We start from the raw sequence: 54,750 nt of genomic DNA, 5'->3' as shown, positions 1-54,750 counted from the left end.
CTGGTGCGGCACAACCCCGCCGACACCCACCACGGCGAGGTCACCTTCAGGCCCCCGGCGAGGGCCTGAAGGTGACGGTGCTGTTACCGACGCGCCCCGCCGAGGGCGGTTCCGAGGGTGACCAGGGACAGGCCCTAGATCCAGGTGAGCTTCCAGAGGCGGAAGATGCCGTTGCCGTCCGCGAGGTACTGGCCGCCGCCGACGTCCTCGCTGGTGATGACGTACTCCTTGCGCTGCCACAGCGGGATGACCGGCACGTCCTCCGCGACGGCCTCCTGGAGCTTGCGGAAGTCGTCGTCGACCCGGGCGCGTTCGGCGTACTGCTGGCTGGTCTGGATCAGCCTGTCGACCCGCTTGCTGCTGTAGCCGGTGTTCATGGTGGAGTCGGTGCCGACGAGCGGCGCGCCGAAGGTGTCCGGGTCGGGATAGTCGGGGAACCAGCCGACGGCGTACGCGTCGAGCTTGCCGGTCGCCCACCGCTTCTGGAAGTCGGTCCACTCGTAGCCCTGGACCGTCACCGTGAACAGCCCGCCGGCCTCCAGCTGCCGCTTCAGCTCCTTGGCCTCCGCCTCGGCGGCACCCCGGCCCGCGCCGTAGCCGTAGGTGAAGCGGACGGGGATGTCGACGCCGGCCTCGGTGAGCAGTTCCCGCGCCTTCTGCGGGTTCTGGTCCGGGTAGTTGTCGAAGAACGACGTGGTGTGACCGGTGATGCCGGTCGGGATCAGCGAGTACAGCGGGTCGACGGTGTTGTCGTAGACGCTGCTCGCGAGCCGCTCGCGGTCGACCAGCCAGGCCAGCGCCTGCCGGACCCGCACGTCGTGCAGCGGCGACTCGGAGCGGGTGTTGAGGTACAGGTTGCGGGTCTCGGCGCTGTCGGCCTCGGTGACCCGCTGGCTGGGGTCGCTGGTGTTGAGCGAGGCGAGCGTCTTGGGCGGCAGCTGCCGGGTGGCCACTTCCACCTCACGCTCCTGCCACGCCTTGTCCAGGTCCGCCGAGTCCTCATAGAAGCGCAGCTCGACGGAGCGGCCGGTCTGTACGGCGCCCTTGTAGCGGGAGTTCGGCTTGAGGACCGCCGACTTGCCCTTGCTGTAGCTGCTCAGCACGTACGGGCCGGTGCCGTCGACGTCGTCGCCGGCCCGCAGCTCGGTCGCCGGGTAGCGGCTGCTGTCGACGATCGCGCCGGCGCCGGTGGCCACCTTGAACGGGAAGGTGGCGTCCGCGGACGACAGCTGGAAGGTGACCTTGTCGCCCTTCGCCTCCACCGATTTCAGCGTGGAGAAGAGCGAGGCCGGACCGACCTCCGAGTCGATCTTCATGAGCCGGTCGAAGGAGTACTTCACGTCCTCCGCGGTCATCTCCCGTCCGCTCGGGAACTTCAGACCGCTGCGCAGCTCGCACTGGTACGTCGTCAGGCTGCCGCCGCTGAACGCGCACTCCTTGGCGGCGTCGGGCACGGGGGACACGCCGCCCGTGTCGTACGTCAGCAGCGACTGGAACACATTGCTGAACAACGCCCAGGAGCCGGCGTCATAGGCGCCTGCCGGATCCAGAGAGGTGATGTTGTCGGTCGTGCCGACCGTGATGGTCCTGCCGTCATCTTGCTTCTGCGGCAACAACTGCCAGCCGCCCACTCCGACGACCGCCAGGACCAGCAGCGTCACGAGTATCCGCATGCGAAACGATCGCATGGTGGTGTGCCTACCCTTCCCGGGCCCGCGATGGAGCCCGGCAACTACAAATCAGCCACTCCCCTTTAGTGGCGGGCACACCTAATCACACCTGTTTCGTGCGGCGGAAGAGGAATCGGGCGAGATGAGCAACACCGTACCGACGCACTGTTTCAGGGAGTTTCACAGGATGGCCGCAGCGGCGTCATATATCCCGACATCAGGGGACGTTCGCGATGCTCACGCCCGCGGTGACGCCAGCTGGATCACCGTGATGTCCGAGGGTGCGCCCACCCGGGTCGGCGGCCCCCACGCGCCCGCGCCACGGCTGACGTACAGCTGGGTGTCGCCGTAGCGGTCCAGGCCCGCCACGGTCGGGTTCGCGGCGGCCGCGAGAAGGTTCCCGGGCCAGAGCTGGCCGCCGTGGGTGTGGCCGGACAGCTGGAGGTCGACGCCGTGGCGCACCGCCTCGTGGACCTGGACGGGCTGGTGGGCGAGGAGCACGCACGCGCGTGCGCGGTCGCGGTCGCCGAGCGCCTTGGCGAAGTCGGGGCCCTGGCCCTCGCCCTCCCCCGCCAGGTCGTTCACTCCGGCCAGGTCGAACCAGGGCATCTCCGTACGGGCGTTCTCCAGGGGGCGCAGCCCGAGCCGCCGCACCTCCTCCACCCACTGCTCGGCACCCGAGAAGTACTCGTGGTTGCCGGTGACGAAGAAGCTGCCGTGCCGTGCCTTCAGCCGGGCGAGGGGCGCGGCCGCCGGGCCCAGGTCCTTCACGCTGCCGTCGACCAGGTCACCGACCACCGCGATGAGATCGGGCTGCGTGGCGTTGATCGTCTCCACGACCTTCTCGGCGAAGCCCCGCCCCAGCACCGGACCCAGGTGAATGTCACTGACCACCGCGATCCGGTAACCGTGCGCGGCCCGCGGCAACTTGGCCAACGGCACGGTGACGCGCTTCACCCGGGGGCCGCGCAGCACGCCGTACGTGCCGTAGCCGACGGTACCGACGGCCGCGGCGGCGGCCGTACCGGCGATGACACGGGAGACGAAGAGACGGCGGGAGGGGGCAGGGGTGGGGGTGGAGGTGGGCGCCAGGGGTGCCGCCTGCGGGGGAGCCACCCCGTCAGCCCCGGGCCGCGTGACCGACCCGCCCGCGGACACGGCGGCCTCTTGACGGATCGGCTCGGCGTCACCCAAGCCCTCGGCCCGCGCACGCCCCGCCGCCCGCTTCTCCAGCCACCGCCGCAGCAACGGTCGTACGACCTCCCCCGCCACCACCGCCAGCAGCAGGTAGACCGACAGCGCCAGCCACAGGAAGCCCGGCCAGGCGAGCGTGCGCTGAAGCCAGAACGGCGCCCCCGTCCGCTCGGCCACCAGCGCCCCGACCGCCGCCGCCCACCCGCCCGCGACGAGCACCGCCCCGCCGCGCCGCACCCAGCCCGGTCCGGCCGTCGTATCGCGGAACAGGCGGCGCCACAGGTACCAGTTGGCCGCGACGACGACGGCCACTACGACCAGGGCGATCAGCACGAGCAGGAAGGCCATCAAGTTCTCTCCCCAGGAGACGGACAGGGCGGCGTCGGTTATGACGTGCGGCGCAGCGCGCGCAGTCCGCGCAACCCGATGCCGCCGATGACCGTCCCCAATACGAAGGAGACGACGGCCAGCACCAGATGCACCCAGAAGAACGCGGTCGGCTGCCCGTCGTCGAACGCCTGTCCGCTGCTGTCCTTGATCAGGTTTTTGACGAAAGTGACCCAGATGACCCAGCTCCACACCCCGAAGGCGAGCAGGAACCAGGAGACGGGGCGGCTGAGCTTCATGCGTTCAGTATCTCCGCCGGGTGTCCGGTTCCGGGACCGGGGTGGGGAGGGCGGCGGGACTTCCCGTCGTACGGCAGGTACTTTCTCCGTCGTGCCCGCACCCATGAAGCGCTCCGGCAGGCGATCCTTGCAGGTCACCTCCGCGACCCTCGTCTCCCTCGCGTCCCTCGCTTCCCTCGCGCTGACCTCGCCCGCCGCCGTGGCCGCGCCGGGCCCGTCGACGACCCCTTCGGCCGGTCCCTCGGCGAGCCCGTCCGCGAGCCCGACGGTGACTCCCCCGGCGAAGATGTCCCTCGTCGGCGGCGCCCGCCTCGGGCAGCCCGGCACCCAGGTGGACCTCGCGAACGGCGCCCCGGTGCTGCCCAAGGACATCACCGCGCGCTCGTGGATCGTCGCGGACGCCGAGTCGGGCGAGGTGCTCGCCGCGCACAACGCGCACTGGCGGCTGCCCCCGGCGAGCACGCTGAAGATGCTGTTCGCGGACACCGTGCTGCCGCGTTTCCCGAAGACCACCCAGTACAAGGTCGAGCCGAAGGACCTGACCGGTGTCGGGTCGGGCTCCAGCCTGGTCGGCATAAAGGAGGGCGAGTCGTACAGCGTCCACGACCTGTGGCTCGGTGTCTTCCTGCGCTCCGGCAACGACGCGGTGCATGTGCTGTCGTCGATGAACGGCGGCGTCGCCAACACCGTGAAGGAGATGAACGCGCACGCCGAGGAGCTCCAGGCCCTCGACACCCACGTCGTCTCCCCCGACGGCTACGACGCCCCCGGGCAGGTCTCCTCCGCGTACGACCTGACGCTGATCGCCCGCTCAGGGCTGCAGAAGAAGGACTTCCGGGAGTACTGCTCGACGGTGCGGGCCAAGTTCCCCGGCGAGACGAAGAAGGACGAGAAGACCGGGAAGACGACCCGGGGTTCGTTCGAGATCCAGAACACCAACCGGCTGCTGTCGGGTGACTACGACATGTCCCAGTACCAGGGCATCGCGGGCATCAAGAACGGCAACACCACCAACGCGGGCGCCACCTTCACCGGCGTCGCCGAGCGCAACGGGCGCGTGCTGCTCGTCACGGTGATGAACCCGCAGAAGGAGGAGCACAACGAGGTCTACAAGGAGACCGCGGCGCTCTTCGACTGGGGCTTCCAGGCGGTGGGGAAGGTACGCCCGGTGGGTGAGCTGGTCCCGCCCAAGGGCGCCGCGCAGGCCGGCGCGCAGCCGGGCACGAACAGCACCTCCGGGGCCGATGCCGGGGCCGGTGAGGCCGGCGGCGCCGGGAACGCCTCCGGCGCGCCGATGGCCGCCGCCGCCACCGAGGACGGCTCCAGCGGCGTCGGTGTCGCCCTCGCCATCACCGGCGGTGTGCTGGTGCTGCTCGCGGGCGCCGCGTTCCTCGTCAACCGCCGCTGGCCGCTGCCGGATCTGGTACGTCGTCGGCGCTGACCTCGTCGTCCGGCTCGGGTGCGCTGCCGGTCGCCGTCCAGGCGGCACAGAACAGCACGAGTTTCGACGTGAAGTTGATCCACAGCAGCAGGGCGACGGGCACGCCGAACGCCCCGTACATGCTTTTGGTGGCCACGCCCTGCATATAGCCGCTGAGCAGCAGCTTCAGCAGTTCGAAGCCGATCGCGCCGAGCAGCGCGGCGACGATCAGGCGGCGGCGGGGCGGCTCCACGCCCGGCAGCAGGGTGAGGGCGTAGAGCAGGAGCAGGAAGTCGGCGAGGACGGCGACGGCGAACGCGGCGACGCGCAGCAGCCAGCTGCCCCAGCCGTGTTCGTCCAGGCCGAGGCCCTGCGCGACCCGGCCGACCGCCCAGGAGGCGACGGTGGACGCGGCGATCGTGAGGAGCACGGCGCCGCCCAGTCCGACCAGGACGCCCGTGTCCTTGACCTTGCGCAGGACGGGGTTCTCCTCGCTGTCCGGCAGCTCCCACACCGCGCGCAGGCACTCCCGCATCTGGCCGACCCAGTTGATGCCGGTGAACAGCAGCACGGCGCCGGCGATGAGGCCGACGGTGCCGGCGTTCTGGACCAGGGCGTCGATGTTCAGCTGGTCGGAGATGCCGGGGACCTGTTCGGCGATCTTGTCCTGGAGGTCCTGCTGCTGCTTCTTGCTGAGCGTGGCGGCGGCGACCGCGGCGGCCACGGTCAGCAGCGGGAACAGCGCGACGAAGCTGATGAACGTCATCGCGGCGGCCAGCCGGGTCCACTTCACCCGGTCCAGGCGCTCGTACGACCGCCACGCGTGCGTGGCCGTCAGCCGCGTGACGTGCGGCCCGATTCCGGGGAGCTTTTTCAGCCAGTCCATGATCCGACTCTGCCCTGCTCGCGGAACACCCATGTCCGGGTACCCCAGAACCTCAGCGCCGTGGCCAGCACCATGCCGATGCCGGCGCCGGAGACGGTGTCCGCGCGCTGGGAGGTGAGGCCGAGCCCGTAGTGGCTGACGGCGAGGCAGAGCAGTTGGACGAGGGCGCCGGCGGCGTTCACCGCGAAGAACACCGCGAACTGCCGCCAGGGGGAGGAGTGGCGGCCCCGGTAGGTGCCGAGCGCGTTTCCGGCGTACGCCACCGTGCAGCCGGCGAGGAACGACAGCGCCTTGGCGGTGAGCGGGTCGAGGGCTGCGGGGCCGCGCAGGGCGGTGAAGACGGCCAGGTCGGTGGCGTAGGCGAGGAGGCCGACGGTGGCGAAGCCGAGGGCCTCGCGGCGGCCGATCGGCGGGGTCCCGGATCGCCGGGTCACCAATTGGCCACCGCCAGGCCGTACATGGCCAGCCATGCCACGCCGATCAGGGCGAGGGCGCGGTCGCCGAGGACGACCTCCTCGGGCTCGCCCGCGGTGCCTCGGTCGGCGAAGACGGCGTAGCGCAGGACGGCCAGGATGAACGCCACCACGGACAGCTGACGCCACGGCAGCACGCTCGCGTGCGGCACGCCGCCCTCCTCCAGCGCCCACAGGCAGTAGCCGAGCACGGCGACGCCGGCCGCCAGCTGCCACACGAAGCGCAGGTAGCCGGTGGTGTACTCGGTGAGCAACGCGCGCGTGGCGCCCGCCTTCCCGGCCATCTGCACGGCCTCCGAGTACCGCTTGGCGGACACCATGAACAGCGCCCCGAAACCGGTGGTGATCAGGAACCAGCGCGACAGCGGGATACCCAGCGCAAGTCCGCCGACCATCGCCCGCATCATGAAGCCGGTGGTGACGACGACGAGGTCGATGACCAGGACGTGCTTCAGGCTGACGCAGTACGCCAGCTGCATGCCCAGGTAGGCGGTCAGCAGCGCCGCCACGGCCGGGGTGGTGAACCACACGGCGAGCGCCGGCGCCAGCACCGCGAGCACCCCGCCGACCCCGTACGCGACACCGACCGGCACCTGTCCGGCGGCCACCGGACGATGCCGCTTGCTGGGGTGCGCCCGGTCGGCCTCGGCGTCCCGGGCGTCGTTGACCAGGTAGACCGCCGCAGCACACGCCGTGAACAGCGCGAACACCAGCCCCAGTTCGGCGAGCACAGCCCACTCGAACAGCTCCCCCGCCGCCGCAGGCGCGGCCACGACCAACACGTTCTTCACCCACTGCTTGGGCCGCGCGGTACGCAGCAGCCCACCCAGGAGCACACAGGCACGCGAAAGCGCACCCTGCGCGCGCCGCTCCAGAAGTGCGCCGGCACGGGTGCCGGCGTCCGGCGGCTGTGACGTGACACCGCGAGGCGCGCCGGAGGGCACACGCGAAGGGCTCGCGACGCGGGCCGCTCCCCCGGCCTGGGCCGCACTGCCGGCGTGCGCCACTCCCCCGGCCTGCGCCGCTCCCCCAGCGCGGGCCGTGTCCGCGAGGCGCGCGGTGTCGGTGAGGCGCGTGCCATCAGTCATATGCGCTCCCTTGTGCGCTGCGCACACCCTTTGCCATCCAGCGCGCTCCTGCGCGCGCCGTGAGCGCTCCCAGTGCCGCGCCCGCCGCGACGTCCGAGGGGTAGTGCACGCCGACGACCAGGCGCGAGAGGCACATCGCGGCGGCGAGCGGCGGGGCGGCGTACGCGCCGAGCGCGCCGTAGGCGACGGCGGCGGCGGTGGCGGAGGTCGCGTGGGAGCTGGGGAAGGAGTGCCGGCCGGCGGTGCGCACCAGGGGCTCGACGTGCGCCGGGCGCGGACGACGCACCACCCTCTTCACGCCCATGCTCACGGCGTGCGCGCCCGCGGTGAGCGCGGTCGCGCGCAGCCACGCGCCGCGCCGCGCGCCGTCCACGGCGGCCGCCGCGAGCCCGGCCGCGAGCCACAGCGCCCCGTGTTCACCCGCCCAGGACAGGGCGCGCGCGGCACCCGCGACGCGCGGGTCGGCGCCGCAGGCGCGGAACGCGGAGAGAAGCCGGTGGTCGACTCCGCGCCGCGTCTCGGTCGCGCCCTTCTCGCCCATCTCGCCCATCTCAGCCATCTCGTCCATGAGGACTCACTGTTCACGCCCGGGCCACCAGAACTCCGGCAATATTGAGCGACATCCCATTAATCACCCATTTCGGGGAGCTGTTAATGTTTCACGGGCAATCGATGACATAGCGCGCGATACGGTCACCCGTATGCCTGCCGAGACCGCTTCCGTCACTGGATGGGGCCGCACCGCTCCCTCCGTAGCCCGTCTGATCCGCCCCAGGACGTACGAGGAGGCCGTGGCCGCGGTCCGGGACTGCGGGGCCCGCGGCGGCATCCCCAGAGGGCTGGGACGGTCGTACGGGGACGCGGCGCAGAACGCGGGCGGCGACGTGTTCGACATGACCGGCCTGGACCGGATCCACGCCATCGACGCCGACGACGGATCCGTGCTGTGCGGCGCCGGCGTCTCCCTGCACCGCCTGATGGAAGTGCTGCTGCCGCTCGGCTGGTTCGTCCCGGTCACCCCGGGCACCCGCTACGTCACCGTCGGCGGCGCGATCGGCGCGGACATCCACGGCAAGAACCACCACGTCTCCGGCTCCTTCGCCCGCCACGTGCGCTCCCTGGAGCTGCTCACCGCCGACGGCACCATCCGCACCGTGCGCCCCGGCAACCCCCTGTTCGACGCGACGGCGGGCGGCATGGGCCTGACCGGGGTGATCCTCACGGCCACCGTGGCGCTCCAGCCGGTCGAGACGTCCCTGATGACGGTCGACACCGAGCGCGCCGACGACCTCGACGACCTGATGGCCCGCCTGACCGCGACCGACGACCGCTACCGGTACTCGGTCGCCTGGATCGACCTCCTCGCGCGCGGGGCGGCCACGGGCCGCGCGGTACTCACGCGCGGCGACCACGCGCCCCTGGACGCCCTCCCGGAGGGCACGCGCGCGCGGCGCGACCCGCTGGCCTTCCGCCCCGCCCGGCTGCCCGCGGCCCCGGCCTTCCTGCCGGAGGGCCTGCTCACCCGCCGCACCGTGAAGCTCTTCAACGACCTCTGGTACCGCACGGCCCCCCGCGCGCGTACCGGCGAGCTGCAGCGGATCTCCGCCTTCTTCCACCCCCTCGACGGCGTCCCCCACTGGAACCGGATCTACGGCCGCGGCGGCTTCGTGCAGTACCAGTTCGTCGTCGGGTACGGCCAGGAGGAGGCCCTGCGGCGCATCGTGGGCCGGATCGCCGCCCACCGCTGCCCCTCCTTCCTCGCCGTCCTCAAGCGCTTCGGCGACGCCGACCCGGGCTGGCTGTCCTTCCCCCGCCCCGGCTGGACCCTCGCCCTGGACATCCCGGCCGGGCTGCCCGGCCTCGGCGCGTTCCTCGACGAGCTGGACGAGGAGGTCGCCACCGTCGGCGGGCGGGTCTACCTCGCGAAGGACTCCCGGCTCCGCCCGGACCTGCTCGCCGCGATGTACCCGCGCCTGGCCGACTTCCGCGCCCTGCGCGCCGAACTCGACCCGCGCGGGGTGTTCGTCTCGGACCTGGCCCGCCGCCTCGACCTGTAGGCACTCCGGGTCGCCCGGGAACCCGGGCGAGCCGGCCATCCGTTAGGAGCAGCAGTGAAGGACGCCTTCGGCCTCCCCCAGTCCCTTCTCGTCCTCGGCGGCACATCGGAGATCGCGCTGGCCACCGCCCGCCGGCTGATCGCCCGCCGCACACGCGTGGTGTGGCTCGCCGGCCGCCCCTCCCCCGCCCTGGAGGAGGCCGCCGAGGAGCTGCGCGCCCTCGGCGCCGATGTCCGTACGGTCGGCTTCGACGCGCTCGACCCGGCGGCGCACGAGACAGCCCTCGGCAAGGTCTTCGCCGAGGGCGACATCGACCTCGTCCTGCTCGCCTTCGGCGTCCTCGGCGACCAGGCGCACGACGAGCGCGAGCCGGTCGCCGCCGCGCGCGTGGCGCAGACCAACTACACGGGCGCGGTCTCGGCCGGCCTGGTGTGCGCCCGCGCGCTCCAGGCGCAGGGCCACGGCTCCCTGGTCGTGCTGTCCTCCGTCGCCGGCGAGCGGGCCCGCCGCGCGAACTTCATCTACGGCTCCAGCAAGGCCGGCCTGGACGCGTTCGCCCAGGGCCTCGGCGACGCCCTCCAGGGCACGGGCGTGCACATCATGGTCGTACGCCCCGGGTTCGTGCGGTCGAGGATGACGGCCGGTCTGCCCGAGGCCCCGCTCGCGACGACGCCCGAGGCGGTGGCCACGGCGATCGAGCTGGGCCTGCGGCGCCGCTCGGAGACGGTGTGGGTGCCCGGTGTGCTGCGCGTGGTGATGTCGGCGCTGCGGCACCTGCCACGCGGCGTGTTCCGGCGGCTGCCCCTGTAGGGCGGCGGGTCAGCGGGCCGGCAGGGTGTCCTGCTGGTCCGCCGGCGCGGACGCCTGCGGCGGTACGACGGGGCTGCCGAAGGCGTACTCGCGCAGCTTGCGCCAGACGCCGTCCGCGCCCTGCTCGTAGAGGGCGAAGCCGGTGCAGGACCAGTCGGCCTCGTAGTCGGCGAGTTCCTCGTAGGCGCGATCCATGGCGGCGTCGTCGATGCCGTGCGCCACCGTGACATGCGGGTGGTACGGGAACGGCAGCTCACGCGCCATGGGACCGGAGGCGTCCCGGACCTGCTGCTGCAGCCGGGCGCACGCCTCGCCGCCCTCGACGACCTGCACGAAGACCACCGGGGACAGCGGCCGGAAGGTTCCGGTGCCGGACAGCCTCATCGGGAAGGGCCGCCCGGCCCCGGCGACCCCGACCAGATGCGCCTCGACGGCCGGCAGGTCGGCCTCCTCGACCTCCGTCGGCGGCAGCAGGGTGACATGGGTGGGGATGCCCAGAGCCGCGGCGTCGCCGAAGCCCGCGCGCCGCTCCTGGAGCAGGCTGCCGTGAGGCTCCGGGACCGCGATCGACACGCCGATCGTTACGGTCCCCACGTCATCTCCCTGTGGTCGAGGTCTTCGTCTTCGAGGTCTTCGTATGAGAGGTCGGCTATCGACTGTACGGCCACCGCCGCCGTGTTGCGCGGCGGCGGCCGTGTGCTCTACGGCTCAGTGCTCGTCGGTGCTGCTCAGTGCTTCGCGGGCAGGAAGCCGACCTTGTCGTACGCCTGCGCCAGCGTCTCCGCGGCGACGGCGCGCGCCTTCTCCGCGCCCTTGGCGAGGATCGAGTCGAGCGTCTCGGGGTCGTCCAGGTACTGCTGGGTGCGCTCCCGGAACGGCGTCACGAAGTCGACCATGATCTCGGCGAGGTCGGTCTTGAGCGCGCCGTACAGCTTGCCCTCGTACTCCCGCTCCAGCTCGGCGATCGACTTGCCGGTGAGCGTGGAGTGGATGGTGAGGAGGTTCGACACGCCCGGCTTGTGCTCGGCGTCGTAGCGGATGACCGTGTCGGTGTCGGTGACCGCGCTCTTGACCTTCTTGGCGGTCGTCTTCGGCTCGTCGAGCAGGTTGATGAGGCCCTTCGGCGTGGACGCCGACTTGCTCATCTTGATCGTCGGGTCCTGGAGGTCGTAGATCTTCGCCGTCTCCTTGAGGATGTACGGCTTCGGGACGGTGAAGGTCTGGCCGAACCGGCCGTTGAAACGCTCGGCCAGGTCGCGGGTGAGCTCGACGTGCTGGCGCTGGTCCTCGCCGACCGGGACCTCGTGAGCCTGGTAGAGCAGGATGTCCGCGACCTGGAGGATCGGGTACGTGAACAGGCCGATGGTGGTCCGGTCGGCGCCCTGCTTGGCGGACTTGTCCTTGAACTGGGTCATCCGGGACGCCTCGCCGAAGCCGGTGAGGCAGTTCATGACCCAGGCGAGCTGGGCGTGCTCGGGCACGTGGCTCTGGACGAAGAGCGTGCAGCGCTCCGGGTCCAGGCCGGCCGCGAGCAGCTGCGCGGCGGCGAGGCGGGTGTTGGCGCGCAGCTCCTTGGGATCCTGCGGGACCGTGATCGCGTGCAGGTCGACGACCATGTAGAACGCGTCGTGGGTCTCCTGCAGCGCCACCCACTGACGGACGGCGCCGAGGTAGTTGCCGAGGTGGAACGAGCCTGCGGTGGGCTGGATTCCGGAGAGCACGCGAGGACGATCAGAGGCCATGCCCCCCATTCTCTCAGGTCGCGCGGCCCGATCCGGAACTGACCGGAAACAGGTGGGAACCGATCCGCCTCCGGCGGTGTAACAAGAGCGTGAGGACGCGGGAGGGGGGCCGCATCGTCGATGAGGCCGCGGTGATCGCCCGTGTACGCGCCGGAGAGCCGGAGGCGTACGCGGAGCTGGTGCGCGCCCATACGGGCATCGCGCTCAGGGCGGCCGCGGCGCTAGGGGCGGGTGCGGACGCGGAGGACGTGGTGCAGCAGGCGTTCGTCAAGGCGTACTGCGCACTGGGGCGGTTCCGGGAAGAGGCTGCCTTCAAGCCGTGGCTGCTGTCGATCGTCGCCAATGAGACGAGGAACACGGTGCGGACGGCGGCCCGGCAGCGCACGCTCGCCGGACGTGAGGCAGCCTTCGTGGAGGCGGAGCCGCTGATACCGGAATCGGCGGATCCGGCGGTCGCGACCCTGCAGACCGAGCGCCGCGCGGCGCTGCTGTCCGCCCTGGAGAAGTTGAGCGAGGAGCACCGCCTGGTCGTCACCTACCGCTATCTGCTGGAAATGGACGAGTCCGAGACGGCCCAGGCCCTGGGCTGGCCCCGGGGCACGGTGAAGTCCCGGCTGAACCGCGCCCTGCGCAAGCTCAGCCGCCTGCTGCCGGACTTTCAGCCTCGGGAAGGAGGTGATGAGCGTGAGTGAGCCGGACAGGCCGTTCGGCGGCGGGCCGCAGGACGAGCGGGGTTCCTGCGGCGGTGAGGGCGCCGGGTCGCGCGGGCGGGCCTCCGGGTTGCCGGAGGAGCTGCGGGCGCTGGGACGGTCGCTGGGCGGACCGGGGGACGGAGCCGAGGCGGACGGCGGCGCGGACGGGGCCGAGACCATGGTGGAGCGGGTGCTGGGTCAGATACTGGCCGAGCGGCTGCCGGTGCCGGAGCCCGAGCCCCCGGCCATCCGCGACCGGCTTCGGGCCGCCCGGCGCTGGACGCGGACGCGGTGGCGTTCGCTGACGGCGTCCCTGTGCGGTCTGCTGGCGATACTCGCGCTCACGCCTCCGGTGCGGGCCGCGGTGGTGGACTGGTTCGACTTCGCGGGCGTCGAGGTGCGGTACGACCCGTCGGCGACCCCCGACCCGGACGCCGAGGTGCCCGGCTGCGGCCGGTCGGTGTCGCTGGCCGAGGCGGCGCGGCGGGCCGGGTTCGAGCCGGTGGTGCCGGCCTCGCTGGGCACCCCGGACGCGGTGTCGGTCACGGCGGAGCCGGGGCAGCGGTTCCTGGTCAGCCTGTGCTGGCGTGAGCAGGGGCGTGTGATCCGGCTGGACGAGTATCCGGCCCGCCTGGACATCGGCTTCACCAAGGCCATGCGCGAGCAGCCGGAGTGGATACCGCTGGGCGAGGTGGACCCCGAGGGCGGGGCGGACGAGGTGGCCCTGTGGTTCGCGCGCCCGCATCTGCTCGGCTTCTGGATGATCGACGACAGCGGTGGGCGCTTCGAGCGTGAGGAGCGGACGGCCGGACCGACCCTGCTGTGGGAGCAGGGGGACGGCACCGCCTCCGTGACGCTGCGGCTGGAGGGTGTCACGTCGCGGGCGCGGGCGGTCGAGATAGCGATGTCGCTGCGCTAGCGCCTCGCACCCGGCACCCGGCAGAGGCGAGACGTTCCGAAAACTCCTCGCGGGGAGTGGGAACCCGGTCGGGTCGGGCGGTGTACCAGGAGTGACAGACGGCTCGCGGGCGAGCGGGCCGCAGGGGATCGCCGGGCTTGGGGGTTCGTATGCGTGGATGGCGTGGTCGTTTCCGTCGAGTGGCGGGCGCGGCAGGGGCGTTGGCGGCCGTGTCGGCGCTGGTGATGTGGGGCGCGGCACCCGCCTCGGCGGGCGGCCCGACGAGTGTGCTCCTGGTCGCTCCGGGCAGCTCGGAGGCAACCGGTCTGTACTACGCCGACGAGCGGTACAAGGAGCTGGAGGGCCTGATCGACTCGACCCGCTCGGGCACCGCCCGGACACCGGATGCGGCCGACCTCACCCACGCCCGCCAGATCAATGTCACGTGGATGATCCACGACATAACGCCCTACCGACTGGACCAGGTCTTCCCGGTACTCGGCGGAGAGGACGTGTGGATCCGCACCTCCGATCTGCCCGACTCGGTCAGCGGCTACTGGCATCGCGCCCCCGCTCCGACCCAACTGCGCGCGCTGCTCACGGAGTTGGGCGTGATGGGCCCGGTGTCGGACGAGGGCTCCGGTGGTGCTGGTCGCGACCTGCTGGAAGGCGACACGGCGGAGACGGGCGCCGGGAGCACGGCGGAGACGGGTGCCGGGGGGACGCCGGAGTCCGCGTCGGCGGCCGCCGCCCCCGCGCCCAGGGGCTCCGGCGCCTCGCCGGACGCGGGCACCAACTGGTGGTGGACCCTGCCCGGCGCGGCGGCCGGCGGGGCCCTGGCCCTCGCCCTGCGCCCGCCGATCGCCCGGCGGTGGGCGGACCGGGCGCAGGCGGAGCCGGGACCGAGGCAGGAACTGCTGGACGTGTGAGGGCCGACGAAGGCGGCCGTGACTGGGAGGGGAGCGGATGTGAGGGGGACCGGATGGACACACATGGGGGCGAGACCGGCGCACTGGAGAAGGGGCGGGCACCCGTGAGGGGGAAACGGCGGGCGTCGATGCCGCCGTGGGCGGTCCTGGCCACGGTGCTGGCGATCGGCTCGGCTCTGTTCGGACTGCCGGTGAGCCAGGCGGCGGCCGCACAGGTGAGTGATGAGCAGGAGCTGGGCATCCCCGACGTGGCGATCGTGACCAGGAGCGACACCGGCCGGACCACGGCCCTGCGATCGGGCAACTCGCTGTTCGCCCTGGTCTGGCAGCTGTTACAGCCGACGTACAGGGGAACCACGCGAGTGTCGCAGGCGTGGGACGAGGGCAGCTATCCGGCGGTGCGGGCCACCGTGGTGTGGGCGCTGACCGGTGTGGGGGGCGGGCCGGGGACCGGGGGGCCTCCGGGTGGGCAGGCAGTCCTGGAGCAGCATGACCAGCTGTTCCTGGCCGACGACGGCACACCTTGGGTGCGCTCGGATGCCGCGCCGGATGTCGAGGACGGCGACATCCGCTGGCACCGGACATCGCGGGCGACGTTCGACCAGTTGGAGCGGTTGGGGCTGGTGGGTGCCCCGCCGCAGCGGCACCCCACCCCGAAGCCCGCCCCGGACCGGGCCGACGCCCTCCGCTGGGCCATACCCGGCCTGGCGCTGGGCACGGTCCTCGGGGCCGCCGGCACCGCCCTGATACGCCGTGCGGCGATCCTGCAGGACGCGGGACCGCCGCGCAGCGAACCACGGCAGGAGCTGATCGACCTCTGAGCGAACCGCGGAGGTTCGCCCAGGTCGGGGCTCGGACTATGTCGGGGCTCAGCCCAGGTCGATCTCCGGATACAGCGGGAAACCGGCGACGAGGTCGGTGGCCCGGTGGGAGATCTCGTCGGCGACCTTCGCGTCGAGGACGTGGGCGGCCTTGGAGGGGGTGCCCTTGGCGGTGGTGCCGGGCTCGGTGGTGGTGAGGACGCGGTCGATCAGACCGGCCACCTCGTCCATCTCGGCGGTCCCCAGGCCGCGCGTCGTCAGCGCGGGCGTGCCGATGCGGATGCCGGAGGTGTACCAGGCTCCGTTGGGGTCGGCGGGGATGGAGTTGCGGTTGGTGACGATGCCGGACTCGAGGAGGGCGGCCTCGGCCTGGCGGCCGGTGAGGCCGTAGGAGGTGGCCACGTCGATCAGGTTGAGGTGGTTGTCCGTGCCGCCGGTCACCAGGGTGGCGCCGCGGCGCATGAGGCCCTCGGCGAGGGCGCGGGAGTTGTCGACGATGCGCTGGGCGTAGTCGCGGAAGGACTCCTGCCGCGCCTCCGCGAGGGCGACCGCCTTGGCGGCCATGACGTGCGGCAGCGGGCCGCCGAGGACCATCGGGCAACCGCGGTCGACCTGGTCCTTGAGGGAGTCGTCGCACAGGACCATGCCGCCGCGCGGGCCGCGCAGCGACTTGTGGGTGGTGGTGGTGATGATCTGCGCGTGCGGCACGGGGTCGAAGTCACCGGTGAGCACCTTGCCCGCCACCAGGCCGGCGAAGTGCGCCATGTCGACCATCAGCGTGGCGCCGACCTCGTCGGCGATCTCCCGCATGATGCGGAAGTTCACCAGGCGGGGGTAGGCGGAGTAGCCGGCGACGATGATCAGCGGCTTGAACTCGCGGGCCGAGGCGCGCAGCGCGTCGTAGTCGAGGAGTCCGGTCGCCGGGTCGGTGCCGTAGGAGCGCTGGTCGAACATCTTGCCGGAGATGTTCGGGCGGAAGCCATGGGTGAGGTGGCCGCCGGCGTCCAGGGACATGCCGAGCATGCGCTGGTTGCCGAAGGCGCGGCGCAGTTCGGCCCAGTCGGCCTCGGAGAGGTCGTTGACCTGGCGGACGCCCGCCTTCTCCAGTGCGGGGGCCTCGACGCGGGCGGCGAGGACGGCCCAGAAGGCGACGAGGTTGGCGTCGATGCCGGAGTGCGGCTGGACGTAGGCGTGGCGGGCGCCGAAGAGCTCGCGGGCGTGTTCGGCGGCGAGGGACTCGACGGTGTCGACGTTGCGGCAGCCGGCGTAGAAGCGGCGGCCGACGGTGCCCTCGGCGTACTTGTCGCTGAACCAGTTGCCCATGGCCAGGAGGGTGGCCGGGGAGGCGTAGTTCTCGGAGGCGATCAGCTTGAGCATCTCGCGCTGGTCGGTGACCTCCTGGCCGATGGCGTCGGCCACGCGCGGCTCGACGGCGCGGATCACGTCGAGGGCGGCACGGAAGGCGGTGGACTCGTTGGAGAGGGGTTGGTCGGACATGTCGTCGGCCTCCGGGTGGCGTAACAGGTGTCGGTCACGATGCACGGCTGGCCCAGGCGCACGGCACTTGTTCACTCATGGGCCGCTCCCCGATGGTCCGTCCCATCCCAGCGCGCCAGTCACGACCCGCCGCCAGCCTACCGGGGACCCAGGCCGCCCAGGGCTCCACGTCCACCATGCGAGCGACGCGCCGACCCTAGAGGATCACATGCGGAAGGAAGCGGGCGTACTCGTCGGTGACCAGTCCGGACGACTCCCGGATGCCGAGGCCGGCCGACTCGTTCTCGACGACCCAGGCGCCGAGGACGACGTGGTTGGCGTCGAAGGCGGGCAGGGGTGCCAGTTGCTGGTAGCAGCAGGGTTCGTCGCGGATGACGGGGTCGGCGCCGGGGTGGTGCACGGTCACGCCGGCGCCCTCGCGGCCCAGCAGCGGCTTGGCGACGTAGCCGCCGGTGGTGGCGAGGTCGCGGGGGCCGTCGAGGTGGGCGGGCAGGAGGTTCGGGTGGCCGGGGTACAGCTCCCAGAGGATCGCCAGCAGGGCCTTGTTGCTCAGCAGCATCTTCCAGGCGGGCTCGATCCACAGGGTGCTGCCGGTGCCGCCGCCGTTGTCGAGGGTGTCGAGGACGTGGCCGGCGAAGCGGTCCTCGGTCATCCACTCCCAGGGATAGAGCTTGAAGCAGCTGCGGATGAACCGGAGGTTGTTGTCGACGAAGCGGTCGGAGAGCGGGTCCCAGCCGATCTCCTCCATGGAGATCCAGTCGGTGTCGAGGCCGGCCTGTTCGGCGGTCTCCTTGAGGTAGGCGACTGTCATCAGGTCCTCGCCGAGTTCGTCGGCGGAGGAGTGCGCGAAGTGCAGCGGGCTGCCCGGCGGGAGCAGCGGTGCCTGTCGCTTCCAGGCGGCGACGAGGCGTTCGTGGAGGGAGTTCCACTGGTCGGCGCCAGGGAAGCGTTCCTCCATCCAGAACCACTGGGCGCTCGCCGCCTCGACCAGGGAGGTGGGCGTGTCGGCGTTGTACTCCAGCAGCTTGGCCGGGCCGGTGCCGTCGTAGCGCAGGTCGAAGCGGCCGTAGAGGGACGGGAGTTCGGCACGCCGGTGCCATGCCTCGGCGACCGCCGACGCGACGCGCGGGTCGGTGATGCCGAGGTCGGCGAAGCGGTCGGCGGTGACGACGTGGTCGGCGGCGGCGAGGCACATGCGGTGCAGTTCCTCGACGGTCTCCTCCAGCGCCTCGACCTCGTCGAGGGAGAAGACGTAGTACGCGCTCTCGTCCCAGTAGGGGCGCAGCTCGCCGTCCGGGTAGCGGGTGAGCGGGTAGATGACGCCCTGCTCCTCGACGGTCTGCTGCCAGCCGGGGCGCGGTGCGATGGTGCGGCGTTCCATGGGTGTGCCTCCGGCTCAGCCGCCGGAGCTGCCGGAGCCGCCGAAGCCGTCGCGGTCGATACCGCTGCCGCCGCTCGACGAGCCGCCGGAGCCCTTGCTGGGCTTGGTGAAGGAGCCGCCGTTGACCCAGCCGCTCTTCTTCTTACCGCCGTAGTACCAACTGGCGTTGGAGGTGGAGGACTTGCAGTTCTTGTCGGAGACGACCTTGTAGCCGCGCCCCAGTTGGTAGCTGTCGCGGTCGACGCAGCGCTTGTCCGCGTCGGACGAGCATGCCGTGAGGGCGGTCGCCAGCAGCCCCATCCCGCCGAGCACGACCGTGCCGGACCGCAACCGCCTGCGTGTCTGTTCCGCCATGTCCCCGTCTCCCCGTTGTCCCCGTTGGCTGTGCATATGTTTCTGATGGTTCTTGTGGTGCCCGTGGTTCCCGTGCGTTGTCCGGCGGACAGCCTAGAGATCGGCCGGAAACAGTCCACAGGCACCCCCGTCCCCGCCAGGATCGGTCACGGCAGGACGCGGCACAACGCTTCCAGCGCCCCGGGCCATCCCCGGTCCGACGGCACCCCGTACCCCACCACCAGGGCGTCCACCGGCTCGGTCGTGGCGGCCGCGTGGCGGAAACGGGAGAGGCCCATCAGGGCCAGCCCCTGCCAGGCGGCCGCGCGGACCACCGACTCCTCGGTGCCGGGCGGGAGTCGGAGCACGGCGTGCAGCCCCGCCGCGATACCGGTGACCCGGACGTCGGGTGCCTGGGCGGCGACGGCCTCGACGAGGGCGTCACGGCGACGCCGGTACCGCAGCCGGGAGGCGCGCACATGACGGTCGTAGGCGCCGGAGGTGAGGAACTCGGCGAGGGTGAGCTGGTCGAGGACCCCGGTGGACATGCCGCCGCCGAGCCGGGTGACCGCGGGCGTGAGGGAGGGCGGCAGCACCAGCCAGCCCAGCCGGAGACCGGGGGCGAGGGACTTGCTGGCGGTGCCGAGGTGGACGACGTGGTCGGGGTCGAGGTCCTGGAGCGCGCCGACGGGCTGACGGTCGTAGCGGAACTCCCCGTCGTAGTCGTCCTCCAGGACCAGCCCGCCGGTGCGGCGCGCCCAGTCGACGACGGCCGACCGCCGCTCGGGGAGCAGCGCGTCCCCCATCGGGAACTGGTGGGCGGGGGTGAGCAGCACCGCCCCGCCGTCGCTCAACTCCCCGACGACCGTGCCGTGTCGGTCCTGGGGCAGCGGTACGGTGCGCAGTCCGGCGCGTTCCAGGATGCTCCAGTGCGGTTCGATGCCGTACGACTCCACGGCGAGGCGGCGCACTCCGCGCGCGTGCAGTGCCTCGCCGAGCAGCCGGATGCCGTGCGCGAAGCCGGAGCAGACGACGATGTGGTCGGGGTCGGCGCGTACGCCCCGGGCCCGGGAGAGGTAGCCGGCGAGGGCGGTGCGCAGTTCGACGCGGCCACGCGGGTCGCCGTAGCCGAGGGCGTCGTTCGGGGCGGCGGTCAGGGCGCGGCGGGCGGCCTTGAGCCATTCGGCGCGCGGGAAGGCGGCGAGGTCGGGGGTGCCGGGCTTCAGGTTGTGCGCGGGGCGGCCGGGCTCCCGGCGGTGCGCCGCCCGCTGCTCGGAAGGCCGGGGCGCGACTCCTCGTTCGGCGACCCGGGTGCCCGAGCCCTGCCGGGCGGTGAGCCAGCCCTCGGCGACGAGGTCGGCGTACGCGTCGGCGACCGTGTTGCGGGCGATGCCCAGGTCGGCGGCGAGGGAGCGGGAGGACGGCAAGCGGGTGCCGGGGGCGAGCCGGCCGCTGCGGACGGCCTCGCGCAGGGCGTCGGTCATCCCTCGCCGCACCCGGGGGCCGGTGGGCTCCAGATGCAGGTCCACGCCCAGAGTGGCCCAGGAATCACGCATGGAAATGGACCATACTCCTGGGCTGCTTCGCTCCTAGGGTCGAGGCATGACCACCTCCGAGATCACCGAGACCCCGCACACCGCCGAAACCCGGTACGCCGCCGAAACCGTGTACGCCGCCGAAGAGCCCGCCCGTCTGAACTGGTCGCAGTACGCCCCCGAGGTCTACAAGGCGATGGTCCGGCTGGACGCGGCCGCCCGGCAGGGCCTCGACCCGGTGCTGTACGAGCTGGTGAAGATCCGTGCCTCGCAGATCAACCACTGCGCGTTCTGCGTCGACATGCACTCCAAGGACGCGCTCGCGGCGGGCGAGAGCGTGGAGCGGATCGTGCAGCTGAGCGCCTGGCAGGAGTCGCGGCACTTCTACACCGAGAAGGAGCTCGCGGCGATCGAGCTGACGGAGGCGGTGACGGTCCTCACCGACGGTTTCGTGCCGGACGCGGTGTACGAGCGGGCCGCCCGGCACTTCGAGGAGGCCGAGCTGGCGCAGCTGATCGCCGCGATCGCCACGATCAACGCGTGGAACCGTTTCGGGGTGACCACCCGTATGGTGCCGGGCCACTACCACCCGGGGCGGCACAAGTGACCACCCGTACCCGTCTCCTCGACCGCGAGGTCGCCCGTGCGATGTCCGCGGTCAGCGCCGCCGCGAAGCGGGGCCTGGGCGACCCCGCGCTCGCCGAACTGGTCGTCATCCGCGCCTCGCAGCTCAACCACTGCGCGTTCTGCCTCGACATGCACCTCACGATCGCCCGCGAGCACGGCGTGAGCGAGCGGCAACTCGACCTGCTGGCCGCCTGGGAGGAGGCCGGGGACGTCTACGACGCACGTGAGCGGGCCGCGCTGGCGCTGACGGAGGCGATCACGGTCCTGACGGACGGCTTCGTGCCGGACGCGGTGTACGAGCGGGCCGCCCGCCACTTCGACGACGAGCGGCTCGCCCATCTCGTCGGACTGGTCGTCGCCATCAACAGCTGGAACCGGGTGATGGTCGCCCGCCGGATCCCGCCCGGGGGATACACGCCATGAGCAGGGGCACCATGAACAAGGCCGACACGAGGAATGCCGACACAAGGAAGGTCGACACGTTCCGCGCGCTGCACCGCCGTCCGCCCGGCGATCCGCTGGTGCTGCCCGGTCCCTGGGACGCGGCCGCGGCGCGCGCGTTCGTCGACGCGGGTTTCCCCGCGCTGGCGGTCCCCAGCGCGGGGGTGGCCGCCTCGCTCGGATACGCGGACGGCGAGACTCCGGCCGGGGAGATGTTCGCGGCCATCGCCCGTATCGCGCGGGCGGTCGACGTGCCGGTGTCGGCGGATGTCGAGGACGGGTACGGGCTGTCGGCGAAGGAGCTGGTGGAGCGGCTGCTGGAGGCGGGGGCGGTCGGCTGCAACCTGGAGGACTCCGCGCACGGCGTCCTCCAGGACCCGAGGGCCCACGCCGACTGGCTGGCGGAGGTGCGGGCGGCAGCCGGGGACCGGCTGTTCGTCAACGCGCGCGTCGACACGTTCCTGCGCGGGGTCACCGACCCGGACCGGGCCATCGAGCGGGCCGCGTTGTACGTGGCGGCCGGCGCCGACTGCGTGTATCCGATCGCGGCGCCGCCCACCGTGCTGCCGCTGCTGCGCTCCGGCGTCCAGGGGCCGGTCAACGCCCTCTGCAACCCGACTGACGGTCCGTCACCGTCCGAGCTCGCCGAACTCGGCGCCACCCGGGTCACCTTCGGCCCGTGGCTGCAGCGGCTGGCGACGACGGCGCTGCGGGAGATCGCGGCGGACCTGAGGATCACGTAGGGCGGTCAACGCGAAGAGTCCCACCCCGCCTTGCGGGATGGGACTCTTCCGGACTCTTTCGTGGAGCGCTGGGCAGGTCTTGCACCTGCATTTCCCCGCAGGAAGCGGGGCGTCTTGCTTTGGACCACCAACGCACAGTCGGCTTCCGGGAGTTCCGGCGGCCGGTGTGTGATCAACTATAGCCCACACCGGCCACCGGAGTCACATCACGCCAGCTCAGATGAGGCCGAGACCGCGAACCGCGTCGCGCTCCTCCGACAGCTCCTGGACGGAGGCGTCGATGCGGGCGCGGGAGAACTCGTTGATGTCCAGGCCCTGGACGATCTCGTACTTGCCGTCCTTGCAGGTGACCGGGAAGGAGGAGATCAGGCCCTCCGGGACGCCGTAGGAGCCGTCCGACGGGATGCCCATGGAGGTCCAGTCGCCCTCGGCGGTGCCGTTGACCCAGGTGTGGACGTGGTCGATGGCGGCGTTGGCGGCGGAGGCGGCCGAGGACGCGCCACGGGCCTCGATGATCGCCGCGCCGCGCTTGGCGACGGTCGGAATGAAGTCGTCCGCGAGCCACTTCTCGTCGTTCACGACCTCGGCGGCGTTCTTGCCGGCGACCGTGGCGTGGAAGATGTCCGGGTACTGCGTCGCGGAGTGGTTGCCCCAGATGGTGAGACGCTTGATCTCGGAGACGGCGACGCCGGTCTTCTTCGCGAGCTGGGTCAGCGCGCGGTTGTGGTCCAGGCGGGTCATCGCGGTGAAGCGCTCGGCCGGTACGTCCGGGGCGGCGGCCTGGGCGATCAGGGCGTTGGTGTTGGCCGGGTTGCCGACGACGAGGACCTTGATGTCGTCCGCGGCGTGGTCGTTGATGGCCTTGCCCTGCGGCTTGAAGATGCCGCCGTTGGCCTCCAGGAGGTCGCCGCGCTCCATGCCCTTGGTGCGGGGGCGGGCGCCGACGAGGAGGGCGACGTTGGCGCCGTCGAAGGCGACGTTCGGGTCGTCGGTGATGTCGATGCCCTGCAGGAGCGGGAACGCGCAGTCGTCCAGCTCCATCGCGGTGCCCTCGGCGGCGCCGAGCGCCGGGGTGATCTCCAGGAGGCGCAGCTTGACCGGCACGTCCGCGCCGAGCAGCTGGCCGGAGGCGATGCGGAAGAGCAGGGCGTAACCGATCTGGCCGGCCGCGCCGGTGACGGTGACGTTCACGGGAGTGCGGGTCATGGCGTTCTCCGTATGACAGCTGGCGGTGGGGCTGATGATCGATCTCTCGGCGTCAAGAGATCTCGCGGTCAGGCTACAGGGTGGCCTTTCGCCGTGTGCGAGTGCGGGCCGTCTGTGGCCTGTCGCACCCACGCGGCGGTGCCGCATATCGGACACGGGTCCCGCGCCCCTGGATTCACCCACCCTCTGTTGACGAGGTACACCCCTCCTGCCCCGACGCCAGCCTCACGCAGGCCCTCGCCTCCGCAGGGCTGCGTACGGCGATCATCGGGGTGTACGCGATGGTGTCGCCGACCGTCGTGATCGCGTCCCTCTGCCTGACCGTACCCACGATCACCTGCACCGCGTCCCCCGGTGCCGCCTGTGTGATCCTCGCCCACGCGGCGCCGCAGGTCCTGCTGTAGCGGACCTCCACGAGAGTGGTGCGTACGGTGACGCTCCTGGCCGTGGTCACCCGGTCGCCGCTGCAGCCCATCGCCTCGGCGTCCTTGCCGTTGCAGCCGGCATCGCGGCACTGGACGCCGGGCGGGAGGGACGCGCTCGGGCTCGCCAGGGGGGAGGGGGAGCGTGTCGTACCGGCGGCCGCCGGGCTGCCGCTCGGGCCGCTGTCGGTCAGGAGGAACGCGCCCGCGGCGACGACCACGACGCCCACCAGGGCCGCCAGGAACGTCCATACCCGGTGACCGTGCGCCCGGCCGCCGCTCTCCCTCGGCATGGACGGCGACACGCCCGTACGGCCCGCGATCCCGGGCCTTACGGGCGCCTCCGCGCGGAGTGTCCTCGGCTTGAGCGCGTCGGCCTCGGGCGGTGGCCCGAACTCCCCCAGGGCTGCCCGTGCCCGCGCGATCCGCGGGGACTCGACCGCGCCGTCCTGTCGTGGCTCCGCCCGGCTCCAGGCCCGCTCGGCCAGCTCCCACATGGCCGTCAGGTGGAAGGGATCGGTGCCGGTGGCCTCCGCGAGGGCGATGATCGCCCCCTTGGGCGCCAGCAGCCGACCGTTGAGATAGCGCTCCCAGGACGTCTTGCTGTACCCCGTGCGGTCGGCCACCGCCGAGAGGCTCAGCCCGCTACGGTCCACGATCCTGCGCAGCTGTCCGGTGAACTCCCGCAACTGCGGATCGAGCTCCTGCGGCAAGGCCCTCCACCGAGGCATCGAACCCCCCTCTCCCCGGATGGGACACGTTAGCCCCGATGTGCCGTCAATTCGCTCCACATCCGCGAATTGTCGACGCATCGACACAAACGGTCACAGACGCCCGGTCACCCGAGCATCCGGTCACCCGAGCACCAGCGCGCCCACCACCGCCGTGCCGAGCAGTACCAGGAGCAGCAGGACCGCGGTGAGCAGCAGCCGCCCCGCTCCGGTACGGCCGGTCGGGGGCGGCGGCTCCTCCGGCCGCTCCCACCAGGGCACGGTCGGATCGTCCTCGTAGCCCTGCTCGGGCGCGTCCGTCTGCCCCCGCGCCGGACGCGGCCACGCCTCCACCGCCAACTCCCAGCGCACCACCTGCCGTTCCGCGTCCGCGCCGGTCAGTCCCGCGACCCGGCACAGCGCGGCCACCGCCTGCCGGGGCGGTGGCTGTACGGCGTTGAGATAGCGCTGCCAGGAGGACTTGCTGTAGGCGGTGCGGGCGCCGAGGGAGGCCAGGCTCAGGCCCGTCCGGTCCTTCAGTTCCCGCAGGTGCTCCACGAAGTGCCGTACCTCCGGCGGCAGCTCGTCCGGCAGTGGCTGCCAGGAGCCCATCGCGCACCCACCTCCACGGCGTCCCTCACGTCACCCGGTCCGATGCGGGGGACGAGCGCCGGCGGCCGTTCGGTTCCGTAGCGGAACGGTCACCTCCGTGCCACAGCGGGCTGACAGCCGTTGAACAGCGACTTCGCCGTGGGGAAGCGTGGAACGCGTCGGCGGCCCGCCCTCGCTCGGGGGAGGGGACGGGCCGCCGCGCAGGTCGGTTCAGCCACCGCGTCGGTTCAGCTGCTGACCGTGAAGTGCAGGGTGTCCTTCAGGAAGGGGATCTTCAGCCACGGGTCGGGCTGGGCCATCATCGCCAGCAGGACGATCACGGTTCCCAGGACGCCGTACGTCACGATGTCGGTGAAGCGCGAACGCACCGCGAGCATGCCGACGCTCGGCAGCAGCCAGCGCAGCACCGCGCCGCCGAGCAGGGCGGCACCGACCAGGATGGTGCCGATGCGGAAGACGTCGAGCGCGGTGAGCAGCAGCCCGAGCCCGACCGTGGCGAGCACGGCCAGCATCGGCCACTGCCGGGCGGGCGCCGGCGCGTCCCGCGGCGCCGCCCGGCCGCCGCCCTCGGGGCGCGCGGTGTCCCGGGTGAACCGCGGAAACCGCCGCGTACCGCGCCGCCGCGCCGCACCCGCACCGTTCCGTGAGGCGTCCGACTCCTCGACCCACCACGCGTCCCGCCGCGCTCCGCGCCGACGCGTGACCCCGTCACCGTCCCGCTCGGCGCGCCATACGCTCCGTCGCCGAGCGGACTCCGTGCCGCCCTGCGCGGCGTCCCGCTCCTCGCCTCGCCCGGCGATCCGCCGCCGAACCGAGTCCGTGCCGCCCCGCGCGACGTCCCGCTCCTCGCCGCGCCCGGCGATCCGCCGCCGGACCGACCCCTTGCCGCCCCGGGCGGTTTCCCGCTCCTCGGCCCACCACGCGTCGCGCCGCCGCGCGGATCCTCCGGTGCCGCCCCGCCGCGACGACGGCTCCCCGTCGCCCCGCGCCTCAGCCGACACTGCGCTCCGCCGCCTCGACCACGTTGACGAGCAGCTGGGCGCGGGTCATCGGGCCGACGCCGCCGGGGTTCGGGGAGATCCAGCCGGCGACCTCACGGACGTCCGGGTGGACATCGCCCACGATCTTGCCCTCGGCGCTGCGGGAGACACCGACGTCGAGGACGGCGGCCCCCGCCTTGACGTCCTCCGCGCGGACCAGGTGGGCCGAGCCGGCCGCCGCGACGATGATGTCGGCCCGCTTCAGGTGCGCCGACAGGTCCCGGGTGCCGGTGTGGCACTGCGTCACCGTGGCGTTCTCGCTGCGCCGGGTCAGCAGCAGCGGCATCGGCCGCCCGATGGTCACGCCACGGCCGACGACCACGACCTCGGCGCCCTTGGTCTCGACACCGTACCGGCGCAAAAGGGTCAGAACGCCATTGGGTGTGCAGGGCAGCGGCGCGGGCTCGTTGAGCACCAGGCGGCCCAGGTTCGTGGGGTGGAGCCCGTCCGCGTCCTTGGCCGGGTCCATCAGTTCGAGGATGCGGTTCTCGTCGATGCCCTTGGGCAGCGGGAGCTGGACGATGTACCCGGTGCACGCCGGGTCCTCGTTCAGCTCGCGGACGACCGCCTCGATCTCCTCCTGGGTGGCCGTGGCGGGCAGTTCGCGCTGGATGGATGCGATGCCGACCTCGGCGCAGTCACGGTGCTTGCCGGCGACGTACTTCTGGCTGCCGGGGTCGTCCCCGACGAGGATCGTGCCGAGACCGGGCGTCACGCCCTTCTCCTTCAGAGCCGCCACGCGGGCGGTCAGATCGGACTTGATCTCGGCTGCGGTGGCCTTGCCATCGAGAATCTGGGCGGTCATGCCCCCCATCCTCCCGGATGACCGGCCCCGGGTTCCAATCCGGTTCCCCTCCCACGTCGCCACGCATTGCACTTGCACAACATCCGGCGACTGCCGCTGGACACATTCGTCCCCTTGCAGAACGATTGACGTGGTCGACGCACCGTTGATCGACGCACCGTTGATCAACGCATCGACACGCAGTGCCGCGGGCAGTACGGGGGGACGGGACCGCACAGTCGACATTCCTCCGCGCCTGTGCCTAGCGTCCCCCACAGGCAGACGGAGGAAGGACCGCCATGAGCTTCGGCGACCCGAACAACCCCTATGGACCGCCGCCCCAGAACCCGCAGCAGCCGGGACAGCCCCAGCAGCCCGGTTACGGCTACCCGCAGCAGAACCAGCAGCCGCCCGGCTACGGCATCCCCGCGGCACCGCCGATCTCCCAGCCGTACCCCGGCGGCCCCGGCGGTCTCCCGCCCATGACGTCGATGCCCGGCACGGTGTCCGCGGCCCGGATCATGCTCTGGGTGATCGTCGGCCTGAACGTGATCGGCGCGTGTCTCTTCCTGCTCGCCGGCATCGCGGGCTCCAACGCGGACAACGTCGACGACTCGGAACTGCGCGACATCCTCGGGGACATCCCCTCCGGGCAGATGTACTTCTACAGCGTCCTCGCGGTGGCCTGGTTGATCTGGGCGGCCGTTCTCGCCGTGAAGTTCAAGACCGGTGGCAACAGCCTGCGCATCACCACGCTGGTCTTCGGCGTCCTGACCGCGATCCTCGGCGTCTTCCCGTTCTTCGGCATCGGCATCGTCCACCTGGTCCTCGGCATCCTGATCGCCGTCTTCGCCGGCAACTCCAACGGGCAGGCGTGGTTCAACCGGCCGCGCTACTGACGCGGCACTGAACATTGCGCAAATTCTCAGTGGCTCCTCGGTGAACGCCCCCTCCCCCTGGTCCGACGCGCCGCGCAAAGGCGTGAGTGTCGCTTGAGCAAGCCCTTACCCTGTCCGTTCGGACCAGGGGGGAGGCCGATGTCGATGACCATGTCGACGACACACAGCATCATCGTCGTACCACCGAGCTGCGAGGGCCCCGTCGGGCAGTTGAGGATCGGTCCGGGCGAGCGTCTCGCCTTCGGCCGGGCCGTCGCCGGCAACGATCTGGTGATCTCGCACGACGGGGTGTCCCGTACGGCCGGGGAGATCACCGCGGACCGCGCGTTCTGGACCCTGAGCAACCACAGCGCGGAGCAGACCTATGTGGTGGAGAACCCGGAAGGGGCGGGCGAGCACATCAAGGTGGCGCCCGGCCGCCAGGAAGCACCGATCCCGTTCGAGTTCTCCCGGGTGGTGCTGCCCGCCGCGGGCGACCTGCTGAGCTTCGACGTCTGGGCGCCGCGCCACAGTTACCGGTCCCCCGCCACCCACCCGTCGGGCGGCTTCGGCGGTGTCACGGCCCCGGCGTTCGCCCTCGACCGCACCAAGCGCTACTTCGCCGTCCTCGCCGCCCTGTGCGAGCCCCGCCTGCGCGGCGCCCCGCACGCCCCGCTGCCCACGGTCGACGAGGTCGTCGAACGGCTCCGCCCCACCTGGCCGGCGGCCGCCCGCTCCTCCGTGTACTGGAACATCGACTACCTCGCCGTCAAACTCCGGCTGCGCCCCGACCCGGACAGCGCCCCGCCCGGACAGCGCCTCAACGGCAAGAAGGAGACCTTGGTCTCGCTCGCCCTGCGCTTCGACCTCGTCCGCGAGGACGACCTGATCATGCTCGCCGGTGTCGCGCCGAGCGGGCTGGCGTCATGACCGGGGACGCCCACGAGGAGTCGTACGCCGTCCCCGTGCCCAGGGGCTACCGGGTCGGCCGCTGGGAGGTCCGCGAGCCGATCGCGTCCGGCGCCTTCGCGACCGTGTACCTCGCCCGGAACACTCTGCTGGGCACGGAGTTCCCGGAGTACGCCGCCCTGAAGTTCCTGCCGACCGGCACCCGCACCCCGCGCCAGCTGCACCACCTGCGGGAACTCGCCGAGCGCGAAGTGGACCTGCTGAAGCGGCTGCGCACGCCCCGCCTCATCCGCATGTTCGAGACCCTCACGGTCGAGGACCCCGACCTTCCCGACCTCGACGGCGCCACCGTCCTCGTCCTGGAACGCGCCGAGGGCTCCCTGGACACCGTCCTCGACCACGCCCCGGTCCCCTCCTCCGGCCCCGCCCTCCTCGCCCAGATCTGCGAGGGCCTGCACCAGCTGCACCACGCCCGCTGGGTCCACGGCGACCTCAAACCGGGCAACGTCCTGCTGATGAAGGACGGCTCGGTCCGCCTGGCCGACTTCAACGTGGCCGCCCGCCTTGAGGGCACCCACGCCTACTCCGCCTCCTTCGCCACCCCCGACTACACCCCACCCGAACTCCTCTGGCCCGAGGTCAGCGCCCGCGGCACGCTCACCCGCCCCAGCGCCGACATCTGGGCCTACGGCGTCCTCGCCCACGTCGTCCTCACCGGCACCTACCCCCTCCCGGGCGCCACCCCCCAGGCCCGCACCGACGCCGCCCTCCGCTACGCCCGCGGCACGGAGGAACTCCGCCTCTCCCCCGAACTCCCCGACGCATGGCGCCACATCATCGCGGACTGCCTCGGCCGCACCCACGAGCAACGCACCGACTCCGCCGCCCTGCTGCGCCGCGTTCAGGAGGCCGCCGGCACCACCCGTACCGCCCCGCTCCCCCGCCTGCGCCCCCGCCGACGCCGCCGCGCCGCTCTCCTCACCACCATCACCGCCGCCCTGCTCGCGGCCGTGGGGACGACGACGTACGTCCTCCTGCGCGACGACGGCCCCGCCTACGGCTACCACCGCTGCCCCTTCGGCTCCGTCTGCTTCTTCAGCGAGCCGAACGGCACGGGCGAGATGTGTGCCTGGGAGAAGGACGACCCCGACTGGCTGGCGGGGCCGGACGTGTGCGCCTGGACCGCGGACCGCCCGGTCAGGTCGATCTTCTACAACGGCGACGAGTCAACGGGCCTGGGCGGCGTCGCGTACTACCGCGGCCGCGACTTCACACCGGTCGGCCTCGACATCACCCGTCCCAACTCCCGGATGCGCACCGGCTGCACGGGACAACACGCACAGGGCAACCTGGCGGGCACGTACGCACCGCTGTCGCACCGGTTCATCGAGCACTGCTGAGAATCAGGGCGACGTGAACCTGGAAAGTTCCAGGTTCCTCACGCTCCCGCCCCGAGTGAGGATGTCTCCCGCACCGCCAAGTCACCAGCAGTGAAGAGGTAGGAGCATGTTCCACATCACGCGCCGCGTGACCGTCGGCCTCCTGGCAGCCTGCGCAGCCCTCGGCGTCGCGGTGGCCCCGGCGTCAGCGGCGGACTACCCGACGGACCATTTCGTCGTCGCCAAGACGAACTCGACCACCTGGGGCGACATCACCTGGTACAACCGCACCGCCAACATCAAGGGGACGGTCTCGGACCACACGACCGGCTACAGCACGGCGATCTTCGAAGCCTTCGCGGGGTCGACGAAGATCGACTCCGAGACGCGGTCCGCCAATGACACGAGCAGCCTCGGCGAGTGGCGCGACTTCAACTTCACGATCGGCGACCCGGACCTCGTCGGAGGCATCGACCGGATCAAGATCACCCTCTGCACGTACTACAGCTCGGGAAGGGTCTGCTCGGACCCCGAGAACTACTCCCGGGGCTGACTTCCGCGCCTAGAGGGAGTCGATGAAGAGGGCCCAGGCCCCGTCCCCGAAGAGGAGGGCGGGGCCTTCGGGGTTCTTGGAGTCGCGGACGGGGGTGATGCCGGGGAGGTTGTCGGCTACTTCGACGCAGTCGCCGCCCTCCTTGTTGCTGTAGCTGCTCCTGCGCCAAGCGCCGAGGTTGAGGTCAATCCCCCTGCTGGACTTCATGTCTGTAGGTCCTCGCTACTTCTTCGACCAAGGCCAGGGACTCCGCGGGCGGCAATGCGACGGCCCTGAGCAAATCGTACCGGTGACGGTACTCCCTGACACGGGAGGGGAAGTCGATGAGCTTCCCGTCAAAGTCGCCTTCGGTGTACACGACCGGAGGGGCATCGGGGAAGGTCATCACCTTGACCAAGGCGTACATGAGAGGGCACCAGACTGTCGTTTCCGGCACGATCTGCAGAACGCCCGAGTTGGAGCCGATCACGTCGATGACGTGCTCCAACTGCTCGGCCATCACCGCCGGTGGAAGCGGCGTTCTGCGAATGACCGACTCTCGCATGATCACCCAGTAGTCGGGAGGGTCGGCACGTTCCCACACCTTCTTACGTGCCATCCGCGCACGGACGAGTTCCTCGATCTTCTCCGCAGACGGGCCCGTCTCCCCGTACTGGATCAGCCCCCGCATGTACGACGCGGTTTGCAGCAAGCCGGGAATGACGATGGGCGCCCACTCCTCAATCGACGCCGCCTGCTTCTCCATGTCCGGGACGTCCGCGTAGTACCAGGGATGCCCCGCCCGCCTCGCCTTGGCTGCGTCTTCACACCGGCGTTTGAAGAACCCGTCGGTCTTCAACCGATCATCAACATGGATGGCCAGATCCAGCGGCATGCCCCGCTCCCCCCGCTCGATCTGGCTGAGCAGCGAGATCCCCCGGAAGCTGCCATCGGCCAACTGCTCCAGCGTCAGCCCCGCCAGCTCCCGTCGGTAGCGCAACTCTGCGCCGTAGAAGCAGGGAACGCTGACCGACGCGTCGGGATCCTTCTTAGCGGGCACGCCTAACCACCGCCATTTCCAAGTTGCCCTTGCACACCCGAAAGCCCTTCAACGGTACGCATATTGGCGACAGGCTGTGAGCCATTCGTCACATTCAGCAGACCGGAAAGGCACCCCACCTTGCTCCCCCACCGCCAGGAAACCGACCTCTGCATCGAGGAACTCCGCGCAGCCCTCGCCGCGCACGGCATCACGCTCCCCTCACTCACCGTCGACCTGCCGACGTTCGCGAGCAGGTACACCCACCCGCCCCTCGTAGAGCTGGGCCGCTGCCCGGTGGAGATCGCCCGCGCCCTGACCGCAGTACTGCGCAAGGCGGCCGAGGGGTGACTCCGCTCGTGCTCGATCTGCTCGCGCTCCCGAAGGCGGTCCCCGAGGTCCGCCGGGCGGTGCGCGAACACCTGGGCACGCCCTGCCCGGAGGCCCAGCTCTGCGTCAGCGAACTACTCGCGAACGTGATCGACCACGTCGGCGAGGGCACCCCGGTCACCGTGCGCGTCTTCCGCGCGTCTGACGGCCGTACCCGCCTGGAAGTCACCGACCCCGACGTACGCGCATGGCCGGCCGTGCGACGCCCAGCCGCGGACGACGAGTCGGGGCGCGGGCTGATGCTGCTGGACGCGGTCACACGTCGCTGGGGCGTGTGGCTGACACCGGCCGGCAAGACGGTCTGGTGCGAATTGTCCACCTGATGCGCTTCACTGGCCTCGGCCGCAGTGTCCGACGGTACGTCAGCGGCGGCAACCAGAAAGGTCGGCCCGAACACGTTCGGCTACGCCGCCAACGGCCGCTACAGCTTCTACATGGACGGTGCCTGGCGCCTCGCGAGCTACAACTCCCGTTCCTGCAGCTGACCGCGGGCGGCCGACGCGGGACTGCGCTCCTGATACCTGAAACGTCATAGGTACCCACACTTCGTCACCCTCGCCAACATGGCCATGACGAAACAGCACGCTGAACCAGCAGTCCCAACAGGGAAAGGACACATCCCATGACTCTTCGTACCGCACGCACCCGCCTGGGCGCCGCAGTCGTCGCCGCACTCGCCGCCGGCGCCCTGGCCGTGAGCACCTCACCGGCCTCGGCCTCGGCCTCGGCCGGCTACATCAACGGGGGTGGCGACTACACGAACGACTTCGGTGACGAGGGGCTGCTGTCCACCACTTCGTCCTACCGGAACTCGACCGCCACGTGTCTGTGGCAGCAGATCCTGTGGGCGGAGGGCGCCAACGAGTCGAACGGTACGGACTTCGACTTCTCGGACATCGACGGCATGTTCGGGCCGAACACAGAGCACGCCACCAAGAGGCTTCAGGTGACCTGGGGCCTGGCCGACTCGTTCAACGACGCCGACGGCAAGGTCGGCAGCAACACGTTCGGCTACGCCGACAGCAAGCTGCGGTACGTCTCGGGAAGCACGGCTTCGGGCGAGTACCTCCGGGTCAGGTACGACGGCGCGCTGCACGACCTCGACTTCCTCCGTGCCACCAACGGCCGCTACATCATCTACACCGCGAACGGCACATCGTCCGGCGGCGGCCCGGTCTACGCCTCGTACACCGCCAACTACTGCGACTGACCGCCACAGGGGGGACACATGCAGCTCAGCAGACGTGCCGCCGGGCTCCTCGCCGGAGCCGGCCTGGTCGCCGGTGCCGTACTCGGTTCGGCCGCGCCCGCGCAGGCGTACTCGCCGAACCCGCGTACAACGAGGCCGGGCGCAAGGTCCAGGTCGGCGGGGTGAAGTCGGCCGGGACCAGCAGCGCCACCGTGGACTACAACACCTACGACATGGACCTCGCGGAAGGCACGAAGCTCGTCATCGAGCTCTTCGACGACTCGGGGCTCACGGACAAGTTCGCCACGGTCAATTCCGCGGTGGCCTGAGCCGTCACAACACAGGTACCACCACACGAGGAAGTTCAGCCCGTGCATCCCGTAGCCCGCGTCTTGCAGATCCTTTTCCTGCTCGGCGGGCTCGGGATGTTCGCCTACCACTACCCCCCGGCTCCGGGACACGCCCCCGCCCCGGGGCGATAGCCTCACCCCCAACTGGTGTGACATCAGTGAACGTTGAGTAAGCAAGAAACAGTCGGGGGACTCATGACAGACCAGGCCGCCCTGCGCAGCGCGGGTGCGCTGCCCCTGGAGGTGGGGGATCCGGGGGCCATCGGGGCGTATGTTCCGCTCGGCCGGCTCGGGAGCGGCGGTATGGGCCGGGTGTATCTCGCCCGGCCCGCCGACGACCGGCCCGGCCTCGCCGCCGTGAAGGTGATCCGGCCCGAGTACGCCGACGACCCCGAGTTCCGGCGCCGGTTCGAGCGGGAGGCCGCCGTGCACGGGCGGGTCGACACCCCGCACGCGCCCGCCCTGCTCGGTACCGGGTTCGACGACTCGCTGCTGTGGATGGCGACCGAGTACGTGCCCGGCCTCAACCTCGCCGACGCGGTCCGCGACTGCGGCCGGCTCGCGGCGCCGGGGCTGTGGCGGCTGGTCGCCGAACTGGGGCAGGCGCTCGCCGCGCTGGCCGGCGCCGGTGTCGTACACCGGGATCTGAAGCCGTCCAACGTGCTCCTCTCCTCCCAGGGCGCCCACGTCATCGACTTCGGCATCTCGCAGGCCGCCGACGCGAGCGCCATCACCACGACCGGCTCCCGCGTCGGCACGCCCGCCTTCATGTCGCCGGAGTACCTGCGGGAGGGACGCTGCGACACCGCCTCCGATGTGTTCTCCCTCGCCGGCACGCTCATCTACGCCGCCACCGGCAGCGCGCCCTTCGGCGCCGGCACCGGCGTCGATGTGATGCACCGGGTCGCCTTCGAGGAGCCCAAGGCCGATGTCATGGCCCAACTGGCCTCCGTCGACCCCGCGTTGTCGTCCCTCCTCGCCGCCTGCCTCGCCAAGGACCCCGCCCACCGGCCCACCCCGCCGCAGCTGATCGGCTCCGCCCACGCGGCCGGACACGGTGGTACGACACCCTGGCAGGAGCCGCTCGGCACCCGCCTCCTCGAACGCCGGCGGGGCTACGACGCCCTGGCCCACGCCCCGGCCCACCAGACCGCCCACTTCCGCGCCCCGACCCAGCGCGTCACCACGCCCCACACCCCGGCCTCCTTCGGCCCGGCGACACCGCCGGGGGCGTACGGGACCCCCTACGGGGCGTACGCGTCGACTCCGCCCGGGCAGTACGGCGGCCACCCGTCGACCCCGCCCGGGTCCTACGGTCCGCCCGCTCCGGCCGTCACCATCGGCTCCGACCTGAACCGCGGCGCCCGACGGCGGCGGGCGACCTACCTCTCCCTGGTCACGGGGCTCGCCGTGGCCGCCGTAGCAGTCGGGGCCTTCCTCATGCTGCGCTCGTCACCCGGCGACGACACCGGCGACGACACCGCCGCCGGCGCCTACCCGACCGCTTCCGGCGACGCCACCGCGGACGACGCCCTGACCTCTCCCCTGCCCAGCATTTCGGCCTCCCCGTCCGCCTCCGCCTCGCCCTCCGACGAGGCGAAGAGCTCCGAGAGCCCGAAAAGCGAAGGGGAGAAGACGGAGAAGGAAGAGGAGAAGCGGCAGGACGCGGGCACCGGTGGCGCCGAGCCCACCGTCACGGTCACCGCCGCCGCCCCCGCCCCCGCCCCCGCCCCCGCCAAGACCAGCGCCGCCCCGTCCGAACCCGACTGGCTCACCCACTGCACGCACTACTCGGGCAGCGAACTCACCCGCTACGGCGACAAGAACGTCCGCGTCACCCAGGTCCAGTGCATGCTGACCAAGCGCGGCTACAGCGTCGGCAACGCGGGGGTGGACGGCCAGTTCGGCCAGGACACGCTGACCGCGGTGAAGAGGTTCCAGGCCGTCAAGGGCCTGGAGACGGACGGCGAGGTGGGCCCCCTGACCTGGGCGGCGCTGCGCGAGTCGACCTGACCCGCGCAGCCGGCCCGTGGGTGCGGCTCAGTGGAAGAAGTGCCGCGTCCCCGTGAAGTACATCGTGACGCCGGCCTTCTGCGCGGCCTCGACGACCTGTTCGTCGCGGACCGAGCCACCGGGCTGGACCACGGCCTTCACGCCGGCCTCGGTCAGGATCTCCAGGCCGTCGGGGAAGGGGAAGAAGGCGTCGGACGCGGCGTACGCCCCCTGGGCACGCTCGGCGCCGGCGCGCTCCACCGCCAGCTTGGCGGAGTCGACGCGGTTGACCTGGCCCATGCCCACGCCGACCGAGGCGCCGTCCTTGGCGAGCAGGATGGCGTTGGACTTGACGGCGCGGCACGCCTTCCAGGCGAAGGCCAGCTCGGCCAGTTCGTCGGCGGTCAGGGCCTCGCCGGTCGCGAGGGTCCAGTTGGCCGGGTCGTCGCCGTCGGCCTGGAGGCGGTCGGTGACCTGGAGCAGGACGCCGCCGTCGATCGGCTTGACCTCGACGGGGTTGGCCGGGCCCTCGGGGCAGCGCAGGACGCGGATGTTCTTCTTCTTGGTGAGGGCTTCGAGCGCGCCGTCCTCGTAGTCGGGCGCGACGATGACCTCGGTGAAGATCTCGGCGACCTGCTCGGCCATCTCCTTGGACACCGGGCGGTTCACGGCGATCACGCCGCCGAACGCGGACAGCGGGTCGCAGGCGTGCGCCTTGCGGTGGGCCTCGGCGACGTCCGCGCCGATCGCGATGCCGCACGGGTTGGCGTGCTTGATGATCGCGACGCAGGGCTCGGCGTGGTCGTACGCGGCACGGCGGGCGGCGTCCGTGTCCGTGTAGTTGTTGTACGACATCTCCTTGCCGTGCAGCTGCTCGGCCCTGGCCAGGCCGGTGGCGCCGGCGTCGACGTAGAGGGCGGCGGGCTGGTGCGGGTTCTCGCCGTAGCGCAGGGTGTTCTCGCGGTCCCAGGTGGCGCCGAGGAAGTCGGGGAACTGCGAGTCGTCCACCGGGGCGTACGACGAGGCGAACCAGGAGGCCACCGCCACGTCGTACGCCGCCGTGTGCTGGAACGCCTCGGCCGCGAGCCGCTTGCGGGCGGGCAGGTCGAAGCCGCCGTCGCGCACGGCCTCCAGGACGTCCGTGTAGCGGGCGGGGCTGGTGACCACGGCCACGGACGGGTGGTTCTTGGCCGCCGCGCGGACCATCGACGGGCCGCCGATGTCGATCTGCTCCACGCACTCGTCGGGCGAGGCACCCGAGGCGACGGTCTCGCGGAAGGGGTAGAGGTTGACGACGACGAGGTCGAACGGCTCCACGCCGAGCTCCGCCAGCTGCCGCTGGTGGTCCTCCAGGCGCAGGTCGGCGAGGATGCCCGCGTGGACCCGGGGGTGCAGGGTCTTCACCCGGCCGTCGAGGCACTCGGGGAAGCCGGTGAGCTCCTCGACCTTGGTGACGGGGACGCCCGCGGCGGCGATACGGCCGGCCGTGGAGCCGGTCGACACCAGCTCGACGCCGGCCTCGTGCAGCCCGCGCGCGAGGTCCTCCAGCCCGGTCTTGTCGTAGACGCTGACCAGTGCGCGACGGATCGGCCGCTTGTTGCTCTCGGCGGTCACTGGATAACTACCTTTCGTCCCTCAATGCGATGGCCGTGGCGGGCGAGCCGCCCCACGACCTCGACGAGCAGCCTTCGCTCGACTTCCTTGATGCGCTCGTGCAGCGCGCTCTCGTCGTCCTCGTCCCGGACCTCCACCACGCCCTGGGCGATGATCGGCCCGGTGTCGACGCCGTCGTCGACGAAGTGGACGGTGCAGCCGGTGACCTTGGCGCCGTACGCGAGGGCGTCGCGCACGCCGTGGGCCCCGGGGAAACTGGGGAGGAGGGCCGGGTGGGTGTTCACGAACCGGCCGCCGAAGCGGGCCAGGAACTCCTTGCCGACGATCTTCATGAACCCGGCGGAGACGACGAGGTCGGGCGCGTACCCGGCGACCGCCTCGGCGAGGGCGGAGTCCCATTCCTCCCGCGTGCCGTAGTCCTTGACCTTCCGCACGAAGGTGGGGATCCCGGCGCGCTCGGCGCGGGCGAGTCCCTCGATGCCGTCCCGGTCGGCCCCGACGGCGACGATCCGCGCTCCGTAGGACTCGGCTCCGACGCGCTCGATCTCGTCGAGCAGGGCCTGCAGATTCGTACCGGATCCGGAGACCAGCACGACGAGGCGCTTGGCCACGGTGAGCCCTTTCTCGGGTGAACGTCTTTGTATGGTCGTACGAATGCTTCACGCCCCCGGATACGGGGAAGTCTACGAACCGGCCGACCGTCAGCAACGATACCGGCACACCGGAAGGCCCCCTCGGGACGGGGGCGTGGCCGGAAGGTAGCGTCTGGGACGAGCCGGTCCGGGAACGCGGTGGTCGTGCCGTGCGTTTCCCGGATGGACGCTCGTGGAATTTCCTCGTGGAATTTCACGGACGCCCACGGAAGCTCACCACAGCTCACGGAAGCTCACGCCGAAGTCACCTAGGGGAAGACGCTCTCTTGATGCCGGACCGCAGCCTGCGACTCCTCACGTTCCCGCCGCTCCCCGCCCAGGCCGGGGACCGTGGCGCCGTGCTGCTGCGGGAGCGGCCCGGCTCCCCGCCCGAGACGGGCGAGGCGGGCGACGGCCGGCGCGACGGCGACCAGCAGGACGACAACCCCTTCGCGCCGCCGCCGGAGGGCGCCCCCGACCGGCCCTGGCAGCCCCGCCATCCCTCGCCGGGCGGCGACCAGGGGCAGCAGGGCGACGGCTCGCCCTGGGGCAGCCAGTGGAGCGACCGCCAGCCCGGCCGGTCCCCCGGCGGCTTCGGCCAGCGTCCCGGCGACGGTCCGAGCGGTTCGAGTGGGTCCGGTGGGTCCGGCGGGTCCGGTGGCACGCGCTGGGACCCCACCGACCCCGCCCAGCGCCGGGCTCGGTATGCGCTGCTCGGCGGCATGTGGGCGTTCTTCTTCGCCCTCTTCAGCTGGACGTACCTGGCGCTGCTGCTGGGCGCGCTCGCCTTGTACTGGGGCATCAGCGCCCTGCGCGCCAAGCCCCGCACACCCGACCCCGACGCGCCGGCCGCGCCCGGCAAGGGCCGCCCGCAGACCACCGCCGCGATCAGCGGCCTGGTCACGGCGTCCCTGGCGCTGACCGTGGTCGCGGCGGGCTTCACGGCCCAGCTGGTCTACCGGGACTACTACACCTGCAAGCAGGACGCCCTCACGAACGAGGCGCGGCAGCAGTGCAGCGACCACCTGCCCGAGCAGCTGCGGGGCATTCTGGACGACGAGGGCTGAGGTCCCGTCTCAGTCGCTCCCGGGTTCGGCGGAAGGCGGCCGGCGCTCGGTGGGTTCGGTCGGCTCGGTGGCTTCGGTGGCTTCGGTGGGTGACTCTGCCGCGTCCTTGAGGGCCGCCCAGCGGGCCCGGCGGGCGGCCTCGTCGTCGTGCCAGGGCTGCTGCTCGTAGGGGGTGAGGGGCAGGAAGTCGTACGGCTCGAAGGTGGGGTCGGTGTCGGGGGCGAAGTCCAGGTCGAGGTCCGGTTCCGGATTCGGCTCGGGCGTGCGCGGGGCGCCGATCGTCGCCGTGTCAGGGGTCGGGGTCGCTACGGCCGTCTCGGCACCGTCCGCGTTCTCGGCGCCGTCCGCGCCCTTGGCTCCGCGTCGCCGGCCCCGCCAGATCCGTACGCCGTCCGTGCCCTTGCCTCGGCGTCCCCTGGCCCGCCAGGCCCGTACGACGAGCGCCGTCGGGACCGCCGTCACCGTGAGCCAGGCCAGCGCCGCCGCGCCGACCTGCCACCACACCGGGCCGAAGCGGGCGAGCGCGCCGACCCCGAGCGGCCCGCCGGCCAGCGCGCCCAGCCCGCTCATCGCGGCCGCGCAGAGGGCGGCGGCGAGGAGGACGGTGAGGGTGGTACGGCCGGCCGACCAGACAGTACGGCCGGACGACTCGGCCGGACGACCGCGGAGCCACGGGGACTCGGCGGCGGATCCGCGGAGCTCCGCGGCACGGCTCGGCAGGTCGGCGGCACGGCCGGCCGGCCCAGCGATGCCGCCGGTCGACCATGCGCGGCGAACCCCTGAATCCTCCACCGAACGTCCCGCGCTTCCTCCTCCCGGTGTCCCCTCCTCCCCTCGGGTCGCCGCCCGCGCCACGAACCACCCCACGATCACCCCGGCCACCACCGGCACCGCCCCCGCCGCCCAGTTCCACGGCGTGCCGGGGCCCGCGTCGGGCACGGCGGCCAGCAGCGGGAACGGGGGCAGCAAGGGCGCCGGGTCGGAGTAGAGCGGGGTGACCGGGTGCCCGGTGCCGAGGGTGAAGCCGGGGCCGAGGGCATAGGCGGCGCCCCACAGCGCCGCGTTGGGTACGAGCGCCACGCACAGCAGCAGCACCGCGAACCGCCCGGACCACCCCTCCGTCAGCCGGAGGAAGGTCACGCACGCCGCCCCGCCGTGCCACACCGACGACGCCGCCACCAGCCCGGCCCCGCCCCCGACGAGCAGCGCGACCCCGGCCCCCGCCGCCCGCGCCGCCGTCCCCAGACCCGAGCGGCCGGCCGACCCGAGCAGCAGCCGCCGTACCCCACCGGGCAGCAGGAGCAGCGCGCTGTCCACGGGGTCGCGGGGACGGCCGTACGCGGTCCATACTCCCACCCCGGCGGCCAGGACCACGACCGACGGCAGCGCGGCCGCCGTCCAGGGCCACGAGGGGCGCAGGTCGCCGCTTGCCGCGTACAGGGCGGCGCCCGCGCCGACGGTGAGATAGCCGAGGACGACGCCCGTCCACGCCGTACGGGCGCTCGCCGCGGCCCCGTCCTCGTCGGCGAGCGCGGCGTCCCGTGCCGCCCGGTGCACCAGCCAGACCGGCAACAGGAACAGCAGCAGCGGGGTGACACCGACCGGGGCGGGGACGCCGGAGAGCGTGTCGGCGCGGACGAGTTCGGCGCCATGGGCGAGCAGCCACAGCGCGGCGGCGATGTGCAGCGCGCCGCCCGGCCCGCTGTCGGGGTAGGGCGAGCTGATCCACAGCACCATCACGAGCACGGCGAACGAGCCGAGCCCCAGGCCGGCCGCGAGCACACCCCCCAGGATGCCCGCGACCAGTCCGGGTGATCGGTCGCGCGGCCGGGTGAGCAGGGGCGGCGGGGACGAGCGGCGAGCGGTCATCGGGAGCACGCCCGTCATGCTCCCAACGACACACGCCTTCCCGTCGTAACAGGCGAAGCCCCGTTGTGTCGCTCAATATGTGTTTATGTGCTTTTTCCTACGGAAGGGGGCCCGGTGACACAGAGTCCCGCCACCCCGCTCCCCTCTCCCAAGGAGCGCCGACGCCTACGCGAGGCAGGCTCGCTGACGCAGGCTCAGGTGGCCACGCGGCTCGGTGTCAGCCGGAAGACGGTACGCGCCTGGGAGACCGGCCGGACGACCCCGCACGGCCGCAGGCGGGAGGAGTACGCGGCACTGCTGGCGTCGCTGAGGGGGCCGACGGAAAGTCAGCCCTCGGCAAGCGTCAGCCTGCTGAAACCGGAGGAGCCCGCCGAGGAGAGGCACGCGGCCACGCCGGAACCCTCCCCCCTGACGGCTCCTCCCTTGACCCCCGCTCAAGCCTTCGACGCGCTGTACGCCTTCTGCGCCCCCGCCCTGGTACGGCAGGCATACCTCCTCACCGGCCGCCGCGAACTCGCCCGCGAATCCGTCGAACGGGCCTTCCAGCACGCCTGGGACCACTGGCCCGAGGTGGCCCGCGACCCCGACCCGGCGGGCTGGGTGCGGGCGGCGGCGTACGAGTACGCCCTCTCCCCCTGGCACCGGCTGCGCCCCCGCTACCGCCACCCCGAGCCCCCGCCGGCCGACGCCGCCGACCGCGCGCTCCTCGACGCGCTGCTGAGGCTTCCGCCGTCGTACCGCCGTACCCTCGTCCTCTACGACGGGGTCGGCCTCGACCTGCCGGAGACCGCGGCGGAGACGGAGGCGAGCACACCGGCGGCCGCCAACCGCCTGCTCCACGCCCGCGAGGAGATCACCGCCCGCCTCCCCGACCTCGCCGACCCGGCCCTGCTGCACCGCCGCCTCGCCGAACTCGCCTCCTCGGAGCGCCTGCGCGCCGCCAGACCCCCGACGGTCCGGTTCACCAGCGAACGCCGGGCCCGCTTCTGGACCCGCGCGGCCATCGCCTTCACCATCACGATCATCGGTGCCACGGCCCTCACCGTCCGCACGGCCCCCACGGCCTACGAACCCCCTGTCCCACCCGGCGAAACGGTCCAGGGCGTCCCCAGGAAGGCCGCCCCCGGCACCCTCTCCGACGCGGAAATCTCCCTACGCGCCAAGCTCAGGTCACATACCGCCCACGGCCCCCAACGCCTCGCACCGGAGCCCCGATAGCCGCATGGCTGCGGGCGGTGGGCGCAGCGGGACCCCGCCGGCGCGGGCGAGCGAAAAGGCCGGCGGGCCCGCCCCCCGCAGGGAACGGGCCCACCAAGGCTCAGCCGAGGCTCTGCCAGGAAGCTCAGGCGCTGAGAATCTCCCGCGCCAGCTTCGCCGTCTCGGTAGGCGTCTTGCCCACCTTGACGCCCGCGGCCTCAAGGGCCTCCTTCTTCGCCTGCGCGGTACCGGAGGACCCGGAGACGATGGCACCGGCGTGGCCCATCGTCTTGCCCTCGGGCGCCGTGAAGCCCGCGACGTAACCGACGACCGGCTTGGTCACGTTCTCCTTGATGAACGCCGCGGCACGCTCCTCCGCGTCACCACCGATCTCACCGATCATCACGATCAGCTCGGTCTCGGGGTCGTCCTGGAAGGCGGCCAGCGCGTCGATGTGCGTGGTGCCGATGATCGGGTCACCACCGATACCGACGGCCGTCGAGAAGCCGATGTCCCGCAGCTCGTACATCATCTGGTACGTCAGCGTCCCGGACTTCGAGACCAGACCGATACGGCCCGGCTTGGTGATGTCACCGGGGATGATGCCGACGTTCGAGCCGCCCGGCGTGATGATGCCGGGGCAGTTCGGGCCGATGATGCGGGTCTTGTTGCCCTTCTTGCCGGCGTACGCCCAGAAGGCGGCCGTGTCGTGCACGGCGATGCCCTCGGTGATCACGACGGCCAGCGGGATCTCCGCGTCGATGGCCTCGACGACCGCGTCCTTGGTGAACTTCTCCGGCACGAAGATGACGGAGACGTTGGCGCCGGTCTTCTCGATGGCCTCCTTGACGGTCCCGAAGACGGGTACCTCGGTGCCGTCGAAGTCCACGGTCTGACCCGCCTTGCGCGGGTTCACGCCGCCCACGACGTTCGTGCCGTCCCCGAGCATGAGCTTGGTGTGCTTCATGCCGGTGGCGCCGGTCATGCCCTGGACGATGACCTTGCTGTCCTTGTTGAGCCAGATAGCCATGGTGTTTGGTGTCCTCGTCCTGAGTGCTTACTTGGCGGCGGCGGCCAGCTCGGCGGCCTTGTCGGCCGCGCCGTCCATGGTGTCGACGCGCTGGACCAGCGGGTGGTTGGCGTCGGTGAGGATCTTCCGGCCCAGCTCGGCGTTGTTGCCGTCGAGGCGGACGACGAGCGGCTTGGTGACCTCCTCGCCGCGGTCCTCCAGGAGCTTCAGCGCCTGGACGATGCCGTTGGCGACCTCGTCGCAGGCGGTGATGCCACCGAAGACGTTGACGAACACGGAGCGGACGTCCGGGTCGCCGAGGATGATCTCCAGGCCGTTCGCCATCACCTGGGCGGAGGCGCCACCGCCGATGTCCAGGAAGTTGGCGGGCTTCACGCCACCGTGGTTCTCACCGGCGTACGCGACGACGTCGAGAGTCGACATGACCAGACCCGCGCCGTTGCCGATGATGCCGACCTCGCCGTCGAGCTTGACGTAGTTGAGGCCCTTCTCCTTGGCGGCGGCCTCCAGCGGGTTGGCCGCGGCCTTGTCGTGGAGCTCCTCGAAGTCGGGGTGACGGAACTCGGCGTTGTCGTCCAGCGACACCTTGCCGTCGAGGGCGATGACCTCACCGGAGGCGACCTTGGCCAGCGGGTTCACCTCGACGAGGAGGGCGTCCTCCTTGATGAAGGTGTCCCACAGCCGGACGAGGACGTTCACGACCTTGTCCGCGACCTCGGCCGGGAACTTCGCGGCCTCGACGATCTCGCGGGCCTTGGCCTCGTCCACACCGTCGATCGGGTCGATCGCGATCTTGGCGACGGCCTCCGGACGGGTGGCCGCCACCTCCTCGATCTCCACGCCGCCCTCGACGGAGGCGATGGAGAGGAAGGTGCGGTTCGCACGGTCGAGGAGGAAGGAGACGTAGTACTCCTCGACGATCTCCGGAGCGGTCTCGGCGATCATCACCTTGTGGACCGTGTGGCCCTTGATGTCCATGCCGAGGATGTCCGTCGCGCGGGCGACGGCCTCGTCCGGGGTGGCGGCGAGCTTGACGCCGCCGGCCTTGCCACGACCACCGACCTTCACCTGCGCCTTGACGACGGACTTGCCGCCCAGACGCTCGGTGATCTCGCGCGCCGCCTCAGGCGTGTCGATGACTTCACCGGCCAGCACCGGTACATCGTGCTTGGCGAAGAGGTCCCTCGCCTGGTACTCGAACAGGTCCACGCGCTTCCGTCCCTATCAGTGATCTCGCGGTTCGTTGGATGCGTGGGCGTGCCGCGAGGGCAACGTGACGACCGCATGTGTCACAAGGGAAGCGCACACGGTGTCCGAGCGCGCGGCATGTCCGTCTCGCAGGTTATCGCTGCTTACGGGAGCCCTCTAAATCGCGAGTCACACCTGAGCGGTGATACCTGTCACATGATGCCGCCCTCACTGACACAGCGTGCCGCCCGTGAGGTTCCCGGCGAGGTCCCACCGGGTTGGGGTCGACCCGGTGAGACCCCCGTGCCCAGCCCGTAGGGGCTGTCGCGGGCCGGCCGTCCCCACCCCGACGAGGACGACCCACCCCATCCGCGGCACACCACCCGGACGGATCCGACGGCTTTCGGCCGTCCGGGTCGGCGACTCCGCGGAGCCTGTCCGGCCAGCGGGTCGACGCCCGAGCGGACCGTTCCGGTCAGACCCTGGACGAACGGCGCGACCCGACCGGTGACCCCATACCCGAAGGCGTCGCCCTGCCCGGCCACCCCTCCGCCACAGCAGCACGGCGTCCGCGGTGTCCTGGGCGACCTGACCGGCCGGCCCGGCGGCACACGACGGCGCGTCGGCGACGACCTGACCGGCGGCCCACTGAACACCGGCGACGGCGTGCCCGGCCGGCCCTTGGGCCTCCGGGACCGCACCCACGGCGACTCCCTGAATCGGGGACCGCACCCTCAGTGGCACCGTGAACCCCGGGGACCACATCCCCGGCGACTCCCGAAACCCCGAGGGCCACACCCCGGCGACTCCCGGGACCCCGGCGACGATCCCGCCCGCGGCCGGCTGCACCCCGGAGGCGGCACCTGCGGCGACCCCCTGAGCGTTTTCCCGCACCGTCTTGTCGGCATACACAGGTCAACAAGTGGTCAGCCGACGGCGGCCGTGGACCGGCCCCGCCCCGCCCGGGACAGCGGCTCATCCTCACCCTCCGTCCGGTATCGGCAGCGGCCGCTTCTCCACCGCCGCCGCCATCACCTCCGGGAAGAGGTCCGGCGTGCAGGCGAACGCCGGTGCCCCGAGCGCCGCCAGCGCGGCCGCGTGCTCCCGGTCGTAGGCCGGTGCCCCCTCGTCCGACAGTGCGAGCAGCGCCACGAACTGCACGCCCGACGCCTTCATCGCCGCGACCCGCCGCAGCATCTCCTCCCGTATGCCTCCCTCGTAGAGATCGCTGATCAGCACGACGACCGTGTCCGCGGGCCGGGTGATCTGCGCCTGGCAGTGGGCGAGCGCCCGGTTGATGTCCGTACCGCCCCCGAGTTGCGTGCCGAACAGGACGTCCACGGGGTCGTCGAGCCGGTCGGTGAGGTCGACGACGGCGGTGTCGAAGACGACGAGCCGGGTGCTGATCGACCGCATGGAGGCGAGCACCGCCCCGAACACCGACGCGTACACCACCGAAGCCGCCATGGACCCCGACTGGTCGATGCAGAGGATCACCTCCTTCTTCACGGCCTGCGACGCCCGCCCGTACCCGACGAGCCGCTCCGGCACGACCGTCCCGTACTCCGGCAGGTAGTGCTTGAGGTTGGCGGCGATCGTGCGGTTCCAGTCGATGTCGTGGTGGCGCGGCCGGCTGACCCGGGCACTGCGGTCGAGGGCGCCGGTGAGGGTGGCCCGGGTACGGCCGGCGAGCCGCTTCTCCAGGTCCTCGACCACCTTGCGGACGACAGCCCGTGCCGTCTCCTTCGTCGCCTCCGGCATCGCCTTGTTGAGCGAGAGCAGCGTGCCGACGAGGTGCACATCGGCCTCCACCGCTTCCAGCATCTCCGGCTCCAGCAGCAGCGTGGACAACCCGAGCCGCTCGATGGCGTCGCGCTGCATGACCTGGACGACGGAGGAGGGGAAGTACGTCCGGATGTCCCCGAGCCAGCGCGCCACCGACGGCGCCGACGCCCCGAGCCCCGCCGTACGCTCCCGCCCCGACGGTGCCCCCTTGTCGCCCCGGCCGTAGAGCACGGCCAGCGTCCCGTCCATCGCCGCGTCCCGCCCGGACAGCGCGCGCCCGGTACCGTCCGCCGCGTCGCCCCCGAGCACAAGCCGCCACCGCCGCAGCCGCTCCTCAGCGACGAGGTCGATCTGCCTCTCCGTCATGCCCCCACCCGCGCTTCCGTCTCTTCCTCCGGTATCCCGAGTTGTCCGCCCGGAGCCCCGGCCCTTTCCTCCCACGCCCCGAACCGCCCCTCCGGAGCCCCGGCCCCTTCCCCTCGCGCTCCTAGCAGCAACCGCACCACCGGCAGCACGGCTTCGGCGCGCGTGAGGTCGAGGTCGGGTGCGAAGCCGGGGGTTGCGGCCCCGGTGCCCGCAGCGCCGCCCCGCTGCCCCGGCCCGCGCCGCAGCAGCTCGCCCAGTGTCCTGCGCACCCCCGTCTCGTACGCGGAGAACGTCCGCCGCAGCAGCGGCAGCACGTCCGTGAACGCCTCCGCCGACACCCCGGTCAGCCACTCGTCGACCAGCGTGAGCAGCCGCTCGTCGTGCAGAAGCAGCATCCCGCCCCCGGAGCCGCCCCCGACGAACCCCTCGACCCACGCGGCCGCGTCCCCCGTCGGCGTCCCCACCGACAGCGCGAGCCCCATGAACCGCGCCGCCTCGTCCCGCCCCAGCTCCCCGCAGTCCAGCAGCAGCCGCACGGCCCGCCCGCGGACGACCCCGGGGACGCTCTCCCGCACCGCGAGCATTCGCAGCACGGCCCGCCAACGGCCCCGTATCGCGGGCGCGTCAGAGCCGCCGCCGTCTGCGCCCACGTCCCCCAGCAGCCCCACCGCCCCGTGCACCGCCTCCACATGGCGGCGCATCTCCTCCGCCGCGTCGGCGTCGAGACCGGCGCAGGCCGGGGGCAGCCCGACGAAGATCCGCTCCGCCAGGCCCGCCGCGACCTCGGCCAGCGCACCGGTGTCCGTGCCCCGGACATCGCCGTAGCGCAGGGAGCGGACCAGGGCGGGCAGCGCCTGGGCGAGATGCCCGACGTCGGTGTCGAGTGCCGCCCGGTCGGCGAGGACCCGCATCACGGCGGGCAGCGCCCGCGGCAGTTCGGCCAGCAGACAGCGCTCGGCGAGGGCGGTGACCTCGGCCAGGTCCGGCGCGCCGACGGCGTCCGCCTCGGCCTTGGCGGTGGCCGCCGCGAGCACCGTCGTCCCCCACACCCCGGCCTCCGCGACCCGCACCGACAGCTCCGGCTCCCAGCGCAGCCGCCAGGTCTCCCGGAACGTGCCCGTACTGCCCCGCGAGGCGGCGGGCTCCCCCCACGACACGCCGAGCAGCCGCAGCCGGTGCAGCAGGCGGCTGCGCTCGGCGTCGGTCTCCTTGCGCAGGTCCAGCTCCACCTCCCGCTCCCGGGCCTCCGGCTTGAACCGCAGCCGCCGCTGCAGCCGGTCGAGATCACGCTGCAACGGCACGGCGGGCGCCGTCGCGGGGACCTCGCCCAGCACGTCCCCCACCTCCAGCCGGTCCCGCACCAGCGCCAGCGGCACGTCCGAGCCGTCGCACATCACCGCCCGCACGGCGTCGGTGGTCTCGCTGAGCCCGGGCAGTGGCCGGCCGCGCAGCGCGGCGAGTGTCTCCGCCAGCCGCACCGCCTCGATGACATGCGCCGAGGAGACGATCCGGCCCTCCTCCCGCAGCAGCCCGGCGACCTTGGTCAGCCACCGCTCGACCGGCCGGTCCGGCACACCGAACAGATGCCCGTACCACCCCGGTGAGGTGATCCCCGCCCCGTACCCACCGGCCCGCGCCAGCCGCCGGTGCGTCCACGGCACCCAGGTCATGTCCGCCTTCACCTTGGGCAGCCCCTTCAGCAACGCCCGGTCGGCGGTCACGGCCGTCCGCCGCCGCAGCGCGGGCACATGCCAGGCGCCGCACACCACGGCCACCCCGCCGTCCCCGAACTCCCGGAGCGCTGCACGTACTTGGAGCCGCATATACGCCTCCCGCACGGCATCCCGCCGGTGCCCCCCGCCGCCGTACGCCTCACGCAGCGCCCCCATCACCTCCTCCAGCGCGACGAACGGCGCGAACGGCTCCGCCGGCCCCGGTCCCCGGTGCTCGACGACGTCCTCCCACCACCGCTCGGGATCGTCATGTCCGGCGGTCTCCGCGAGCACTGCCAGCGGATCGACCCGCACCCCCTCTTCCTCCTCTCCTCCCTCAACGCTCTCCCACGCCAGCGAGTAAGCCGCCGGCAGATCGATGAACCGGGCCGGCACGCCCCGCTCCAGGGCCCAGCGGATCGCGACCCACTCGGGCGAGAACTCGGCGAACGGCCAGAACGCGGAGCGCCCGGGCTCGTCGACGGCGTGGGCGAGCAGCGCGACCGGCGGCCGCATGCCGTCGTCGGCGGCCAGCGGGATCAGCGCGTCGGCCTCGGGCGGCCCCTCGATCAACACCACGCTCGGCCGCGCCGCCTCCAGCGCCCCCCGCACGGCCCGAGCGGACCCGGGCCCGTGATGCCTCACCCCCAGCAGCAACGGCCCAGCCCCCGCCCCCCACCGCCCGGCACCCTCACCACCCGTCATCCCGCCCTCCCCCACACCACCGCGACTCCTGCCTCCCCCCGACGCACCACCGCCCCTTCCGCTGCCGTCCCCCGACACCCCGTCATCCACCGTGCCGCCCCCAGCCACACCGCCACTCCTGCCGACCCCCGTCGCACCACGGTGACCGCTCCCCCTGCCCTCCGACGCACCACCGCCACTGCTCCGGCCGCCCTCCCCCGACGCCGCGTCACCAGTCATGTCACTCCCGGCCACCCCGCCACCAGCCCCGCCCTCCTCGACGCCTCCGATTCCGCCTCCGACACTCACCACGGCCCCTCCCCTCGCCGCCCCGATCCCCCCTGCGCCGACCAGCACCAACACCGCCGCCCCCGTTCTCAGTCCGGCTCCACCCGCTCAGCCACTCAGCCGCTCACTTCACGGCAAGCCCGATAGAAGTCCGTCCACCCTTCACGCTCGCGGACCACCGCCTCCAGGTACTCCTGCCAGACGACCCGGTCGGCGACCGGATCACGGACGACCGCGCCGAGGATGCCGGCCGCGACGTCACCGGGCCGCAGGACGCCGTCGCCGAAGTGGGCGGCGAGGGCGAGGCCGCCGGTCACCACGGAGATGGCCTCGGCGGTGGACAGCGTGCCGCTGGGCGACTTCACCTTCGTCCGGCCGTCTGCGGTGACCCCGTCGCGCAGTTCCCGGAAGACCGTCACCACCCGGCGGATCTCGTCGATGCCGTCGGGCACGGCCGGCAGGTCGAGGGAGCGGCCTATCTGGTCGACGCGACGCGCGACGATGTCGACCTCGGCCTCGACGCTTTCCGGCAGCGGCAGCACGACCGTGTTGAAGCGCCGGCGCAACGCGCTGGAGAGGTCGTTGACCCCGCGGTCGCGGTCGTTGGCGGTGGCGATGAGGTTGAAGCCGCGCACGGCCTGCACCTCCTGCCCCAGCTCCGGTATCGGCAGGGTCTTCTCCGACAGGAGTGTGATGAGGGTGTCCTGCACATCGGCCGGGATGCGGGTGAGCTCCTCGACGCGGGCTGTCATGCCCTGCGCCATGGCCCGCATGACGGGGCTGGGGACGAGGGCGTCGCGGCTGGGGCCGTGGGCCAGCAGGTGCGCGTAGTTCCAGCCGTACCGGATCGCCTCCTCCGGGGTACCGGCCGTGCCCTGCACGAGCAGCGTGGAGTCGCCGCTGACGGCCGCGGCCAGGTGCTCGGAGACCCAGGTCTTGGCCGTCCCGGGCACGCCGAGCAGGAGCAGGGCGCGGTCGGTGGCGAGCGTGGTGACGGCGACCTCGACGATGCGGCGCGGCCCCACGTACTTCGGTGTGATCACGGTGCCGTCCGGCAGGGTGCCGCCCTGGAGATAGGTGGCGACCGCCCACGGCGACAGCTTCCAGCGCGGCGGGCGCGGGCGGTCGTCCTGCGCGGCCAGCGCCGCGAGTTCGTGGGCGAAGGCGTCCTCGGCGTGCGGTCGCAGCGCCTCGGTCGGCTCCTTCTCCGCCACGTCCACGGACATCGGCTCCACAGACACAGACACAGCTGGTCCCCCTCTCCAGCTCGGCCGGTTCGGTTCTGGCATCCACCTTGCACCACACCACTGACAATCCACGCTGACCTGCGGAAACACCCTCGCGGCGGCGCGGGCCGGGCCGATTGTCAGTGGGGGGATCTAACGTCGACGGCATGACTCAGCAGGGGGTGCGCTGGACCGCGGACCAGGTGCTGTCACTGGCGCCTGACGAAGCGTCACGCAAAGCGGGAGGCAAGCTCGGCTCGGCCGGTGTGTGGTCGGAGGCGGGCAGCAGCGGGGAGGGGGCGGTGTGGGGCGTGTGCAAGGGGAGCGGCCGGACGCCGTACCGGACGGTGGTGGACGTCGCGGACACCGTGTCCGGCCCGGCGTACCGGTGCAGTTGTCCGAGCCGCAAGTTCCCGTGCAAGCACGCGCTCGGGCTGCTGCTGCTCTGGTCGGGCGGGGACACGGCCGTGCCGGCGGGCCGGACGGCGCCGGAGTGGGCCGAGCAGTGGATCGCGGGCCGGCGCGGGCGTTCGGCGCAGCCGGATATAGAGGAGAAGGGCGACGCGGGTTCCGCCTCCGGTCCCGCCGTTCCGGAGGCGGCGCGCCGCCGGGCGGAGCGCCGCGCCGAGCGGATCACGGCGGGGGCGACCGAGCTGGAGCAGCGCCTGGCCGACCTGCTGCGCTCCGGCCTGGCCTCGGCCGAGCAGGCGGGGTACAGCATGTGGGAGGAGACGGCGGCCCGAATGGTCGACGCGCAGGCTCCCGGACTGGCGGCCCGGGTGCGGGAGTTGGGGGCGATCCCGGGCTCCGGTCCCGGCTGGCCGGTGCGGCTGCTGGAGGAGTGCGCGCTGCTGCATCTCCTGGACCGGGGCTGGTTGCGCCGCGACCAGCTGCCGGAGGGCCTCGCGGCGATCGTCCGTTCCCGCGTCGGCCTGACCGGCTCGGCGGACGGCCCTCCGCTGCGCGACCACTGGCTGGTCCTCGCCCAGTACGACACGGCGGACACGAAACTGACCACGCGCCGTATCTGGCTGTACGGCGCCGACTCCGGCCGCACGGCACTGCTCCTCTCCTATGGCGCCGTCGGCCGCGCCCCGGACCTGGCGCTTCCGGTCGGCCTTGCCCTGGATGCCGAGCTGTCCTCCTACGCGGGTGCGGGCCGCCTGCGGGCGGCCCTGACCGAGCGACACGCCCCGCCCGTGCCCACCGCCGTACGGCCCCCGGGTGTGTCGACCACCGAGGCGGTCGCGCGCTACGGCGCCGCCCTGCGCGACGACCCCTGGCTGGACTCCGTCCCGGTGACGCTCGACGACGTCGTCCCGACCCCGGACGGCAAGTCCTGGCAGCTCGCGGACGCCACCGGGGACACCGCCGTGCCGATCACGCCGGGTGCCGCGTCCCGCCCGGGCCTGTGGCGCCTGGTCGCCCTGTCGGGCGGCGCCCCCGTCAAGGTCTTCGGCGAGTGCGGCCACCGCGGCTTCACCCCACTGACGGCCTGGCCACCGGCCCCCGGTGAGGCGGTGCCCCTGTGCTGACCGACCTCACGCCCCCATCGCTCCACACCGACAAGCGGACCGCCGCCCGCCACGGAACCGCTGCCCCCTGCATTGCTCCCCGCTGACAGCCCAGCCGCCGACCACCACCAACCCGCAACCCCAGCGCCCGGCCAACCCCGCACCCCCTCTGCTCTCCACAGACACCGCCCCCACCGACACCCCAGCCGCCAGCCACCACGAACCGGCAGCCCCGGTCCCGACCACCCCGCGCCCCGCCCTTTCCCATAAAAGCCACGGCATACGTCCCGACCCAGGGGACACCCGGCCCCGCATGACGGTTCGGGCACCCCGGGCATCCGACCGAAAGGATCCCCATGAACGGCACCACGGCCGCGGCCCCGCCGGGCGCCTGGGAGGAGCTGGTCACCGCGGCGCTGCTGGGTACGGACCGGCGTACGCCGCCGGGAGTGGCGCCGGGCCCTCACGCCCCGCTGGCCCTGCTGGACGCGGCGGCCGCCGAGACCGTACGGCGCCGGGCCGGTCTGCGGCCGGGCCGGGCCGCACGCCGCCCGGATCCGGCCCCGGAGGACCCACGTCCGCCGCTGCCGCGCGCGGCGGCCCGACGGCTCGCCCTGCTGCTCGCCGACCGGCCCGGTGCGGCCGTCGGCGGTCGCCGCGGCACCACGCCCGACCTGATGGAGCTGCTGCCCCAGTGGCTGGCGGCGGCCAACGCCCACGGCTACGGCGCGCCTCCGCAGGCGCTGCCCGCCCTGCTGGACGCGGCCCGCGGGCGTACGGATCTGCGGCCGGCGGCGCTGGAGTTCGCGGGGCCGCGTGCCCTGTGGCTGGCCCGGCTCAACCCGGACTGGCGGTTCGCCCTGCGCGCCACGCCGGGCGGCGGGGCGGCCCTGCCGGGCCCGGCGGAGACCGACCGGATCCGGCGGCTGTGGCAGGAGGGGCTGTTCGCCGAGCGGGTGGCCCTGCTCGCGGCGCTGCGTTCGCACACCCCGGACGCCGCGCGTGAGCTGCTCGCCGAGACCTGGGCGACGGAACGGGCCGAGGACCGGCTGATGTTCCTCGACTCGCTGCGCACGGGCCTCGGCCCACGCGACGAGCCGTTCCTGGAACAGGCCCTCGCCGACCGTTCCCGCAATGTGCGGGCGACCGCCGCAGAGCTGCTGTCGGCCCTGCCGGAGTCGGCCCTGGCCGCCCGGATGGCGGCACGCGCCGCGACCTGCGTGGCCATCGACCGCACGGGGGCCGCACCGGCGATCGTCGTGGAGGCGCCGCACGCGTGCGACGCGGGCATGGAGCGCGACGGGGTGGTGCCCAAGCCTCCGGCCGGGCGGGGCGAACGGTCGTGGTGGCTGGGCCAGTTGGTGGAAGCGGCCCCGCTGGCCACCTGGCCGGCGCGCCTGGGCGGCCGTACGCCGGAGCAGATCGTGGCGCTCCCGGTGGCCGACGACTGGCTGCCCGAACTGCACGCGGCGTGGTGCAGGGCCGCCGTACGGCAGCGGGACGCGGCCTGGTCGCGGGCGCTGCTCGGCGCGCCGTCGGCGCCCGAGGCGGGCGGGCCGGGCGCGGTGTCGCTGGCCGAGCGGGCGAAGCTGCTGGGCACCCTGCCCACCGGCGAACGGGCCGGGTGGGTCGCCGGTTTCATCGCGACGCACGGCCTGTCGGAGGCGTTCCAGCTGCTCGGGGTGTGCGCGGTGCCGTGGGCCGCGCCGCTCGGGCGGGCCGTGGTGGACGCGCTGAACATCGCGCGGGACGCGGGCAGTTACCCGTGGAGCTTCAGCGGGGTCATGGGTCTGGCCGAGCGCTGTCTGGACCCGTCGGAGGCGAGCCGGCTGGACGCCCTGCTCGCCGTACCGGACGAGCCGGAGGACGCCTCGCCCGGTGCCGGTGGCTACTGGGCGGAGGCGTTCCAGAGACTGGTGACGACGCTGCGGCTGAGAGCGGTCATGCAGGCGGAGCTGACCGGCCTCGGGGACGCGGGGAACTGCGGGAGCGACGCACCGGAGCCCGCACCATGACGGTGGCGGAATCTCAGCCCGAGACGGCGGTCTGCCGCACGTTGGCCCGGACCCAGTCCACGATCGACTGCGTGGTCGCCCCGGGCGTGAAGATCTCGGCGACGCCCTTCTCCTTCAGCGGCGGGATGTCCGCCTCCGGGATGATCCCGCCGCCGAAGACGAGGATGTCCGCCGCGTCCCGCTCCTTGAGGAGTTCGATCACCGCGGCAAAGAGCGTGTTGTGCGCCCCGGACAGGATGGACAGGCCGATCGCGTCGGCGTCCTCCTGGATCGCCGTGTCGACGATCTGCTCGGGGGTCTGGTGAAGGCCCGTGTAGATGACCTCCATACCGGCGTCGCGCAGCGCCCGCGCGATCACCTTGGCCCCGCGATCGTGGCCGTCGAGCCCCGGCTTGGCCACCACCACGCGGATCGGACCGGCTGCCACACCCATCACTGCCTCCATGAAGCGACTACATCCATCCGTACCGGATCCTGCTGAATCCATGCACACCGAGTCGTACCGACGGACACCCCGCACCACACCGGGCGGGGAAGTGAACGAACGTTATCGCCAGCATCCCGCACCCGGCAGTTTCACGGTGGAGACCGAGGGGGAAATCACACGGTGGGACACGTTCACCGCGCGTCGCTCCCCTTCCTGGCAGGGGAGCGACGCGCAACGGGAGCCGCGAAGAGGTCGTCGCACCACCGCGCCGCAGGCCGCGCGCCGCGGTGGTGCGACGCATCGGCGCAGGCACGACGGATGCGCCTGGCGCGCCCCGTCGGCCTCTCCGTCCGCGGCCTCCCACGAGGGCACACGGGGGACGGCGGCGTCCTGCCGTGTGCCGACAGGAGGTCGGCCATGAGGATCACCCGGGCCTTCGAGCCCTTTCTTCCGCTGTGTGAGCGCATCCTGCCGGGCAGGCTGACGGGACTCTCCATGACCCTCCTGAAGGCGACCGCCCTGGAACTGATGATCCTCGCGGGCCATCTCGTCCTCTATCCGTCGGGCATCACCCAGGAGCGGCGGACGCCGCCCGCGCTGCCCGCGGAGGACGGCGGCGAGGAGCCGGCGGCGCTGCCGACGCAGGGCCCGCCCCCGGTGGTCCTGCTCCACGGCTTCATCGACAACCGCTCCGTCTTCGTCCTGCTGCGCCGCAGCCTCGCCCAGCACGGCAGGCACCAGGTGGAGTCACTCAACTACTCCCCGCTGACCTGCGACATCCGCACGGCGGCCGAGCTGCTGGGCCGCCACATAGAGGGCATCTGCGCCCGCACGGGCAGCC

The 54,750-nt window shown here is 72.3% G+C and carries 54 protein-coding genes and 1 riboswitch (2 of these 55 only partly in view); of the genes, 25 read left to right on the top strand and 29 right to left on the bottom strand.

The genetic code is table 11. The features are described 5' to 3' along the window. A protein-coding gene (locus ACH5AC_RS01095) for a hypothetical protein (RefSeq protein ID WP_398859412.1) crosses the window boundary here: on the top strand, positions 1-69 show its 3' portion. Its footprint begins 57 nt before the window's first position; only the last 69 of its 126 coding nucleotides appear in the window; the start codon falls outside the window, past its left edge; its stop codon occupies positions 67-69. 65 nt (positions 70-134) lie between these two features. On the opposite strand, the gene ACH5AC_RS01090 is transcribed toward ACH5AC_RS01095, so the two are convergent. The 3 genes from ACH5AC_RS01090 to ACH5AC_RS01080 all read right to left on the bottom strand — a co-directional run bounded on the left by ACH5AC_RS01090 (position 135) and on the right by ACH5AC_RS01080 (position 3,490). Continuing rightward, a complete protein-coding gene (locus ACH5AC_RS01090; RefSeq protein ID WP_398859411.1) occupies positions 135-1,673 on the bottom strand; it encodes an ABC transporter substrate-binding protein in 1,539 nt (512 codons plus the stop codon). Positions 1,674-1,907: 234 nt separating this feature from the next. After that, positions 1,908-3,212 carry a metallophosphoesterase gene (locus tag ACH5AC_RS01085; protein ID WP_398859410.1) on the bottom strand — a complete coding sequence of 435 codons (1,305 nt, stop codon included), beginning with the start codon at positions 3,210-3,212 and terminating at the stop codon, positions 1,908-1,910. Positions 3,213-3,250: 38 nt separating this feature from the next. Next, on the bottom strand, positions 3,251-3,490 hold the full coding sequence (locus ACH5AC_RS01080) for an SCO4848 family membrane protein (RefSeq protein ID WP_398859409.1): 240 nt from the start codon (positions 3,488-3,490) through the stop codon (positions 3,251-3,253). Positions 3,491-3,581: 91 nt separating this feature from the next. On the opposite strand from ACH5AC_RS01080, the gene ACH5AC_RS01075 reads away from it, so the two are divergent. Then, positions 3,582-4,931 carry a D-alanyl-D-alanine carboxypeptidase family protein gene (locus ACH5AC_RS01075; protein ID WP_398859408.1) on the top strand — a complete coding sequence of 450 codons (1,350 nt, stop codon included), beginning with the start codon at positions 3,582-3,584 and terminating at the stop codon, positions 4,929-4,931. On the opposite strand, the gene ACH5AC_RS01070 is transcribed toward ACH5AC_RS01075, so the two are convergent. From ACH5AC_RS01070 to ACH5AC_RS01055, 4 genes are read right to left on the bottom strand one after another with little or no spacing between them, the layout of a single operon-like run. Beyond that, positions 4,885-5,796, bottom strand: coding sequence for a YihY/virulence factor BrkB family protein (locus tag ACH5AC_RS01070; RefSeq protein WP_398859407.1), 912 nt, complete (start codon positions 5,794-5,796; stop codon positions 4,885-4,887). The two genes, ACH5AC_RS01075 and ACH5AC_RS01070, sit on opposite strands and share 47 nt — an antisense overlap. Next, positions 5,784-6,266 (bottom strand): GtrA family protein, encoded by a 483-nt coding sequence (locus tag ACH5AC_RS01065; RefSeq protein ID WP_398859405.1) that lies wholly within the window; start codon positions 6,264-6,266, stop codon positions 5,784-5,786. Before ACH5AC_RS01065 ends, ACH5AC_RS01070 begins: the two co-directional genes overlap by 13 nt. Next, positions 6,227-7,357 (bottom strand): decaprenyl-phosphate phosphoribosyltransferase, encoded by a 1,131-nt coding sequence (locus tag ACH5AC_RS01060; protein WP_398859403.1) that lies wholly within the window; start codon positions 7,355-7,357, stop codon positions 6,227-6,229. The genes ACH5AC_RS01065 and ACH5AC_RS01060 overlap by 40 nt, the downstream gene beginning before the upstream one ends. Then, entirely contained in the window at positions 7,350-7,898 is a 549-nt protein-coding gene (locus ACH5AC_RS01055) for a phosphatase PAP2 family protein (protein WP_398860049.1), read from the bottom strand. The genes ACH5AC_RS01060 and ACH5AC_RS01055 overlap by 8 nt, the downstream gene beginning before the upstream one ends. A 160-nt stretch (positions 7,899-8,058) precedes the next feature. Here ACH5AC_RS01055 and ACH5AC_RS01050 point away from each other — a divergent pair, with 160 nt between their 5' ends. Continuing rightward, positions 8,059-9,414, top strand: coding sequence for an FAD-binding protein (locus ACH5AC_RS01050; RefSeq protein ID WP_398859402.1), 1,356 nt, complete (start codon positions 8,059-8,061; stop codon positions 9,412-9,414). Positions 9,415-9,468: 54 nt separating this feature from the next. Beyond that, entirely contained in the window at positions 9,469-10,224 is a 756-nt protein-coding gene (locus ACH5AC_RS01045) for a decaprenylphospho-beta-D-erythro-pentofuranosid-2-ulose 2-reductase (RefSeq protein ID WP_398859401.1), read from the top strand. A gap of 9 nt (positions 10,225-10,233) precedes the next feature. Here ACH5AC_RS01045 and ACH5AC_RS01040 read toward each other — a convergent pair whose 3' ends face one another. After that, a complete protein-coding gene (locus ACH5AC_RS01040) occupies positions 10,234-10,818 on the bottom strand; it encodes a 2'-5' RNA ligase family protein (protein ID WP_398859400.1) in 585 nt (194 codons plus the stop codon). A gap of 134 nt (positions 10,819-10,952) precedes the next feature. After that, positions 10,953-11,966: a tryptophan--tRNA ligase gene (gene trpS / locus ACH5AC_RS01035; RefSeq protein ID WP_398859399.1), complete on the bottom strand. Its 1,014-nt coding sequence runs from the start codon at positions 11,964-11,966 to the stop codon at positions 10,953-10,955. 131 nt (positions 11,967-12,097) lie between these two features. On the opposite strand from trpS, the gene ACH5AC_RS01030 reads away from it, so the two are divergent. The 4 genes from ACH5AC_RS01030 (at position 12,098) to ACH5AC_RS01015 (ending at position 15,306) form a co-directional block, all read left to right on the top strand. Beyond that, positions 12,098-12,658, top strand: a complete 561-nt coding sequence (locus ACH5AC_RS01030; RefSeq protein ID WP_398859398.1) for an RNA polymerase sigma factor — start codon at positions 12,098-12,100, stop codon at positions 12,656-12,658. Then, positions 12,645-13,577 (top strand): hypothetical protein, encoded by a 933-nt coding sequence (locus ACH5AC_RS01025; protein WP_398859397.1) that lies wholly within the window; start codon positions 12,645-12,647, stop codon positions 13,575-13,577. The genes ACH5AC_RS01030 and ACH5AC_RS01025 overlap by 14 nt, the downstream gene beginning before the upstream one ends. 179 nt (positions 13,578-13,756) lie before the next feature. Beyond that, entirely contained in the window at positions 13,757-14,485 is a 729-nt protein-coding gene (locus tag ACH5AC_RS01020; RefSeq protein WP_398859396.1) for a hypothetical protein, read from the top strand. A gap of 53 nt (positions 14,486-14,538) precedes the next feature. Then, positions 14,539-15,306, top strand: coding sequence for a hypothetical protein (locus ACH5AC_RS01015; RefSeq protein WP_398859395.1), 768 nt, complete (start codon positions 14,539-14,541; stop codon positions 15,304-15,306). Positions 15,307-15,354: 48 nt separating this feature from the next. Here ACH5AC_RS01015 and ACH5AC_RS01010 read toward each other — a convergent pair whose 3' ends face one another. The 4 genes from ACH5AC_RS01010 to ACH5AC_RS00995 form a co-directional block, all read right to left on the bottom strand. Beyond that, on the bottom strand, positions 15,355-16,803 hold the full coding sequence (locus ACH5AC_RS01010; RefSeq protein WP_398859394.1) for a glycine hydroxymethyltransferase: 1,449 nt from the start codon (positions 16,801-16,803) through the stop codon (positions 15,355-15,357). Between the two features lie 43 nt (positions 16,804-16,846). After that, positions 16,847-16,936, bottom strand: a riboswitch (ZMP/ZTP riboswitch). 63 nt (positions 16,937-16,999) lie between these two features. Further along, positions 17,000-18,184 carry a glutathionylspermidine synthase family protein gene (locus ACH5AC_RS01005; RefSeq protein ID WP_398859393.1) on the bottom strand — a complete coding sequence of 395 codons (1,185 nt, stop codon included), beginning with the start codon at positions 18,182-18,184 and terminating at the stop codon, positions 17,000-17,002. A gap of 15 nt (positions 18,185-18,199) precedes the next feature. After that, entirely contained in the window at positions 18,200-18,538 is a 339-nt protein-coding gene (locus tag ACH5AC_RS01000; protein ID WP_398859392.1) for a hypothetical protein, read from the bottom strand. 146 nt (positions 18,539-18,684) lie between these two features. After that, positions 18,685-20,073: a PLP-dependent aminotransferase family protein gene (locus ACH5AC_RS00995; RefSeq protein ID WP_398859391.1), complete on the bottom strand. Its 1,389-nt coding sequence runs from the start codon at positions 20,071-20,073 to the stop codon at positions 18,685-18,687. Between the two features lie 46 nt (positions 20,074-20,119). Here ACH5AC_RS00995 and ACH5AC_RS00990 point away from each other — a divergent pair, with 46 nt between their 5' ends. Genes ACH5AC_RS00990 through ACH5AC_RS00980 form a run of 3 tightly spaced genes read left to right on the top strand, consistent with a single transcriptional unit; the run spans position 20,120 to position 21,863 of the window. After that, complete coding sequence (locus tag ACH5AC_RS00990) at positions 20,120-20,659, top strand: carboxymuconolactone decarboxylase family protein (protein WP_398859390.1); 540 nt, start codon at positions 20,120-20,122, stop codon at positions 20,657-20,659. After that, positions 20,656-21,102: a carboxymuconolactone decarboxylase family protein gene (locus ACH5AC_RS00985; RefSeq protein ID WP_398859389.1), complete on the top strand. Its 447-nt coding sequence runs from the start codon at positions 20,656-20,658 to the stop codon at positions 21,100-21,102. The genes ACH5AC_RS00990 and ACH5AC_RS00985 overlap by 4 nt, the downstream gene beginning before the upstream one ends. After that, complete coding sequence (locus ACH5AC_RS00980; RefSeq protein WP_398859388.1) at positions 21,099-21,863, top strand: isocitrate lyase/phosphoenolpyruvate mutase family protein; 765 nt, start codon at positions 21,099-21,101, stop codon at positions 21,861-21,863. Before ACH5AC_RS00985 ends, ACH5AC_RS00980 begins: the two co-directional genes overlap by 4 nt. 216 nt (positions 21,864-22,079) lie before the next feature. On the opposite strand, the gene ACH5AC_RS00975 is transcribed toward ACH5AC_RS00980, so the two are convergent. The 5 genes from ACH5AC_RS00975 to ACH5AC_RS00955 form a co-directional block, all read right to left on the bottom strand. Then, entirely contained in the window at positions 22,080-23,069 is a 990-nt protein-coding gene (locus tag ACH5AC_RS00975; RefSeq protein ID WP_398859387.1) for a malate dehydrogenase, read from the bottom strand. A gap of 175 nt (positions 23,070-23,244) precedes the next feature. Continuing rightward, on the bottom strand, positions 23,245-24,222 hold the full coding sequence (locus ACH5AC_RS00970; RefSeq protein ID WP_398859386.1) for a DUF2690 domain-containing protein: 978 nt from the start codon (positions 24,220-24,222) through the stop codon (positions 23,245-23,247). 123 nt (positions 24,223-24,345) lie between these two features. Beyond that, positions 24,346-24,813: a helix-turn-helix domain-containing protein gene (locus ACH5AC_RS00965; protein WP_398859384.1), complete on the bottom strand. Its 468-nt coding sequence runs from the start codon at positions 24,811-24,813 to the stop codon at positions 24,346-24,348. Between the two features lie 227 nt (positions 24,814-25,040). Continuing rightward, entirely contained in the window at positions 25,041-25,676 is a 636-nt protein-coding gene (locus ACH5AC_RS00960; RefSeq protein WP_398860048.1) for a DUF3017 domain-containing protein, read from the bottom strand. Between the two features lie 127 nt (positions 25,677-25,803). Beyond that, positions 25,804-26,658, bottom strand: coding sequence for a bifunctional methylenetetrahydrofolate dehydrogenase/methenyltetrahydrofolate cyclohydrolase (locus ACH5AC_RS00955; RefSeq protein WP_398859383.1), 855 nt, complete (start codon positions 26,656-26,658; stop codon positions 25,804-25,806). 278 nt (positions 26,659-26,936) lie between these two features. Here ACH5AC_RS00955 and ACH5AC_RS00950 point away from each other — a divergent pair, with 278 nt between their 5' ends. The 4 genes from ACH5AC_RS00950 (at position 26,937) to ACH5AC_RS00935 (ending at position 30,356) form a co-directional block, all read left to right on the top strand. Beyond that, on the top strand, positions 26,937-27,536 hold the full coding sequence (locus tag ACH5AC_RS00950; protein WP_398859382.1) for a hypothetical protein: 600 nt from the start codon (positions 26,937-26,939) through the stop codon (positions 27,534-27,536). A 150-nt stretch (positions 27,537-27,686) separates the two neighbouring features. Then, entirely contained in the window at positions 27,687-28,445 is a 759-nt protein-coding gene (locus tag ACH5AC_RS00945) for an FHA domain-containing protein (protein WP_398860046.1), read from the top strand. Beyond that, the gene (locus ACH5AC_RS00940; RefSeq protein WP_398859381.1) at positions 28,442-29,824 is read left to right on the top strand and encodes a protein kinase; all 1,383 of its coding nucleotides are present in this window, start codon (positions 28,442-28,444) and stop codon (positions 29,822-29,824) included. The genes ACH5AC_RS00945 and ACH5AC_RS00940 overlap by 4 nt, the downstream gene beginning before the upstream one ends. A 106-nt stretch (positions 29,825-29,930) precedes the next feature. Next, the gene (locus ACH5AC_RS00935) at positions 29,931-30,356 is read left to right on the top strand and encodes a hypothetical protein (RefSeq protein WP_398859379.1); all 426 of its coding nucleotides are present in this window, start codon (positions 29,931-29,933) and stop codon (positions 30,354-30,356) included. 9 nt (positions 30,357-30,365) lie between these two features. Here the strand turns inward: ACH5AC_RS00935 and ACH5AC_RS00930 are convergent, their stop codons facing one another. Further along, positions 30,366-30,563: a DUF397 domain-containing protein gene (locus ACH5AC_RS00930; protein ID WP_398859378.1), complete on the bottom strand. Its 198-nt coding sequence runs from the start codon at positions 30,561-30,563 to the stop codon at positions 30,366-30,368. Beyond that, positions 30,541-31,395, bottom strand: a complete 855-nt coding sequence (locus ACH5AC_RS00925) for a helix-turn-helix domain-containing protein (RefSeq protein ID WP_398859377.1) — start codon at positions 31,393-31,395, stop codon at positions 30,541-30,543. Before ACH5AC_RS00925 ends, ACH5AC_RS00930 begins: the two co-directional genes overlap by 23 nt. A 120-nt stretch (positions 31,396-31,515) precedes the next feature. On the opposite strand from ACH5AC_RS00925, the gene ACH5AC_RS00920 reads away from it, so the two are divergent. The 5 genes from ACH5AC_RS00920 to ACH5AC_RS00900 all read left to right on the top strand — a co-directional run bounded on the left by ACH5AC_RS00920 (position 31,516) and on the right by ACH5AC_RS00900 (position 35,316). After that, the gene (locus tag ACH5AC_RS00920) at positions 31,516-31,725 is read left to right on the top strand and encodes a hypothetical protein (RefSeq protein ID WP_398859376.1); all 210 of its coding nucleotides are present in this window, start codon (positions 31,516-31,518) and stop codon (positions 31,723-31,725) included. Continuing rightward, a complete protein-coding gene (locus ACH5AC_RS00915; RefSeq protein WP_398859373.1) occupies positions 31,722-32,087 on the top strand; it encodes an ATP-binding protein in 366 nt (121 codons plus the stop codon). Before ACH5AC_RS00920 ends, ACH5AC_RS00915 begins: the two co-directional genes overlap by 4 nt. 299 nt (positions 32,088-32,386) lie before the next feature. After that, entirely contained in the window at positions 32,387-32,974 is a 588-nt protein-coding gene (locus ACH5AC_RS00910; protein ID WP_398859372.1) for a peptidoglycan-binding protein, read from the top strand. A gap of 161 nt (positions 32,975-33,135) precedes the next feature. Continuing rightward, the gene (locus ACH5AC_RS00905) at positions 33,136-33,282 is read left to right on the top strand and encodes a hypothetical protein (RefSeq protein ID WP_398859371.1); all 147 of its coding nucleotides are present in this window, start codon (positions 33,136-33,138) and stop codon (positions 33,280-33,282) included. A 216-nt stretch (positions 33,283-33,498) separates the two neighbouring features. After that, positions 33,499-35,316, top strand: coding sequence for a protein kinase (locus ACH5AC_RS00900; RefSeq protein ID WP_398859370.1), 1,818 nt, complete (start codon positions 33,499-33,501; stop codon positions 35,314-35,316). A 27-nt stretch (positions 35,317-35,343) separates the two neighbouring features. Here the strand turns inward: ACH5AC_RS00900 and purH are convergent, their stop codons facing one another. Both purH and purN read right to left on the bottom strand, forming a co-directional pair. After that, positions 35,344-36,909 carry a bifunctional phosphoribosylaminoimidazolecarboxamide formyltransferase/IMP cyclohydrolase gene (purH, locus tag ACH5AC_RS00895; protein WP_398859369.1) on the bottom strand — a complete coding sequence of 522 codons (1,566 nt, stop codon included), beginning with the start codon at positions 36,907-36,909 and terminating at the stop codon, positions 35,344-35,346. Beyond that, positions 36,906-37,520, bottom strand: a complete 615-nt coding sequence (gene purN, locus ACH5AC_RS00890; protein WP_398859368.1) for a phosphoribosylglycinamide formyltransferase — start codon at positions 37,518-37,520, stop codon at positions 36,906-36,908. The genes purH and purN overlap by 4 nt, the downstream gene beginning before the upstream one ends. Positions 37,521-37,831: 311 nt before the next feature. Here purN and ACH5AC_RS00885 point away from each other — a divergent pair, with 311 nt between their 5' ends. Beyond that, positions 37,832-38,608 (top strand): hypothetical protein, encoded by a 777-nt coding sequence (locus ACH5AC_RS00885; RefSeq protein ID WP_398859367.1) that lies wholly within the window; start codon positions 37,832-37,834, stop codon positions 38,606-38,608. Between the two features lie 9 nt (positions 38,609-38,617). Here ACH5AC_RS00885 and ACH5AC_RS00880 read toward each other — a convergent pair whose 3' ends face one another. Further along, complete coding sequence (locus ACH5AC_RS00880; RefSeq protein WP_398859366.1) at positions 38,618-40,495, bottom strand: DUF6350 family protein; 1,878 nt, start codon at positions 40,493-40,495, stop codon at positions 38,618-38,620. 96 nt (positions 40,496-40,591) lie between these two features. Between ACH5AC_RS00880 and ACH5AC_RS00875 the strand changes: the two genes are divergently transcribed. Next, positions 40,592-41,695, top strand: a complete 1,104-nt coding sequence (locus ACH5AC_RS00875; protein WP_398859365.1) for a sigma factor-like helix-turn-helix DNA-binding protein — start codon at positions 40,592-40,594, stop codon at positions 41,693-41,695. 124 nt (positions 41,696-41,819) lie between these two features. Here ACH5AC_RS00875 and sucD read toward each other — a convergent pair whose 3' ends face one another. The 5 genes from sucD to ACH5AC_RS00850 all read right to left on the bottom strand — a co-directional run bounded on the left by sucD (position 41,820) and on the right by ACH5AC_RS00850 (position 49,974). Continuing rightward, positions 41,820-42,704: a succinate--CoA ligase subunit alpha gene (sucD, locus tag ACH5AC_RS00870; RefSeq protein ID WP_398859364.1), complete on the bottom strand. Its 885-nt coding sequence runs from the start codon at positions 42,702-42,704 to the stop codon at positions 41,820-41,822. A gap of 27 nt (positions 42,705-42,731) precedes the next feature. Next, the gene (sucC, locus tag ACH5AC_RS00865; RefSeq protein WP_398859363.1) at positions 42,732-43,913 is read right to left on the bottom strand and encodes an ADP-forming succinate--CoA ligase subunit beta; all 1,182 of its coding nucleotides are present in this window, start codon (positions 43,911-43,913) and stop codon (positions 42,732-42,734) included. Between the two features lie 960 nt (positions 43,914-44,873). Then, positions 44,874-46,043 carry a VWA domain-containing protein gene (locus tag ACH5AC_RS00860; protein ID WP_398859362.1) on the bottom strand — a complete coding sequence of 390 codons (1,170 nt, stop codon included), beginning with the start codon at positions 46,041-46,043 and terminating at the stop codon, positions 44,874-44,876. Continuing rightward, positions 46,040-48,460, bottom strand: coding sequence for a DUF5682 family protein (locus ACH5AC_RS00855; protein WP_398859361.1), 2,421 nt, complete (start codon positions 48,458-48,460; stop codon positions 46,040-46,042). The genes ACH5AC_RS00860 and ACH5AC_RS00855 overlap by 4 nt, the downstream gene beginning before the upstream one ends. A gap of 383 nt (positions 48,461-48,843) precedes the next feature. After that, entirely contained in the window at positions 48,844-49,974 is a 1,131-nt protein-coding gene (locus ACH5AC_RS00850) for an AAA family ATPase (RefSeq protein WP_398859360.1), read from the bottom strand. A gap of 146 nt (positions 49,975-50,120) precedes the next feature. Between ACH5AC_RS00850 and ACH5AC_RS00845 the strand changes: the two genes are divergently transcribed. Both ACH5AC_RS00845 and ACH5AC_RS00840 read left to right on the top strand, forming a co-directional pair. Further along, positions 50,121-51,488 (top strand): SWIM zinc finger family protein, encoded by a 1,368-nt coding sequence (locus ACH5AC_RS00845; RefSeq protein ID WP_398859359.1) that lies wholly within the window; start codon positions 50,121-50,123, stop codon positions 51,486-51,488. A gap of 335 nt (positions 51,489-51,823) precedes the next feature. Next, positions 51,824-53,482, top strand: a complete 1,659-nt coding sequence (locus tag ACH5AC_RS00840) for a DUF5691 domain-containing protein (protein WP_398859357.1) — start codon at positions 51,824-51,826, stop codon at positions 53,480-53,482. 13 nt (positions 53,483-53,495) lie between these two features. Here ACH5AC_RS00840 and ACH5AC_RS00835 read toward each other — a convergent pair whose 3' ends face one another. Further along, positions 53,496-53,915 carry a cobalamin B12-binding domain-containing protein gene (locus ACH5AC_RS00835; protein ID WP_398859356.1) on the bottom strand — a complete coding sequence of 140 codons (420 nt, stop codon included), beginning with the start codon at positions 53,913-53,915 and terminating at the stop codon, positions 53,496-53,498. 411 nt (positions 53,916-54,326) lie between these two features. Here ACH5AC_RS00835 and ACH5AC_RS00830 point away from each other — a divergent pair, with 411 nt between their 5' ends. Further along, a protein-coding gene (locus tag ACH5AC_RS00830) for an esterase/lipase family protein (RefSeq protein ID WP_398859355.1) crosses the window boundary here: on the top strand, positions 54,327-54,750 show its beginning. 470 nt of this gene lie beyond the right edge of the window; the window shows 424 of its 894 coding nt (coding positions 1-424); it begins with the start codon at positions 54,327-54,329; its stop codon lies off the right edge, out of view.

This window comes from Streptomyces sp. NPDC018693, assembly GCF_044391385.1.
In the GTDB taxonomy this organism is placed as follows: Bacteria; Actinomycetota; Actinomycetes; order Streptomycetales; family Streptomycetaceae; genus Streptomyces.
This window is presented reverse-complemented; position numbering and strand designations above follow the sequence as displayed.

What these genes read in the sequence shown, in the direction of transcription:
- ACH5AC_RS01090 (WP_398859411.1), bottom strand. Translation starts at nt 1,673, where the DNA reads ATGCGGATACTCGTGACGCTGCTGGTCCTGGCGGTCGTCGGAGTGGGC.
- ACH5AC_RS01085 (WP_398859410.1), bottom strand. Translation starts at nt 3,212, where the DNA reads ATGGCCTTCCTGCTCGTGCTGATCGCCCTGGTCGTAGTGGCCGTCGTC.
- ACH5AC_RS01080 (WP_398859409.1), bottom strand. Translation starts at nt 3,490, where the DNA reads ATGAAGCTCAGCCGCCCCGTCTCCTGGTTCCTGCTCGCCTTCGGGGTG.
- ACH5AC_RS01070 (WP_398859407.1), bottom strand. Translation starts at nt 5,796, where the DNA reads ATGGACTGGCTGAAAAAGCTCCCCGGAATCGGGCCGCACGTCACGCGG.
- ACH5AC_RS01065 (WP_398859405.1), bottom strand. Translation starts at nt 6,266, where the DNA reads ATGGCTGGCCATGTACGGCCTGGCGGTGGCCAATTGGTGACCCGGCGA.
- ACH5AC_RS01060 (WP_398859403.1), bottom strand. Translation starts at nt 7,357, where the DNA reads ATGACTGATGGCACGCGCCTCACCGACACCGCGCGCCTCGCGGACACG.
- ACH5AC_RS01055 (WP_398860049.1), bottom strand. Translation starts at nt 7,898, where the DNA reads ATGGGCGAGAAGGGCGCGACCGAGACGCGGCGCGGAGTCGACCACCGG.
- ACH5AC_RS01050 (WP_398859402.1), top strand. Translation starts at nt 8,059, where the DNA reads ATGCCTGCCGAGACCGCTTCCGTCACTGGATGGGGCCGCACCGCTCCC.
- trpS (WP_398859399.1), bottom strand. Translation starts at nt 11,966, where the DNA reads ATGGCCTCTGATCGTCCTCGCGTGCTCTCCGGAATCCAGCCCACCGCA.
- ACH5AC_RS01025 (WP_398859397.1), top strand. Translation starts at nt 12,645, where the DNA reads ATGAGCGTGAGTGAGCCGGACAGGCCGTTCGGCGGCGGGCCGCAGGAC.
- ACH5AC_RS01015 (WP_398859395.1), top strand. Translation starts at nt 14,539, where the DNA reads ATGGACACACATGGGGGCGAGACCGGCGCACTGGAGAAGGGGCGGGCA.
- ACH5AC_RS01010 (WP_398859394.1), bottom strand. Translation starts at nt 16,803, where the DNA reads ATGTCCGACCAACCCCTCTCCAACGAGTCCACCGCCTTCCGTGCCGCC.
- ACH5AC_RS01005 (WP_398859393.1), bottom strand. Translation starts at nt 18,184, where the DNA reads ATGGAACGCCGCACCATCGCACCGCGCCCCGGCTGGCAGCAGACCGTC.
- ACH5AC_RS01000 (WP_398859392.1), bottom strand. Translation starts at nt 18,538, where the DNA reads ATGGCGGAACAGACACGCAGGCGGTTGCGGTCCGGCACGGTCGTGCTC.
- ACH5AC_RS00995 (WP_398859391.1), bottom strand. Translation starts at nt 20,073, where the DNA reads ATGCGTGATTCCTGGGCCACTCTGGGCGTGGACCTGCATCTGGAGCCC.
- ACH5AC_RS00990 (WP_398859390.1), top strand. Translation starts at nt 20,120, where the DNA reads ATGACCACCTCCGAGATCACCGAGACCCCGCACACCGCCGAAACCCGG.
- ACH5AC_RS00980 (WP_398859388.1), top strand. Translation starts at nt 21,099, where the DNA reads ATGAGCAGGGGCACCATGAACAAGGCCGACACGAGGAATGCCGACACA.
- ACH5AC_RS00975 (WP_398859387.1), bottom strand. Translation starts at nt 23,069, where the DNA reads ATGACCCGCACTCCCGTGAACGTCACCGTCACCGGCGCGGCCGGCCAG.
- ACH5AC_RS00970 (WP_398859386.1), bottom strand. Translation starts at nt 24,222, where the DNA reads ATGCCTCGGTGGAGGGCCTTGCCGCAGGAGCTCGATCCGCAGTTGCGG.
- ACH5AC_RS00965 (WP_398859384.1), bottom strand. Translation starts at nt 24,813, where the DNA reads ATGGGCTCCTGGCAGCCACTGCCGGACGAGCTGCCGCCGGAGGTACGG.
- ACH5AC_RS00955 (WP_398859383.1), bottom strand. Translation starts at nt 26,658, where the DNA reads ATGACCGCCCAGATTCTCGATGGCAAGGCCACCGCAGCCGAGATCAAG.
- ACH5AC_RS00950 (WP_398859382.1), top strand. Translation starts at nt 26,937, where the DNA reads ATGAGCTTCGGCGACCCGAACAACCCCTATGGACCGCCGCCCCAGAAC.
- ACH5AC_RS00945 (WP_398860046.1), top strand. Translation starts at nt 27,687, where the DNA reads ATGTCGACGACACACAGCATCATCGTCGTACCACCGAGCTGCGAGGGC.
- ACH5AC_RS00940 (WP_398859381.1), top strand. Translation starts at nt 28,442, where the DNA reads ATGACCGGGGACGCCCACGAGGAGTCGTACGCCGTCCCCGTGCCCAGG.
- ACH5AC_RS00935 (WP_398859379.1), top strand. Translation starts at nt 29,931, where the DNA reads ATGTTCCACATCACGCGCCGCGTGACCGTCGGCCTCCTGGCAGCCTGC.
- ACH5AC_RS00930 (WP_398859378.1), bottom strand. Translation starts at nt 30,563, where the DNA reads ATGAAGTCCAGCAGGGGGATTGACCTCAACCTCGGCGCTTGGCGCAGG.
- ACH5AC_RS00910 (WP_398859372.1), top strand. Translation starts at nt 32,387, where the DNA reads ATGACTCTTCGTACCGCACGCACCCGCCTGGGCGCCGCAGTCGTCGCC.
- ACH5AC_RS00900 (WP_398859370.1), top strand. Translation starts at nt 33,499, where the DNA reads ATGACAGACCAGGCCGCCCTGCGCAGCGCGGGTGCGCTGCCCCTGGAG.
- ACH5AC_RS00885 (WP_398859367.1), top strand. Translation starts at nt 37,832, where the DNA reads ATGCCGGACCGCAGCCTGCGACTCCTCACGTTCCCGCCGCTCCCCGCC.
- ACH5AC_RS00880 (WP_398859366.1), bottom strand. Translation starts at nt 40,495, where the DNA reads ATGACGGGCGTGCTCCCGATGACCGCTCGCCGCTCGTCCCCGCCGCCC.
- sucD (WP_398859364.1), bottom strand. Translation starts at nt 42,704, where the DNA reads ATGGCTATCTGGCTCAACAAGGACAGCAAGGTCATCGTCCAGGGCATG.
- ACH5AC_RS00860 (WP_398859362.1), bottom strand. Translation starts at nt 46,043, where the DNA reads ATGACGGAGAGGCAGATCGACCTCGTCGCTGAGGAGCGGCTGCGGCGG.
- ACH5AC_RS00855 (WP_398859361.1), bottom strand. Translation starts at nt 48,460, where the DNA reads ATGACGGGTGGTGAGGGTGCCGGGCGGTGGGGGGCGGGGGCTGGGCCG.
- ACH5AC_RS00845 (WP_398859359.1), top strand. Translation starts at nt 50,121, where the DNA reads ATGACTCAGCAGGGGGTGCGCTGGACCGCGGACCAGGTGCTGTCACTG.
- ACH5AC_RS00840 (WP_398859357.1), top strand. Translation starts at nt 51,824, where the DNA reads ATGAACGGCACCACGGCCGCGGCCCCGCCGGGCGCCTGGGAGGAGCTG.
- ACH5AC_RS00835 (WP_398859356.1), bottom strand. Translation starts at nt 53,915, where the DNA reads ATGGGTGTGGCAGCCGGTCCGATCCGCGTGGTGGTGGCCAAGCCGGGG.